The organism is Anaeromyxobacter sp. (assembly GCA_016718565.1).
GTDB lineage: Bacteria > Myxococcota > Myxococcia > Myxococcales > Anaeromyxobacteraceae > JADKCZ01.
This window is the reverse complement of sequence record JADKCZ010000008.1, coordinates 227,455-269,098: the sequence shown is the minus strand read 5'-3', so window position 1 is coordinate 269,098 and position 41,644 is coordinate 227,455. Positions and strand designations below refer to the sequence as shown.

At 76.0% G+C, this 41,644-nt stretch carries 29 protein-coding genes and 1 tRNA gene; 11 read left to right on the top strand and 19 right to left on the bottom strand.

What is annotated here, in order from left to right:
• Positions 1-915 precede the first annotated feature (915 nt).
• Positions 916-1,308, top strand: coding sequence for a hypothetical protein (locus IPO09_16605; protein ID MBK9518934.1), 393 nt, complete (start codon positions 916-918; stop codon positions 1,306-1,308).
• Positions 1,309-1,787: 479 nt separating this feature from the next.
• Here IPO09_16605 and IPO09_16600 read toward each other — a convergent pair.
• Positions 1,788-1,863: transfer RNA gene (locus IPO09_16600), tRNA-Asn, on the bottom strand.
• 189 nt (positions 1,864-2,052) lie between these two features.
• On the opposite strand from IPO09_16600, the gene IPO09_16595 reads away from it, so the two are divergent.
• A complete protein-coding gene (locus tag IPO09_16595) occupies positions 2,053-2,886 on the top strand; it encodes a transglutaminase family protein (GenBank protein MBK9518933.1) in 834 nt (277 codons plus the stop codon).
• Between the two features lie 61 nt (positions 2,887-2,947).
• Here IPO09_16595 and IPO09_16590 read toward each other — a convergent pair whose 3' ends face one another.
• From IPO09_16590 to IPO09_16565, 6 genes are all read right to left on the bottom strand, one after another.
• Positions 2,948-3,289 carry a (2Fe-2S) ferredoxin domain-containing protein gene (locus tag IPO09_16590; GenBank protein MBK9518932.1) on the bottom strand — a complete coding sequence of 114 codons (342 nt, stop codon included), beginning with the start codon at positions 3,287-3,289 and terminating at the stop codon, positions 2,948-2,950.
• A 197-nt stretch (positions 3,290-3,486) separates the two neighbouring features.
• Positions 3,487-4,272, bottom strand: a complete 786-nt coding sequence (locus tag IPO09_16585) for an SDR family oxidoreductase (protein MBK9518931.1) — start codon at positions 4,270-4,272, stop codon at positions 3,487-3,489.
• Positions 4,269-5,204 (bottom strand): HAD family hydrolase, encoded by a 936-nt coding sequence (locus tag IPO09_16580; protein ID MBK9518930.1) that lies wholly within the window; start codon positions 5,202-5,204, stop codon positions 4,269-4,271. The genes IPO09_16585 and IPO09_16580 overlap by 4 nt, the downstream gene beginning before the upstream one ends.
• A 10-nt stretch (positions 5,205-5,214) precedes the next feature.
• Positions 5,215-7,506 (bottom strand): hypothetical protein, encoded by a 2,292-nt coding sequence (locus IPO09_16575; GenBank protein MBK9518929.1) that lies wholly within the window; start codon positions 7,504-7,506, stop codon positions 5,215-5,217.
• Between the two features lie 18 nt (positions 7,507-7,524).
• Positions 7,525-8,286: a DUF4159 domain-containing protein gene (locus IPO09_16570; protein ID MBK9518928.1), complete on the bottom strand. Its 762-nt coding sequence runs from the start codon at positions 8,284-8,286 to the stop codon at positions 7,525-7,527.
• A gap of 95 nt (positions 8,287-8,381) precedes the next feature.
• A complete protein-coding gene (locus IPO09_16565; protein MBK9518927.1) occupies positions 8,382-9,158 on the bottom strand; it encodes a substrate-binding domain-containing protein in 777 nt (258 codons plus the stop codon).
• Positions 9,159-9,328: 170 nt separating this feature from the next.
• On the opposite strand from IPO09_16565, the gene IPO09_16560 reads away from it, so the two are divergent.
• Entirely contained in the window at positions 9,329-9,574 is a 246-nt protein-coding gene (locus IPO09_16560; protein ID MBK9518926.1) for a hypothetical protein, read from the top strand.
• Between the two features lie 3 nt (positions 9,575-9,577).
• On the top strand, positions 9,578-10,312 hold the full coding sequence (locus IPO09_16555) for a hypothetical protein (GenBank protein ID MBK9518925.1): 735 nt from the start codon (positions 9,578-9,580) through the stop codon (positions 10,310-10,312).
• Here IPO09_16555 and IPO09_16550 read toward each other — a convergent pair.
• A complete protein-coding gene (locus tag IPO09_16550; GenBank protein ID MBK9518924.1) occupies positions 10,254-11,225 on the bottom strand; it encodes an RNA polymerase factor sigma-32 in 972 nt (323 codons plus the stop codon). The two genes, IPO09_16555 and IPO09_16550, sit on opposite strands and share 59 nt — an antisense overlap.
• A 201-nt stretch (positions 11,226-11,426) precedes the next feature.
• Between IPO09_16550 and IPO09_16545 the strand changes: the two genes are divergently transcribed.
• Positions 11,427-13,547 (top strand): DEAD/DEAH box helicase, encoded by a 2,121-nt coding sequence (locus IPO09_16545; protein MBK9518923.1) that lies wholly within the window; start codon positions 11,427-11,429, stop codon positions 13,545-13,547.
• A 262-nt stretch (positions 13,548-13,809) separates the two neighbouring features.
• Here IPO09_16545 and IPO09_16540 read toward each other — a convergent pair whose 3' ends face one another.
• The 7 genes from IPO09_16540 to IPO09_16510 form a co-directional block, all read right to left on the bottom strand.
• Complete coding sequence (locus IPO09_16540) at positions 13,810-15,102, bottom strand: M23 family metallopeptidase (GenBank protein ID MBK9518922.1); 1,293 nt, start codon at positions 15,100-15,102, stop codon at positions 13,810-13,812.
• Positions 15,103-15,222: 120 nt separating this feature from the next.
• The gene (mltG, locus tag IPO09_16535) at positions 15,223-16,257 is read right to left on the bottom strand and encodes an endolytic transglycosylase MltG (protein MBK9518921.1); all 1,035 of its coding nucleotides are present in this window, start codon (positions 16,255-16,257) and stop codon (positions 15,223-15,225) included.
• An 8-nt stretch (positions 16,258-16,265) separates the two neighbouring features.
• Complete coding sequence (ruvX, locus tag IPO09_16530) at positions 16,266-16,679, bottom strand: Holliday junction resolvase RuvX (protein MBK9518920.1); 414 nt, start codon at positions 16,677-16,679, stop codon at positions 16,266-16,268.
• Positions 16,680-16,733: 54 nt separating this feature from the next.
• Positions 16,734-20,330 (bottom strand): hypothetical protein, encoded by a 3,597-nt coding sequence (locus IPO09_16525; GenBank protein MBK9518919.1) that lies wholly within the window; start codon positions 20,328-20,330, stop codon positions 16,734-16,736.
• A 138-nt stretch (positions 20,331-20,468) separates the two neighbouring features.
• Positions 20,469-26,573, bottom strand: a complete 6,105-nt coding sequence (locus IPO09_16520; GenBank protein MBK9518918.1) for a PASTA domain-containing protein — start codon at positions 26,571-26,573, stop codon at positions 20,469-20,471.
• A 135-nt stretch (positions 26,574-26,708) separates the two neighbouring features.
• The gene (locus IPO09_16515) at positions 26,709-29,774 is read right to left on the bottom strand and encodes a serine/threonine protein kinase (GenBank protein ID MBK9518917.1); all 3,066 of its coding nucleotides are present in this window, start codon (positions 29,772-29,774) and stop codon (positions 26,709-26,711) included.
• A gap of 28 nt (positions 29,775-29,802) precedes the next feature.
• Positions 29,803-31,260, bottom strand: coding sequence for a PLP-dependent aminotransferase family protein (locus IPO09_16510; GenBank protein MBK9518916.1), 1,458 nt, complete (start codon positions 31,258-31,260; stop codon positions 29,803-29,805).
• 266 nt (positions 31,261-31,526) lie between these two features.
• Here IPO09_16510 and IPO09_16505 point away from each other — a divergent pair, with 266 nt between their 5' ends.
• The 4 genes from IPO09_16505 to IPO09_16490 all read left to right on the top strand — a co-directional run bounded on the left by IPO09_16505 (position 31,527) and on the right by IPO09_16490 (position 34,772).
• Positions 31,527-32,438, top strand: coding sequence for a hypothetical protein (locus IPO09_16505; GenBank protein ID MBK9518915.1), 912 nt, complete (start codon positions 31,527-31,529; stop codon positions 32,436-32,438).
• Positions 32,439-32,443: 5 nt separating this feature from the next.
• The gene (locus tag IPO09_16500) at positions 32,444-32,890 is read left to right on the top strand and encodes a hypothetical protein (GenBank protein ID MBK9518914.1); all 447 of its coding nucleotides are present in this window, start codon (positions 32,444-32,446) and stop codon (positions 32,888-32,890) included.
• 293 nt (positions 32,891-33,183) lie between these two features.
• Positions 33,184-33,405, top strand: a complete 222-nt coding sequence (infA, locus tag IPO09_16495; GenBank protein ID MBK9518913.1) for a translation initiation factor IF-1 — start codon at positions 33,184-33,186, stop codon at positions 33,403-33,405.
• A 65-nt stretch (positions 33,406-33,470) separates the two neighbouring features.
• Entirely contained in the window at positions 33,471-34,772 is a 1,302-nt protein-coding gene (locus IPO09_16490) for a DUF1624 domain-containing protein (protein ID MBK9518912.1), read from the top strand.
• Here the strand turns inward: IPO09_16490 and IPO09_16485 are convergent.
• Positions 34,761-36,848, bottom strand: coding sequence for a transglycosylase domain-containing protein (locus IPO09_16485; protein MBK9518911.1), 2,088 nt, complete (start codon positions 36,846-36,848; stop codon positions 34,761-34,763). The two genes, IPO09_16490 and IPO09_16485, sit on opposite strands and share 12 nt — an antisense overlap.
• A 99-nt stretch (positions 36,849-36,947) precedes the next feature.
• Here IPO09_16485 and IPO09_16480 point away from each other — a divergent pair, with 99 nt between their 5' ends.
• Positions 36,948-38,090, top strand: coding sequence for an energy transducer TonB (locus IPO09_16480; GenBank protein ID MBK9518910.1), 1,143 nt, complete (start codon positions 36,948-36,950; stop codon positions 38,088-38,090).
• A 64-nt stretch (positions 38,091-38,154) separates the two neighbouring features.
• Positions 38,155-38,631 (top strand): methylglyoxal synthase, encoded by a 477-nt coding sequence (locus IPO09_16475; protein ID MBK9518909.1) that lies wholly within the window; start codon positions 38,155-38,157, stop codon positions 38,629-38,631.
• 79 nt (positions 38,632-38,710) lie between these two features.
• Here the strand turns inward: IPO09_16475 and IPO09_16470 are convergent, their stop codons facing one another.
• Genes IPO09_16470 through IPO09_16460 form a run of 3 tightly spaced genes read right to left on the bottom strand, consistent with a single transcriptional unit; the run spans position 38,711 to position 41,429 of the window.
• Positions 38,711-39,715 (bottom strand): hypothetical protein, encoded by a 1,005-nt coding sequence (locus IPO09_16470; GenBank protein MBK9518908.1) that lies wholly within the window; start codon positions 39,713-39,715, stop codon positions 38,711-38,713.
• Complete coding sequence (gene ccsA, locus IPO09_16465) at positions 39,702-40,487, bottom strand: cytochrome c biogenesis protein CcsA (protein ID MBK9518907.1); 786 nt, start codon at positions 40,485-40,487, stop codon at positions 39,702-39,704. The genes IPO09_16470 and ccsA overlap by 14 nt, the downstream gene beginning before the upstream one ends.
• A 57-nt stretch (positions 40,488-40,544) precedes the next feature.
• Positions 40,545-41,429, bottom strand: coding sequence for a pirin family protein (locus IPO09_16460; protein MBK9518906.1), 885 nt, complete (start codon positions 41,427-41,429; stop codon positions 40,545-40,547).
• Positions 41,430-41,644: the final 215 nt, after the last annotated feature.

Here is a 41,644-nt window from a genome sequence, read left to right as displayed (position 1 = left end):
TCGATCGGGCCAACCTTCAGGGCCGGGGACACGTTGAACTTCACCGGTCGCGCTCGACCCTGCGAACGTGGCGTTTCCTGGCGTGGGGCTACAACCTCAGCGGGTCCGCATCTATCGACGAGCCAGGACACGCCCACCGGGGCGGGCTGATCGCCAGCATGCCAGCGCAGGCCGGACGGCTGGAGTTCGCCCTGGCGTGGATGGCCACCGGTCCCGGCAGGTCGTGACGCCTATACCGCGCGCTCGAACTTCCACGCCTACTTCGTCGACGTGCCGTTCTCGACGCTGTCGGGGTCTTCCCCTTCGAGCTGGGGCCTGCGGTTCCCCACCGTTCGCAACCTCGACGGCGCTGGCCTCACGTGGGCGCCGGTGGGATCCCCACGACGGCCGGGGCAGCGGTGCTGTTCGAGGTCGCGTTTCTGCGAGACCGTGGCGGTCGCAACCGGTACTCCTACCATTCGCTCGACGGACGCCGGCCTGCTCGTGGTCCCCGGTCTTACTCGAGCGGGGTCACGTCACTCTCTGGGGTCGCCTTTGGTGACGCGCTCCATGGAGTGGCCAGCGGTGGTGGGTTTCCTCCTGACCACGGCGGACGCAGGCGCCACCTGGGTGGTCACCGGAGTCGACACCATCGGTTGCTATTCGATGCGGTACGTGGCACCGGATACCATCCTGGCTAACGACTTTATGGCGCGACGCTGCAGCGCCGACGGGGGCGGACGTGGCGGGAAGGCAACGCGGGTGGTGGCGCGGGGTTCATCATGAACAACTTCGATACCGACGGCCACGGCGTGGTCCGTTGGGTCGAACGCGTCCAACGCCCTGTGGCACTCGTTCGACAGTGGCGACTCGTGGCTGTCTGCCAGAGTCGCGCAGGACACGAAGTACGTCACGCTCCGAGAGGTCATCGGGGGGGTGGGCTTCGTCGGCGGGAAGACGTTCATGATCGGGTCTGCCGGCGGCTTCCTCCGCAGCACCGATCAAGGCATCACGTGGACGAAGATCGCCGCAAACGGCGGGCCGACGCCGCTTTCAGATTCGCTCGGGAGGCCGAGCTTCGCCGACGCCACGACGGGCGTCGCCGCGTTCTGGCCGGCCAAGTATGGAGGAACCGTCGTCGGGACGTGCGGGCTCGTTCGGACCACGGACGGCGGCCTCACCTGGAGCGAGTGCCAGGAACGGATGCGCTCCCGTAAAGACCATGTCGTCGAACATCGCGTTCTCCAGCGCCGGCGTTGGGCTGGCAGTGACCAGGAGTGGTTCCAGGGTCGGGGACGTGTTGGAATCTCGCGCAGCGTCCCGAGGTGACGGGCGGGGTGGGCTTCTCGAGCAGCCTGCTCGACTGGCTCCCGGCCTGGTCGGAGTCTCCCTGGCGGCCCCTCGAGCAGGCCTTCGGCCTCGCCGGGGGCACGGCCCGTGACTGCGTGCTCCGGTCACCTGGCTGGAGCCTCAGGAGCTCCCGGGTGCTCCCCGGTTCCGGGATCTCTCCCTGTCGCCCGTCCGGGAGCAGCTGCGGGGCAAGAACCTCGCAGGAGGTCAGGACTGGCTCCGTGACACCCGCGGTGTGCTGGAGCGTGCGGAGCGGAACGGGAGACAGGAGCAAGTCTGCGAGCTCCTTCAGGCCCTCATCGGCTTCGTCGAGGCGCGAGGACGCCCCAGGCGGGAAGCGCGGCACCGCCAGCCTGCGCCTCCGGCACGTCCCCTCGCTCTGGCGGGAGCACCAGGGTCTGGCAAGAGAACAGCCCGGCGACCCACCGCTTGACGGTGTTTCGCCGGGCTGTCCGGAATGGCTCCCCAGGCATGACTCGAACATGCGACCCGATGATTAACAGTCATCTGCTCTGCCAACTGAGCTACTGGGGAATGGCAGGGCGGGGAATCTAGAGACTCGGGGGCCCCGGCGTCAAGCGGGATCGGCGGCCATTGCACGGTGCGGCGGCGTGTCGCCGCGGCCTGGCGAGGCGGGGCGCCCCGCGCCGGGAAGTTGCGCAGCGCCAGGGCCGGGGGATTCTGGCGCCAGGCCTCGGTATACTCCCCGGTGAGACCAGCTCCATGCAGCTCGACAGCCCCGCCCGCACGCGCTTCCAGGCGCTCATCGCCCGCCCCGACCTCCCGCTCGACGAGGCCGCGCTGGCCATCGCCGCCGAGGAGTACGCCGGGCTGGACGAGCGGGCCTACCTGGCGCGGCTCGACGAGCTGGCGGCCGAGGTGCACCGCCAGGTGCCGGCGCCCTACCGGTCGGCCAACACCTTGAAGGCGCTGCGCGAGGTGCTCTTCGGCGAGGGCGGCCTGCGCGGCAACGAGAAGGCCTACTACGACCCGCGCAACTCCTACCTGAACGAGGTGCTGGACCGGCGCCTGGGCATCCCCATCAGCCTGTCGCTGATCTTCATGGAGGTGGCCCGCCGCGTCGGGCTCGACCTGCAGGGCGTGGGCTTCCCGGGCCACTTCCTGGTGAAGCTGCGCCCGGAGAACATGCCGGACGTCTTCATCGACCCGTACAACGGCGGCGAGCTGCTCACCGCCGAGGAGTGCGTGGCCCGCTTCAAGTCGCTGGCGCAGGGGCGCGACTTCGACCCGCGCTTCCTGGAGGGCGTCACGCCGCGCCAGGTGCTGGCCCGCCTGCTGCACAACCTGAAGCGCATCTACGTGGAGCAGGCCGACGACGTGCGGGCCTTCTGGGTCATCGACCGGCTGCTGCTCCTCACGCCCGGCGACCTCGACGAGATCCGCGACCGCGGCCTGGTGTCGGCCAGGCTGGGGCTGAAGCCGGCGGCGGCGCGCGACCTGGCGCTCTACCTGGAGCGGCAGCCCACCGCGGCCGACGCCGCGGAGCTGCGCGAGCTGCTGGCCACCCTGCGCTCGCGCCCGGCCATGCTCAACTGAGCCGCCTCGCGCCTGCCGGGGCCGCCGACTCGGTCCGCGCTGCCGATCCGGCCCGCGCCGCTCAGGTCGGCGGCGCGGAGCTCCGACCCTCCAGCTCCCTCAGCCGCAGCCGCTCCACCGGCTGGCCGCCCACCAGGTGGCGCTCCACGATCTCGGGCACGTCGGCGGCGGTGACGTGGCCGTACCAGACGCCCTCCGGGTAGACCACCACCGCTGGCCCGTAGGCGCAGGCGTCGAGGCAGCCGGCGCCGTTGGCGCGCACCTCGCCCTTCAACCCGCGCCGGGCCAGCTCCTCCTTGAACGCCTGGCGGACGGCGTCGCCGCCGCGGGCCAGGCAGGAGCCGCGCTGGTCGGCGTCGGGGCGGCGGTTCTCGCAGACGAAGACGTGGAGGCGAAAGCGCACGGGTGGTCCTGGGTGGAAGGTGGAGCGGCGCAGGCGGGAGGTTGCTCGAGGGCCGGGCGACCACCGGAGCCAGCGCTCGGGTGGGTGAAGCCTGCCTGGCGTGATCTAGGGCCCGGCGCCGCCCCGCGCCGCACCACGGCCCGGGGTCGGGCGCCCCGCCCCTGGTCACCGCGCCCCGCCCAGGGCCAGGCCCGGGCTCAGGGCCAGGCGGCGATCTGCCCGCGCGGCACCACCAGCAGCGCGCCGCCGGACACGCCCAGGTTCTCCCCCACCAGGTGGCCGGAGGCCTCGCTGGCCAGGAAGAGGACGGCCTGCACCACGTCGTCCACCTCGGCGACCCGCCGGTTGGGCAGGGCGCCGGAGATGCGCGGCCCCACCTCACGCAGCTCGGCCTCCGCCATGGGGGTGCGCACCCAGCCGGGCGAGACCACGTTGACGCGGGTGGCGGGCCCCAGCTCGACCGCCAGGCTCATGGCCAGCGACTGCAGGGCGCCCTTGCTGGCGGCGTAGTGGCCGTGGCCGGCCTCGCCGCGCTGCCCGGCGGTTGAGCCGATGAAGATCACGTTGCCGCGCCCGGTGCGGCCCAGGTGCGGCACGGCCTGCCGCACCAGGTAGAAGGCGCTGAAGGTGTTGACCCGGAACAGCTCCTCCAGGGTGGCGGCCGTGATGGTGGCGATGGCGCCGTCGTTCCACATGCCGGCGTTGTGCACCAGCTGGTCCAGGCCGCCCAGCGCCGCGGCCGCCTCGGCCACCAGCCGCACGCAGCCTTCCTCCTCCCCCAGCTCGGCCTGCAGCGGGAAGGCCCGGCCCGGGAAGCGGGCGCACAGCGCCTCGGCGGCGCCGCGGCTCGACCGGTAGTGGACCGCCACCGTGGCGCCCTGCTCCAGCAGCGCCTCGGCGATGCCCAGGCCGATGCCCGAGGAGGCGCCGGTGACCAGGGCGCGCCGGCCCGCCAGGTCCTGGTACCGCGCCACCACGCTCATGGCTTGCTCCTGGCGCCGCGGGGCGTGCGCGCGGTCTTGCGGGTGGGGGTACGGGTGCGGGTGCGGGGCGCCGGCGTCCAGCGCGCCCCGTCGAGCAGCTCCAGCACCTGCGTGAAGGAGGAGATGGCCAGCGGCCAGCGGGCCGGGGTCTCCTCGGCCACGTGGCGGCGGGTCACGGTCTTGGCCGAGATGATGGCGAGCCGCTCGCGGTACTCCGCCGAGACGTAGGTGCCGTACTCGGCCCACACCCCGACGGCGCCGCAGGCCGCCGCCACCGGCATGTCCTTCTTCACGTTGTCGCCCACGTAGAGCACCTCGTCGCCGTCCAGGCCGAGGTCCTCGAGGATGCGGCGCAGGCCGCCGGGGTTGGGCTTCTCGAGCTCGAGCGGCAGCTCCACCACCCGGGTGCGCGAGGTGTAGTGGCCGGCGGCCTGGCGGCGCCGGATCTCCGGGTCCACGTTGGCGGGCAGGGCGTAGGCGGGCAGGGTGTAGAGGGCGTCGAAGTGGCCGTCGAGCCGCAGCCACTTGAGCCGCAGCTCGGCCGCGTTGCGCGGGGCGTCGGTGAGGGCCACCAGCTTGAGGCCGCGCGCCCGGATGGCGTCCAGCGTCTCGCGCACCCCGCCGTACGGGCGCAGGTAGCGCTCGCGGGCGGCCTTGAAGGCCCGGCGGGCCGGATCGAGCACCAGCGCGCTGAAGGAGTCGAAGTCGGCCTCGTAGGGGGCGAACAGCTCGGACTCCTGGATGGCGAACGGGTACTCGTTCGACTGGTACTTGGAGTAGACCGCCTTGAGCGACTGGACGATGCGGACCCGCGGCAGGGCGGTGGTGGAGACCAGCGAGTCCACCATCGCCTCCAGCGACGGGACGATGTAGTCCACCCAGGGGTAGAGCGTGTTGTCGAGGTCGGTGACGACGGCGCGGAGTCGCGGCACGGGCGGCATGCTACCAGTAGCCCCAGCGCCGCCGCAGCACCCACTCGGCGCCCAGCGTGACGGTCAGCGCCGCCAGGTACCACCAGCGGTCCCAGATCGGCTGGTCCTTGCGGCGCCCGATCTCCACCACCTCGGGGTCGGTCAGCGCCAGGGCCGGCAGGTCGCCGCCGGGCAGCACCGAGGCCGCGCCGCCGGTGGCCTCGGCCAGGGCGCCCAGGAGGTCGGGGCGGGGCACGGCGTCGGCGTCCTCCGGCCCGGCCCCGCGCACCGCCACGGCCGTGGTGGCCACCTCGGCGGCGCCGGCCGTCCCCTCGCTCCTGGCCACCACCTTGTAGGCGCCGGGCCCGGGCGGCACCAGCTCGACGCGGGCGGCGCCGTCGGCGCCGGAGGTGGCGCCGGCCCGGCCCACCACCCGGCCGTCCTCGGCCACCAGCTCCACCGCCACCGGGCGGCCCGGAGCCGGAGCGTAGTCGGCGCCGCGCACCGCCAGCGAGAGGCCCACCGGCGCGCCGGGCTCCACGCTGGGCTGGTCGGGCTCCACCTTGAGCGGGGTGAGCTCGGGGTCGCGCACCAGCCAGCGCAGCGCGCCGCTCCAGAAGCGGCGGTAGGCCCGATCGCCCTCGCCCCGCTCGGCCGCCACGAAGCCCCACCGCCAGGCGCCGTCGCTGGCCACCGCCAGGGTCCGCCCGGCGCCCACCTCGCGGACCGCCACCACCGGGGCGGGGCGGCCGTCCTCCAGGACGCCGGGCGCCTCCAGCAGCACCGTGGCCCCCGAGCCCGGCGGCAGCGCCCGGGTCCGGTTGAGCGACTCGAGCGGCGGGAGCCGCTCCCAGGCGGCGGCGCTGGCGGCCTCGCCGGCCCCCAGCGCGGTGATGGGGTGGCGGCGCCCCTCGGCGGTGAGCCGCGGCGCCACCTGCTCCTCCACCAGCCCGGCCCCGTCGAGCGCCACCACCGGCAGCACGTCGGCCAGCGGCGTGGCCCCGTAGCGCCCCTCGCCGAAGCTCTGCTCGCCGCCCAGCATGGCCAGGCCGCCGCCGGCCCGCACGTAGTCGCGCAGGTTGGGCAGGAAGCGCTCGATCTCCAGCGACCGGTAGGGCAGGTAGGCGAAGTTGCAGAGGATGACGGCGTCGAAGGTCTTGAGCTGGGGCCCGAAGATCTCCTGCACCGGGAAGGGGATGAGCGAGAGCTGCTCCTGCGGCCCGGGCGTGTCGGTGTTGGTGCGCAGGATGTAGAAGCTGATGAGATCGACGTTGGGGTCCTGCTTGAGCAGCCCGCGCAGGAAGCGCTCGTCCCAGCTCGGCCGGCCGGCCACCAGCAGCACCCGCACCCGATCGCGGATGACCCGCAGCACGAAGGAGCGCTGGTTGTTCTCCGCCACCGCCTCGCCGGGCAGCACCGGCGCCGCCACGGTGAAGACGAAGGTGCCCGTCGCGTCGGGCGCGAAGGCCAGCGGCACCACCAGCTTCTCCTGGCCCGCCTCCAGCCGGACCTGCGCCTGCGCCACCACCGCCCCCTCGCGCCGCAGGGCCAGGGTGAAGGCCTCGGCGCCCAGGCCGTGGGCCCGCAGCGTCACCTCGACGGTCACGGTGTTGCGCACGAAGGCGAAGTCGTCCACCGCCACCCGCTCGACGGCCAGGTCCCGGGGCGCCGCGCGGCCGAAGGCCACGGTGTTGACCGGCGCCCCCAGGGAGCGCAGCTCGGCCCGGGCGGCCGGGGTGAGGCCGGCGGCCAGCGCCGCGTTGTCGGCGCCGTCGGAGAGCACCAGCGCCCCGGCCAGCTTCCGCGACGCGCCGCTCCCGGCGGCGGCCGCCTGCAGCGCGCCCAGGAGGTCGGTCCGGCCACCTGGCGAGGCGAGGCCGCCGGCCACCGCCGCGGCGTCCACCGGCGCGCTCTCGCCAGAGAAGGCCGACCACTCCACGTCCACCCGCTCGGCCAGCCCGGCCAGCTCGGCGCGGTGCTCGGCCACGAAGGCGGCCAGCGCCTCGGCGCGGCTGGGCCCGCCGGCCTCCAGCGGGAAGCGCATGGAGCGCGAGGTGTCCACCAGCACGGCGAAGCGGTGGCGCACCCGGGCCGTCTGCAGCAGCTGCACCGCCGGCTCCGCCAGCAGGAAGAGGGCCAGCAGCGCCGTGGCGCCGCGCAGGCCCACCAGGGTGGCCCGCCGCGCCGGCCGCGCCTCGCCGCGCAGGCTGCGCCAGGCCAGCCAGACCGCGGCCAGCGCCGCCAGGGCGGCCAGCCCGAGGGCCCAGCCGGGCAGCGGCGTGAGGGCGCCGAGGCGCCAGTCGTTGTACGCCGCGGTGTCCAGGCCGTGCCCCGCGCCGCCCTAGGTCCGCCGCTTCATGATGAAGGGGAGGTGCACGGCGTCGTCCTTGTAGTCGGTGCAGAGCGCGTACATGGCCAGGTTGACCCCCAGCCGGAAGGCCTGCTCGCGCTGCGGCTCGCCGCCGGGGGTGCAGGCGTGCTCCCAGTCGCCCAGCTCGGAGCGGGCCCAGGCGCCGCCCAGGTCGTTCTGCGAGTAGACCACCGCCAGCCGGCCGTCGAGCGCCTGCGCCTCCAGCCAGGGCTTCACCAGCAGCCGGCCACCCTGGTGGTCAACCAGGTAGAAGGCCTTGTAGAGCACGTGCTGCTGCGGCACCGGCCGGAGGGGCGCGGAGGGGAGGACCCGGGCCAGCTCGGCCCGCACCGAGGCGTCGAAGCCGCCGCCGTCGGAGCCGTCGGCCGAGTCCACCAGCAGGAACCCGCCGTACTGCAGGTGGCGGCGCAGCGCCGCCCGCTCGGCCTCGCTGAACGGCGGCAGGGCGCCGTCGCCGGAGAGCGAGAGCCAGGGGTGGCGGTGCAGCCCGGGGGCGTCGAGGCGGACCGGCACCGGATCCGGCGTGGTCTCGATGGAGGTGCGGCGGGCCAGCTCCCAGCCGAGGCGGCGCAGCGAGCCGGGGCGCGGGTCCCAGCGGCCCCCGTGGCGGATCTGCCCGATGGCCACCGGGCTGGCCGCGGTGGCGGCCCGGCCGCGCAGGGGCAGGGCGGCCGCGGCGGCGCCGGCGGCGAGGGCGCCGAGGAAGCGCCGTCGGGTGAGGTGCGTGGACATCGCGGTGGGAACGGGGTCGGCCCCCGGATCATTCCGGGCGCCCTCCCTCATACGGCGGACCGGGGTCGGCCGCCACCCTGGACTTGGCCCCCGGGCTACCGGGCGGCCACGAAGCCGGCCCGCTCCACCAGCGCCTGCCCCTCGGCCGAGAGCGCCAGGTCGAAGAGCTCCTTGACGGCGCCGGTCGGCGGCTGCCGGGCCACCAGCAGCAGCGGGCGGGTGAGCGGGTAGGTGCTGGCGCGGACGCTGGCGCCGTCCGGGTAGAGGCCGTCGATGGCCAGGGGCCGGACGCCGGGGATGGCGTAGGCCGTCGAGGCCGCCGCCACCCCGCCCGGCTCGGCGGCCACCAGGGCCAGGCAGTCGGCCGCGTCCTCCAGCTGGCGCGACGGGGCGTAGGCCGCCCCCTCCAGGGCCAGCGCCTGGAAGGACTCCAGGGTGCTGCGCTTGGAGTCGTGCCGCTCGGTGCAGGTCACCACCGCGCGGTCGGCGCCGCCCACCTGCTTCCAGTTGGTGGCGGCTCCGGTGAAGAGCGCCTTCACCTGGGCGCGGGTCAACCCCTTCACGCCGTTGGCCTCGCTCACCCAGACCCCGAGGGCGTCGTGGCCGAAGATGGCGGTGTACGGGCGGCGCTCGCGCTCGGTGGCGGTGAGGGCCCGCCCCAGGCCGGCCACCTCGACCTGGCCGGCGAACATGGCCTCAAGCCCGCGCCCGCCGCCGCTGGTCCGGATCTGCAGCACGATCCCGCGGCGCTCCAGGATCGGCGCCAGGAGCGGCAGGTAGCGGCGCGCGATGGTGGTGGCGCCGTCGTAGCTGACCTGCCGCGGCGGGGCCGGGGCCGGCGTCGGCGTCTCCTGGCAGGCCGACAGGGCCACGAGGAAGGCTGCTGCGACGACGGGTACCAGCGGACGCATCGGCACCTCCCGCCCCCGGTTGGTGGCTCCTTCCTAGCGCGCGGCCACCGCCGTCGGCAAGGCGACCTGACGGTTGAAATGGTCGCACCCTGGACAGGAGGGGGCGCCTGGGTGCGTGCTACCCTGGAGCGATGAGCAAGGCGCACAAGGAGCGGAGCGCGGCGGGCCGCCTGGAGGCGCTGCTGGACGCCGGGGACCACCGCGCCGCCCGGGCCGAGGCGCGCCGGCTGCTCGGCGCCGAGGGGCTCGGTGACGCGGTGGGACGTGAGGCGGCCGAGGCGCTGGCCAGGCTGGAGCCGGAGCCCGGCGCGGTGGCGGTGGGGCTGGCCGGGGTGGCAGGGATGGCCGCCATCCTGGGCTGGCTGCTGGCCGGGTAGGGCGTGGCCGTCGATCCCGCCGAGACGGCCTTCCTGGTGGCCGCCGCCGCGCGCGGCGAGGAGGGCCTGGCCGGGCTGGTCGGGCTGGCTGGCCTGTCGGCGCGGCTCCCGGTGGCGGTCGGCGCCGTCCTGGCGGCGGCCGGGATCGTGCTGCTGGTGGCGGGGGCGCGCTGGCGGCGGCCGATGGGCCTCCTGGGCGGCGCCGCGGTGGGCGCGCTGGCGGCCCTGGCGGCCGCGCCGTACCTCGAGGCGCGCTGGCCTGGGCTGCCGCGCCCGGCGCTGGCGGCGGCAGGGGCCGCGGCGCTGGCGGTGCTGGGCGTGGCCTTCCCGCCGCTGGTGACCTTCGCCGCCGGGGCGCTGCCCGGCGCGGTGCTCGGCGCCGCGGTCCCCATCGCCGGGTCCACGGCCTTCGGCCTGCTGGCCGGCGGGCTGGCCACCGGGGCGGTGGCGCTGCTGGTCGCCGACCTCACCGCTCGGGCCCTGGCGTCGCTCCTGGGCGCGGCCCTGGCCGGCGCCGGCCTGCTGGCGCTGGTGGCGGCCTCGGCCGCGCCCGAGGCCCGCGAGCTGGCGGCGCGGCCGTTCCTCCTGCTGGCCTGGCTGCTGGTGGTGGGCGCGGCCGGCGTGGCGGCCCAGCGCGGGCGCACCGGCGGGGCGGGGCGCGGCCGGGGCGGGGCGGCGGTCAGTCCTCCGGATCGCCCGGCGGCCCGAGCAGCTCGAAGTCCGGGATCGCCGCCTTGAGGTGCTGGCGCAGCCGCCCCGTCAGCTTGGCCTCGATCTGCCGGGCTCGCTCCCTGGTCAGCCGGTAGCGGTCGCCGATCACCTGGAGGGTGAGCGGCTCGACTCCCTCTGGCGGCAGGAGGCGGTGCTCGAAGATGTAGCGCTCCTTCTCGTCGGTGAGGGTGGCGGCGAAGGCGGCCAGCTGCTCCCGGAAGAGGAGCTTGAGCTCCTGGTCGCCCAGCGCCACGTCGGCCGGGGTGGCCCGGCTGGCGGCCACCCGCTCCAGCCGGGAGGGGCCGCCCTCCTCGTCGCCCACCCGGGCCGGGGCGTCGAGCGAGAGGTCGTCGGCCGCCATGCGGGCGGTCATCTCGTCGATCTCCTTCACCTCGACGTCCAGGTTGCGCGCCAGCAGCTGCGGGGTGGGGTCGATGCCGCGCGCCAGCAGCTTCTCCCGCTCCTTGGAGAGGTTGAAGAAGAGCTTGCGCTGCGCCTGGGTGGTGCCGAGCTTCACCAGCCGCCAGTTCTCCATGACGAAGCGGATGATGTAGGCGCGGATCCACCAGGCGGCGTAGGAGGAGAGCTTGACCCCCTTCATCGGGTCGTACTTCTTCACCGCCTGCATCAGCCCGAGGTTGCCCTCCTGGATGAGGTCGAGGAGCTGGAAGGCGGTGCGCCGGTACTCGTGGGCGATCTTCACCACCAGGCGCAGGTTGGAGGCCACCAGGCGGTAGGCGGCCTGCACGTCGCCGGTGTCGCGGTAGTGCAGGGCCAGCTCGTGCTCCTCCTCGCGGGAGAGCACCGGGTGGCGCGCCACCTCGGCCATGTAGGCCCGCAGCGGGTCGTAGCGCGCCAGCCCGGCGTCGCGCGCCGGGGCGGGCACGGGAGCGGCCGGTGCCTCGGCGGCCAGGGCCTCGTCGTCTGGGTCGTGCGGCATCGGTGGTGGGGGTGAGGCCGGGCCGGGGAATTCTGGCCACCTGGGGATGTGATATAAGGCTGCCGCCTCCCGTGCAAGCCGCGGGAGGACCACCGGCGCATGGTGTGCCTCGCGGCACGGCGTGGCCCCCGGTCCCAGGCGGACCGGGGCTCACGCGGAACGGCGAAGCCGCCATGCGCCACTCACGGAACGAGTGGTGACATGGAGAACGAGCAGCTGCCCGGGCCCACGGCCCTGGCTTCGTCGGACTACGTCGCAGAGATGACCTTCGACGAGATGAACCTGTCGGAGGCGCTCCGCAGGGCCATCGCGGAGAAGGGGTACCTCACGCCCACCCCGGTGCAGGCCCGCACCTTCCGCCCGGTGCGCGACGGCAAGGACGTCATCGTCCGGTCGAAGACCGGCACCGGCAAGACGGCCGCCTTCGCCATCCCCACGCTGGAGCGCATCCCCGACGGGCGCCGCAAGCCCTCGGCGCTGGTGATGTGCCCCACCCGCGAGCTGGCCATCCAGGTGGCGGAGGAGTTCGCCGAGCTGGCCAAGCACCGCGACCTCACGGTGGTGACCATCTACGGCGGCGCCTCGATGGGCGACCAGCTCGACAAGCTCAAGGCGGGCGCCGAGATCGTGGTGGGCACCCCCGGGCGCATCTACGACCACCTGCGGCGCAAGACCCTGGTGCTCGACGAGTGCCTGGTGTCCTGCCTCGACGAGGCGGACGAGATGCTCAACATGGGCTTCTTCGAGGAGGTGACGCGCATCCTCGACCACTTGCCCCAGGACTGCCAGCAGCTGCTCTTCTCGGCCACCGTCCCGGCCGACATCGAGCAGATCATCAAGCAGTACCTGACCACGCCCGAGACCATCCTGCTCTCCGGCGACGAGTACAAGGTCGACAACATCCACAACGTGCTCTACCACACGGTGGACGCCTACCCGAAGCCGCGCAACCTGCTCTACATGATCGAGCAGGAGGAGCCGGAGTCGGCCATCGTCTTCTGCAACACGCGGAGCGACACCGGCCTGGTGACGGCGGTGCTCAACCGCAACGGCTACGACGCCGAGCTGCTCAACGGCGAGCTGCCGCAGAAGGAGCGCGAGCGGGTCATGGCCAAGGTGAAGCGCGGCGAGGTCCGCTTCATGGTGGCCACCGACATCGCGGCGCGGGGCATCGACATCTCCGACCTGTCCCACGTGGTGAACTACTCGCTGCCGGAGGACCCCTCGGTCTTCATGCACCGGGTGGGGCGCACCGGCCGCATCGGCAAGAAGGGCACCAGCCTCTCCCTGGTGTCCGGCGCCGAGATCATGACCCTCTCGGCCCTGCAGAAGAAGTTCAACGTGGTCTTCGAGGAGCGCAAGCTCCCCACGCCGGACGAGGCCAAGCACCGCTGGACCGAGCGCCACGTGGCCGAGCTGAAGGAGGCCATGAGCGCCTCCATCTTCGAGGCCTACATCCCGCTGGCGCAGCAGCTCAAGGTCCGCCCCGACGGTGACTACCTGACCGCCTTCGCCCTCAAGTACTTCTTCACGCACCACCGCATCGAGAAGATGACGGACGTGCAGAAGGCGGAGCACAAGCGGCAGGAGCACGAGCGCAAGGAGCGGCAGGAGGCCGGCTTCGTCAAGGACCGCGAGCGCGCCAGCGAGCGCGCCGAGCGCGGCGACCGGCCGCGCGAGGGGCGTGGCCCGCGGCGCGACCGCGGCGAGCGGGGCGAGCGCCCCGACCGCGGCCCCCGGCCCGAGCGCGCCGAGCGCCCCGAGCGCCCGCCGCGCGAGGCCCCGGCGGCCGACGCCCCGGCCCCGGCCGGCGAGGTGACCGCCTCCGGCCCGGCGCCCGCGCCGAGCGAGGCGCCGCCGCGGCCGCCCAGGCCGCCGCGCGAGCGGCGCCCGGTGCGCGAGGTCCAGCTGGGCCGCGACGCCGGCGAGGAGACCCCGGCCTCCATCCCGACCATCGAGGTGGACGCCACGCTGGACGAGGGCACCCGCGACGAGACCACCCCCAGCCTGGAGGTCGCCGCCGAGCGCGAGTTCTCCGGGCGCGACGGCGGCGGGCGCGAGCCCCGCGGGGAGGCCCGCCCGTCCCGCGGTCGGGTCTTCGTCTCCTACGGCGAGGTGGATGGGGCCGACGAGGCCAAGGTCCGCGCCCTGGTGGAGGCCAACGCCCCCGGCACCGAGCTGCTGGTGATCGAGCTGCGCCGCAGCCACGTGTTCCTGGAGGTCAAGCCCGAGGTGCTCGAGGGCGTGGTGAACGCGCTCAACGGCAAGGTGGTGGGCGAGAAGCCGCTGCTGGCGGAGAAGGCCAGGCGGCGGAGGCGTTGATCCGAGCCGGCGCAGCCGGCGAGTAAACCCGAGCCGGCTCTGCCGGCGAGTGCTTCACGGAGCCGGCGCAGCCGGCGACCCGAGAAGAACGAGACGGGCGCTCCCTTCACAGGGGGCGCCCGGTTTGCTTTGGGGGACGCTAGGGACAGTCAAGCCTCGCCGGCAAGCCGGCTCGGGGTGAAGCCTCGCCGGCAAGCCGGCTCGGGAAAGGCACTCGCCGGCAGAGCCGGCTCGGTTGGCTCGCCGGCAGAGCCGGCTCGGGTCAACGACTCGCCACCGGCTCCCCGTCCAGCCTCGTCCTCAGCGGCGCGATCTCGGCGCGGAAGCCCTCCATCCAGGCGGCCTTCACCGGGGCGTCGCGCGGCACCTTGAGCTGCAGCGGGTTGACGTACGACCCGCCGCGCAGCACCGCGTAGTGCAGGTGCGGCCCGGTGGAGAGGCCGGTGTTGCCCACCGCGCCGAGCACCTGCTTCTGCGACACCGCGCTGCCGGCCGCCACCGCCACGCTGGAGAGGTGGCAGTAGAGGGTCTCGTAGCCGTTGCGGTGGCGCACCGTCACCGACTTGCCGCAGCCGCCGTTCCACCCGGCCTGGCGCACCACCCCGTCGCCCACCGCCCAGACCGGGGTGCCGACCGGCGCGCCGTAGTCCACGCCGGTGTGGGCGCGCTGGTAGCCGAGCAGCGGGTGGCGGCGGTTGCCGAAGCCGGAGGTGAGGCGGGCGAACTTGAGCGGGGTCTTGAGGAAGCCGCGCTTGGCGCTCTGCCCCTCGTCGTCGAAGTAGCTGGCCTGGCCGTCGGGCGCGGTCCAGCGGAAGAGCCGCTTCCGCCCGGCCGCCGGCCCCTGGTACTCGATGGCCAGGATCTCGCCGTAGCGCAGCAGCTGGCCGTCGGCGGAGACCTTCTCCACCAGCACGGTCATGCGGTCGCCGCCGCGCACGTCGCGGTAGAAGTCGACGTCCCAGGCCAGCACGTCGGAGGCCAGCACCGCCAGCACCGGATCCTCGTCGGACCGGTCGATCGACTCGTAGAGCGAGCCCTGCACCGTGACGGCCACCCGGGCCACGCTGGTCTCCAGGACCACCGGCCGCTTGGCGGCGGTGAGCGTGCCGTCGGCCCCGCGGGTGACGAGCCACTCGTCGGCGCGCCCCTGGCGCAAGCTGAAGCGGTGCAGCGCCTGCTCGCCGGCCCGCCGCTCCACCACCAGCTGGTCGCCGACGCGGGCCTTGCGGCAGGGGAAGACCGGCTGGAGCGCGGCCACCACGGCGAGCGCCTCGGCCGAGGAGAGGCCCATCGTGGGGAGCACCTGGCCGAGCGTCTGGTCGCGGCCGAGCCGGGCCGTCATCGACTCGAACCGCTCGGGCGGCGGCGGGGGAGGGGGGGCGGGCGGCGCGGCGGCGGGCGCCTCGGCCTGGGCCAGGGCCGCGGGCAGGGCGGTGGGCGCGGCGGAGCGGACAGCCAGCCAGGTCGCGAGGCCGGCGCCGACCACCAGGGCCGAGGCGCCGAGGAGGAGGAGCGGGCCGCGGCGGCGGCGCGGGGCGTCGTCGGGGCGGTCCATCGCCGCGGAAGGTACCATGCGCGCGGGGCGAACCGAAATTCACGATGTGCGCGCGCGTCCTACAGTCACTAAGGCGCGCGCTCGGTGGGGTGGCCGCCGCAGTGGCCACCGCGGCCCCGCTCAGGGGCGCTTGCGCCGGAAGAACTCCACCTGCCACTGCCGCACCGCCGCCTCGTGGCAGGCCAGGTCCGGGCAGAAGACGTGGGTGCCGTCGTTGCGCGAGACGAAGAAGAGGTCGGCGCAGGTGGCCGGGGCCAGGGCGGCCGCCAGGGCGGCGGCGCCCGGGCTGGCGATGGGGCCGGGCGGCAGGCCGGCGGCGGTGTACGTGTTGTACGGGTGCGCCGCCAGCAGGTCGGCGCGGCTGATGTTCTTCGACCAGCGGCCGGTGCGCAGGAAGGTGGCGTACATCACGGTGGGGTCGGTCTGCAGGCGCATGCCGCGCGCCAGCCGGTTGTGGAAGACGCAGGCGATGCGGGGCCGCTCCGCCACCTGGCCGGTCTCCTTCTCGACGATGGAGGCCAGCGTGACCGCCTGGGCCTCGTCGAGCGTGACGCCGGGGCCGCGGCCCGCCTCGGCCGCCGTCCAGGCCTCGCGGAAGCGCCGCAGCATGGCGTCCACGATCTGGCGGGCGGTCACCCCCTTGGCGAAGGCGTAGGTGTCGGGGAAGAGGTAGCCCTCCAGCGAGTCGAACGGCACCCCGGCGGCGCGCGCCACGGCCGGGTCGCGCGCCAGCAGCAGGAAGTCCTCGGCGGTGGCCAGGCCGCTCCGCGCCACCACCTCGGCGATCTCCTCGGCGCGCAGCCCCTCCGGCACGGTGAAGCGGTAGAGCCGGATCTCCCCGCGGTAAACCCGCTCCAGCGCCTGGTCGGGCGTGAGCAGGCCGGCGAAGGCGTACTCGCCGGCCTTGAAGGGGCGCGGCTCCTTCTTCACCCAGCGCACGTAGCGCCAGGCCAGCTCGTCGTCGGCCAGCACCCCGGCCCGCGCCAGGGCCCGCACCACCGCCCGCGGCGAGCTGCCCGGGGCGATCTCCACCACCACCTCCTCGGTGGCGCCGTGCGGGGTGGTGCGGAAGGCCTCCAGCTCGCGCCAGGCCACCCAGGCGAAGGCGGCGGCGGCGGCCAGCGCGGCGAGCAGGAGCACGGCGCCCACCCGCAGGAGCCGCTTCACTGGGTCCTCCCGTCCAGCCAGGACTGCAGGATGACCGCTGCCGCCTCGGCGTCGATGAGGGCGCGCTGGTCCTTGGCCTTGACGCCGCGCTCCCTCAGGCGCCCCTCGGCCTCGAAGGTGGAGAGCCGCTCGTCCTGGAGCTCCACCGGGACGCCGAGGGCTGCGCCGAGCTTGGCCCCGAAGCCGCGGGCGAAGCGGGCCGAGTCTCCCTCGCTCCCGTCCATGTTGAGCGGCAGCCCGAGCACCGCGGTGGTGACCTCGTACTCGCGGGCCACCTCGGCGATGGCCGCGAGGTCCACCGCGTCGCTGCGGCGGTGGACGGTCGAGTGCGGGCGCGCGGTGCGGAGCACCGCGTCGGCGAGGGCCAGCCCGATGCGGGCGCGGCCGAGGTCGATGCCGAGGTAGCCCATGGCGGGCGAATGTAGGGGGCGGGCCCCCGGAGCGTCAATCGGGCGGGTGCTGGTTCACGGGCCCATCCAGATGGCGCCATCCGCCAGGTCGGTCGGCGTGGTCCTCGGGGCGGTGTCCCCGGTGCCGAGCTGCCCCACGGTGTTGGCGCCCCAGCAGGTCAGGGTGCCGGCGGCGCGCAGGGCGCAGGTGTGCTGCCAGCCGGCCGCCGCGGCGCCGACGCCGCTCAGCCCGACCACCCGCTGCGGCGTGGGCTGCGTCTCAGAGACGTTTCCGTTCCCCATGAGCCCGGTCCCCCAGCACCAGACCGAGCCGTCCTCCCGGGCGGCGCAGCTGTGCTGCTGGCCGCTCGCGAGGGCGGTGACGCCGGTGAGCCCGGCCACCACGGCCGGGGTCCCGGTGCCGCTCCAGCAGCGCACCAGCTGGTCGCTGGAGAGCGCGCAGGGGCGGAGCTCTCCCTGCGCGAGCGCCGTGACGCCCGTCAGCCCCCCGATCGGCGAGGCGGACGAGCCGATGGCGCCGCCCCAGCAGAGGACCGTGCCGTCGGCCTTGAGGGCGCAGGTGCTGTGGAAGCCGGCCGAGAGGGCCACCACGCCGCTCACCGGGGCATTCCCCGCGCCCAGGGCTCGCACCGGCACGGTGCTCCCGGTGGTGGTGCCGTCGCCGAGCTCGCCGAGGCTGTTGCTGCCCCAGCAGTAGACGGCGCCGCCGGCGGTGGCGAAGCAGCGGTGGGAGGTCCCCACGCTCACCGCCAGCACGCCGGTGTGGCCGGCCACCAGGACCGGCGCCAGGGAGGAGCCCCCACCCCAGCAGCTCAGGTCGCCGGGGCCATGGATGGCGCAGCCGCCCGCGCCGCCGGCCGCCACCGCGCTGACCGCCCCGGCCAGCGGGACGGTGAAGGGCGTGGACCAGCGGGTGGAGTCCCCGGTGCCGAGCTGCCCGCCTTCGCCCCAGCAGGCCAGGCTGGCGTCGGCCCGGATGGCGCAGGTGTGCTGTGGCCCGGCGGCGAGGGTGGCCCGCGGCGGACCTGCGACCACCGGCGGCGCGGTGACGGTCAGCACCGCCGGCTGGCTCTGGACCAGCCCGGCGCCGCTGTAGACCAGCACGGCGTAGAGCGCGCCGCTCTCGGCCAGGGTGGTGGCCGGGGTTGTGTGGGTGGGGCCGGTGGCGCCGGGGACCACGAGGCCGTTGCGCAGCCACTGGTAGCCGAGGCCGGCGCCGGTGGCCGCGACCGTGAAGGTGGCGCTGCTCCCCTCCACGACGCTGGCATCGGCCGGCTGCGTGATGATGCCCGGCGCGCCGACCAGGATGATCTGGGCCGTGTCCGAGAAGGCGGTGCCGAAGACGTTGGTGACGACGACCGCGTAGTCGCCAGCATCGGCCGGGCCGACGCTGGGCAGGTGGAGCACCGGGCCGGTGCCCCCGACCACGAAGGAGTCGCCGTGGGTCCACTGGTAGGAGAGCGGGCCGGCGCCGGTCACCGCCACCGCCAGGGTGGCCCCGCCGCCCGGCAGGACCACCAGCGTGGCCGGCTGGGTGGTGATGGTGGGCGGGGTCACGTCGGGCGGGGCCGGCGCGGGGCTGACCTCGAGGGAGGCGCTCCCGCTGGTGGCGCTGCCGGCCGCGTTGGTGACCAGCACCCCGTAGTTGCCCTGGTGGGCGGGCGTCACGCCGGGGAGGGTGAGGGCCGCGGCGGTGGCGCCGGCGATGGGCACCCCGTCCTTGGACCACTGGAAGGCGAGGAGCCCGCCGCCGCTCACGCCGACGGCGAAGGTGGCGTCGCTCCCCTCGCCGACGGCGATCGAAGTGGGCTGGGTGACGATGACCGGCGCCGCCAGGGCCGGGGTGCCCGGGCTGACCGTGAGCGCGGCTGTGTCGCTGGCCGCCGCGCCGGCGAGGTTCGACACCAGCACGGAGTAGGCGCCCGCGCTGTCGGCGCCGACCGCGGAGAGCCGCAGCACCGGGCCGGTGGCGCCGGCGATGGGGGTGCCGTCCTTGCGCCACTGGTAGGCGAGCGCCTCGGTGCCGCGGGCCACCACGGCGAAGGCGGCGTCGCTGCCGGTGGTCACCGAGAGGCCGGCGGGCTGGGTGGTGATGGTGGGGGCCACGTCGGCGTCGCTCACCGAGGCGGTGACGGCCGGGCTCTCCACGCTGCCGGCCGCGTTGGTGGCCACGGCGCGGTACTGGCGGCCGTTGTCGGCGAGCGAGAGGGCGGCCGTGGTGTACGCGCCGGTGGTGGCGCCGGTGCCGCCGGTCGCGTCGGACCAGGCGCCGGCGTCGTTGGCGGCCCGGGTCTGCCACCGGAGCGCAGGGGCCGGGGCGCCGCCGGCGGTGGCGGTGAAGGTGGCGGGCTGGCCGGCGGTCACCAGGACCGAGCGGGGGACCGAGGTGAAGGCGGGGAGGGCGCTCTGCTGGAGCACGTTGACCTGGGTGATCGGGCCGGTGACACAAGGCGGCGCCGGGACGTCCGGTGGGGTGTAGCAGGCGCGGACCCGGAGGAGCGCACCCCGATCGGAGGCCGAGGCGATGAAGCCGTGGCTCACGCCCCAGAGCGCCCAGGGCGTGGACTGGGTGGGGTCGGGGGTCGGGTTCGCCTCGTCCTGGTAGGAGCGCGCGATGGTCCGCCAGGAGGTTCCGGCGTCGTCGCTGCGCTCCCAGTCGATGATCGCTCGGTTGGCCGGGGTCGGAAGGAGGGGGCGCCCGCCGCGAGCGTCGAGCTGCACGGCGCCGCCCAGCAGCACGGCACGGACCTGTGCCTCCAGCCCCTCCACGACATCCAGGCCTGCCGGCGAGCCCGCCACGGCGAGCGCTGGATAGGCCGGGAACGGGCGCCACCGGATGACCTGCTCTGGACCCAGGCGCCTGCCCGGGCCAGAGAGGCACGCCAGCTCCACCGAGATGCGGATCTCCTGCGAGATCCCCGCGGGGCCCGGGTCACCGAAGATCGTGGCCAGGCCGCCATCGATGCTGACCGTCTCCCGGGGCAGGCTGTAGGGAGCGCCACCGCGGAGCCCACGGCTGACGACCACCAGCACCGGCTTCTGGCAGTCCCGTGGCACTTGACCGCCGTTGGTGGCGACCGAGAGGTTGGCGATGACGCTGCCGACCACGGCCTCGCAGGGCTGGTGGACGCAGGTGAGGCTGGTGGTGACCGAGAAGGTGGGGGCCTGGAGCACGGGCAGCGGGTAGCTCCCCCGCAACGCCACGAAGAACGAGAAGCTGCTCACCTGGGCGCTCAGCACACCTTCGGCGAGCACGCTGTCCCCGAGGATGACCCACTCCCCGCCAGGCTGGGCCTTGGCGAGCTTGAGCTCCTCGTTCGGCTGCAGCGACAGCGCCGGCGCCGGGATCCGCACCTCCACCGGCTGCGCGAACGACCCGCCGTGGGGAGTGATGACGTAGGTGTCGCCAGCGGCGGTCAGCCCCGCCGGGAGGGCCGGCGCGCCGGTCGCGTCCTTGGCGATCCGCAGCGTGGTCTCGGCCTCGAAGGCGCCGGCCGGCACCACCACCGACGCGCCGCCGGCCTCGGTCACCGTGCCGCCCGCAGCGCCGATGGCCGCGGTGCCATCCGCGGTGCCAGCCGTTCCCGCGCACCCTGCCAGCGCCGCCGCCAGCACCACCGCCAAGCCCAGCCGCCTCGTCTGCACGCCCATGCTTCCCCCTCGCGGCCCGGCCGCGGTGATGGGGAGACCCTAGGGCGCCACGTCAGGAAGCGAAGGGTCCACTTCGCCGATAGCGGGTGGACCACCTCCGGGAGTGGCCCCCGGAGGTTGGGCGCAGCCGCGGCTCGGTCACCCCTTGGTCCCGGCGCCGTAGGATGGGTAGGCATGGGCGTCCAGGGGCCGTCCAACGACCGGGATGCCGGGCAGGACCTCGGTTCCGAAGTGCTGGTTCGAGAGGTCCTGCCTGAGCATGTAGCCCGCCTGGCCACCCTGCTCCACCTGGATGAACCGGCTGTCGGCCGGGTCGATGCCGCGGAAGGTGACCGTCGTTCCCGGCTGGAAGCGCTTCAGTGGTCTCGAGCCGGCGCTGGCCCACTCCAGCAACGTGGTGTCCGCGGCGTTGATGAAGAGCGTGTCTCCGGGCCTGACGTGGCGGCGGGCGGCGCAGACCTCGGCGAGGCCCGAGGGATCGATCCGGTTCACCGGATCGTTCCCGGCGTAGGCGTAGAGGTTGCCGTCGCCGGCCGCGAAGCCGAGCGGGTCCTTGGAGGTCCAGCGGCCGGTGGCGGGGTCGTAGTCCCGGGCCCCGAAGTGGGTGAGGCCGGTGTCCAGGTCGCGCAGGCCGCCGGCGAAGCCGAACGGCTGGAAGCCGGGGTTGCTGTCGAGGAGGACCTCGCCGAAGGCGTCGTAGTCGAGCCGCTGCACCACCGCGCCGGTGGCGGCGTCCACCACCAGGCGCGGGCTGCCGAGGTGGTCGGCGACGATGCGATAGGTGGCCGCCCCGGAGACCAGGTACTCCGGCGCGTGGCCTCGCGGGCCGTAGACGAAGACCGCGATGACCCCTCCGGCGCCGTCGAGCCAGGCCACCGGCCGCTCGCCGTCAAAGAGGAACCCCTCGGCGAGCAGGCCGTCCACCCGCTTCCCGACCCGCCGTCCCAGGCCGTCGAGCAGGTAGTCGAGCCGCCGGCCGTCCGGCAGCACCGCGCCCCTGAGCCGGCCCTGGGCGTCGTGCTGGAAGGTGGTGGCGCCGGCCGCGCCGCTGCGGGAGGCCAGGGTGCCGGTGGGCGTCCAGCCGTAGGTGTTCGAGCCCGCGGTGAGGAGCCGGTCCTGGGCGTCGAAGGTCGCGCCCACGGTGATCCCGCCGGTGGCGAGCGAGGTCCGGTTCCCCTGCGGGTCGTACCCGTAGGCCGCGGCCAGGGATCCGTCCACGGTGACCGCGGCCAGCCGGCCGGCCGTGTCATAGCCGTAGCCGACGGTCCGGGAGACGCCCTGCACCGTCTCCGCCACTCCCGTGATCCGCCCGAGCGCGTCCCGGGTGAGGGACACGCCGTAGAGGGCGGTGGCGCCGGCCGAGGCCGCCGAGGTGGCCGGCTCGCCGAGGGGGCTCCAGCCCTCGACCGTGGCCACGGCGCCGAGCCCGGTGGCGACCGGCAGGCCGCTGGCGGCGTCGCGGGTGACGGAGAGCGCCCCGGCGCCGGTGAGCAGCCCGTCGGCGTCGTAGGCCAGCGCGGTGGGGACGCCGGCCACGGTCAGGGAGACCGGCCGGTGCTGCGCGTCGAAGGCGGCCGTGACCACGCCGGCCACGGCGCCGGTCCAGGACTGGCTGGTGACCAGCGCGCCATCGTAAGCCACGGAGAAGGTGACCCCGTCGGCCGTCGCCGAGGCGAGCCTCCCGGCAGCGTCCCAGCCGAAGCGGGCGGTGCCGGCGGCGCTGGCCGTCGAGGCCAGCTGGCCGTCCGTGCCGATCAGGCCGCCGGCGGGATCCGCCCAGGCCTGGACGACGACATCGCCGTCCGGCAGGCCGGCGCCGGTGCGGTTCCGGTCGGCGTCATGGGCATAGGTGGTGGTGCGGGTGCCCGCCCCGTCCACCGGCGGCGGCGTGACGCCGGCCAGCAGGTCCACCGGCGACCACTCCAGGGTATGGGCGCCCCGGCTGGGCGGCGTCACGGCGGCGAGGTTGCCGACCGCGTCGTAGGCCAGCCCGAGGGTGCGTCCCCCCGGCAGGAGCTCGCTGGTGGCCCGACCGAGCGCGTCCCGCGCGAAGGTCGTGGTCCTGCCGACGGCGTCGGTCAGGCTGGCCAGGCGGCCGTCGGCGCCCCATGCGAAGGACCGCGTGCGGGCGCCCTCGGCGCTCCCCACCACCCGCCCCGACGAGTCGAAGCTGAAGGTGAGCGGCGTGTGGCCCGCCGCGGCGATCGAGGCCGTCTGGCCAGCGGGATCGAGCCGCTGGTTGCTGACGCGCCCGCCCGGCGAGGTGAGCGTCCAGGTGCGTGTCGCCCACGCGTAGGCGGCGCGCCAGGTCCGACCGGCCTCCGTCACCGTCTCCACCAGGTCGGCGGGCCCGAGCGGATCCCCAGGCGTCGACAGCGCCGCGGTCCGGGTGGAGGTGATGGTCCGCGTGGTGCCCCCCGGCGTCCTGATCTCGGTGGTCTTCGGGAAGGGCGCTGCCATGCCCCAGCGCGGATCGGGCTCCCAGGTCACGGTGGTGACCGTCCCGTCGGCGGCGGTCGCTCGCTCGACCCCGTCGGCGACCAGTGACCAGGCGCGGGTGGCGCCCGAGGCCTCCACCACGGTGCGGTGGACGCCCCCGGCCGCCAGGTACGCCACGTCGTAGCGGCGCCTGCGGCCGAGGGCGGTGGTGGTGGTGACGCTGAGCCCGGTGGCCGTCTCGACGCGCGCCAGGGTGGTCACCGCGCCTGCGGGGCCGCGGTCCTCGAGGAGCCGCCCGCGGGCGTCGTAGGCGTAGGTGTGCGTCCGGCCCAGGGGATCGGTGAGGCCCTGCAGCAACCCGCTGGCCGAGGCGGTCGGCGCCCAGGTGGCGCCGGCGGGATCCTCGATCCGGGAGAGCCAGCCGGCCGCGTCGACGGAGAGGAGCGTGCGGTGGCCGAAGGGGCCCGTCACGGCGGCCGGCGCGCTGCCGGTTCGCTCCACGGTGGTGGTGCCGGCGCCGTCGGTCACGCTGGCGAGCCGTCCGGCGTCGTCATAGGCGAAGGCGCGGACGAGGCCGCCGGTGGTCCCGTCCACCGTCCGCAGGTGCCGCCCCTCGGCGGTGAAGAGGTGGACCTCCCGCCCGTCCTCGTCGGGTACGGCGAACTGGCCCCGGCCCGCCCGCGGCAGGGACGGCAGGATGCGACGGATGACCCGCTCGGAGCCGTAGAAGCCGCCCACGTTGAGCCAGCCGTCGGGGCCGAAGGCCAGGTAGCTCCCGAAGGCGCCGCCGGTGGCGAGGTTGGTGGCCAGGGCCGGCCCGTCGTAGCGGTCACCGCCTCCGGCGATGGTGGTGATCGTGCCGTCGGTCCCGACCAGCCGGACCGTGGCGTACTGTCCGAGCAGGGGGCTGAAGCCCTTGTTGAGGATGGCCACCTCGCCATCGATCGACACGGCCATCCCCTGTGGGTCGATGGCCGCCGAGGTGGCCGGGCCGCCGTCGCCCGTGTTCCCCGGGGTGCCGGTGCCGGCCACCGTGGAGATGAGGCCGGCGGGCGAGACCCGACGCACCCGGGCCTGGCCCCGGTCCTCGATGTAGAGGCTGCCGTCGGCGGTCACGGCCAGGTGCTTGGGCAGGCCCAGGGAGGTCCCGGTGGCCGGCCCCCCGTCTCCGCCCGACGGCCCGCCGAGGCCATCCCCGGCGACGGTGGAGACCACCCCGTCCGGCCCGACCCGCTTGACCAGCGCGTCCACGGCGAAGTAGACGGCGCCGTCCGGCCCGACGGCCAGGGGCGTGGACTCGAAGCTGAGGGCGCTGAAGGGACCGGCCACGAAGGTGCCGGAGGGAGGGCCGGCGCTGCCATCGCCCAGATCGACGTAGCGCCGGATGGACCAGGGGCCGCTGGCGCTGGTCTTGACCTTGAGGAACAGCGCGCCGTCGGGCCCGACCACCGGACCGCCGGCGAGTTCGACGGGCCCCAGCCACAGCGGCGATCCGTCGTCGCGGACCCGCAGCACGGAGGGGACGCCCTGCTGGCTCCTGAGGTCGAGGTAGCGCGAGCCGTCGGGGCCGAGCGCCACCGTCCCTTGCTGCAGGAGGACGGCGCCGGGTGGATCGCGGTGTACGTTCTCGACGGCGGCGGTCGGCACCTGGCGCGTCCGCCCGTCCCCGTAGAGGAGCCGCTGGCTCCCCGGATCGTACACGTGCTGGACCGAGAGCGACCAGCCGCCCAGCCCGTTCCCGAGCGCGTTCCACCGGGACAGGCTGGCCCGGTAGCGCTGCCAGAGCGTCACCTCGCGGCGGCTCCGGCTGCCGTCGATGACGATGCCGTTGCCGTTGTAGCCGAAGCGGCTGGTCTGGGCGTAGACGCCGGCGTAGGTGTAGCCGATGCGGACCAGGACCGGCACCGTGCCCCAGACGTCTCGCCCGTAGGCGTCCTTCCCGTCGAAGTGGAAGGCATGGGAGCGCGACGGGGTCGGCGCGAAGGCGTAGGCCCACTGGCGGCCCGCGGCCTCCACCACCAGCTCGACGCGGAGCAGGCTGGCGGGAAGGTCCTGCGGGGTGAGCATGATGTCCAGGTCCTGGCCCGCCACCGCGCCCGGCGTCCGGTCGCTCTGGTGGTGGAGGCGCCACGGGGTGCCGGCCAGGGGCACCGACTCGCCGAGGCTCTGGTTCTCGCACCCGATCACCGAGCCGCACTCCTCCATGGCATCGGCCACCCGGAGGGGCTGCTCCTCGGGGAGGGTCGGGGCCACCGCGTCGGGAGGCGGACCGAAGGACCAGTTGGCGTCCCACGGCGAGAAGTGGGACATGCGGACGCGCCAGAGCGACTGGCCGGCGACGTAGAGCGAGGCCAGGGCCTGTCGTTCCTCGAGGTCGATGCCCAGCGCGCCCAGGGCCGCCGGGCTGGCCGGGCCACCGCCAGCGTCCACCGCCAGGTCGGCGGCGCCGCCGGTGACGCCCAGGACCCGCAGGACCACGCCGCTCTCGTCGGCACGCCAGAGCCCCGCGGCCCGGTCGTACCAGCCGAGCGGGACGCCGGTGCCGACAGGGAAGCCGAGGAAGTTCTCGACGTAGTGGACCACCGGCCTGGAGAAGGTCACGTGGCTCGCGCCCGCCGCCAGGGCCTCGTCGGCGGAGAGCTCCATGGCGTAGGTGTAGCCGCTGGTGGGCGGGAGGGTCCCGGGCATGGCCTCCGGTCCGCTCGTCCCCACGGTGTACTCGGTGGACCGCACGTGGAGCACCGGCGCCGGCACGGTGGTGCCGTCGGCCATCAGCAGCGAGGCCGTGGTGCCGGCGGGGAAGAGGACGGTGGAGCGGCGGGTCCCCTCCGCGTCGGTGGAGGCGGTGCCCCGCGCCACCTGGAGGACGCCCGACCCGGAGGCGACCGCGGTCACGGCGCCGTCGAGGGCGACCAGGACCACCCCGGGCACCATCACCCACCGGTCCCACGGCGTCTCCACCTGGCGCTGGGCCGGCAGGAAGCCCGCCGCCTCCACGCTCACCACCAGCGTGGCGCCACCGTTCACGGCCAGGTCGTAGCGACCGTCGGCGCGGGAGAGCGTCTCGCCGTACTCGGGGTGCCCGAGGATGGTCACCAAGGCCCCCGGGAGCGGCGCCCCGTCGCGCGTCCTCACCTCGCCTCGCAGGACCGCCACGCGGAGCGGATCCATGATCACGCCCACCCCGGTCTGGATGGGGCGCTCGCCCTGCCGGAGGAAGGCGGTGGAGGCCGCCAGGCTGGTGGCCTGGGCGGGTGAGATGGGGGTCGCCACGGCGGACGGGTCTGGTGGCAACGCCTGGCTCGCGGGGCCCGAGGAGAGCACCAGGTCGACGGAGGAGAGGGCCAGCACGGCCTCGCCGGCCGAGGGGACCTGGGAGATGACGCTGCCCGCCGGTACGGTGGCGGAGCTGGCGGTGGTCATGGCGCCGAGCAGCAGGCCGGCGGCGTCGAGCGCGGCCTCGGCCTGGGCCTGGGTGAGGCCGGAGAGCGAGGGCGTGGTCACCGTGGCGGGGCCGCTCGAGACGCCGAGGGCCACCGCGCTGCCGGTGGCGACCAAGGCACCCGCGGCCGGATCCTGGCTGGCGACGCTGCCGGCCGGAACGGTGGCGCTGCTGGTCATGGTCACCGCTCCCACCGCGAGGCCGGCGGCGGCGATGGCGGCGCTGGCCGCCGCCTGGGTGAGACCGACCACGCCCGGGACGGCCGCCGTGACCGGCGGGTTGACGGGAGCCCCCCCGCCGCACCCCGCCAGCGCCGCCACCAGCCCCCAGGCCAACCCCAGCCTCATCGTGCGCTCGCCCATGGTTCCCCCTCGCGGCCCGGCCGCGCTGATGGGCGACCCTAGGACCTCGCGTCCAGGATCGAAGGGTCCACTTCGCCGATAGCGGGTGGACCACTTCGGCGGCCCGCGCCGGAGGTCCGGCCGGGCCCAGCGAGCTCAGGGGACGCCCAGCTCCGCCGCGGCGAGCCGGGCCTCGGCCCCGCCGCCCACCAGGGCGTTCCCCGCCAGGGTCCGCGCCAGGGCCGCCCGCCCGCCGTCCACGTCGCCGGTGAACCCCAGGAGCCTGGCCTGCACCACCCGCGGCGTCGGATCGAGCCCGCCCCGCCGGATGGCCTCCTCCACCGGCGCCAGGCCCCGCCGGGCGGCCGCGGCGGCGTCGCCACCCTGCCGCCTGAGCCAGCGGGCCCGCTCCAGCGCGCAGGCGGCGCGGCCGATCGGGCCGGCCATCGTCCCTTTCACCTCCACCTCGAGCCGGGCGAACCCGCGCTCCGCCTCGGCGAGCGCCGCGCCGGGATCCAGGCCGCGGGTGACCCGCCAGCGCCCCTCCAGGAGGGAGAGCATGGTCCGTGTCTCGGCGGCCACCGCCGGGTTGCCCATCCGCAGGACGGCCTCCGTGAGCAGGCGGCGCGCCTCGCCGACGGCCGGCATCGGGTCCTGGCCGTCCAGCAGGGCGCGCCGCGCCTCGATGGTGAGCACCTGGCCGTGGAGGAAGCCGAGGAGCGGCTGCTCCGGATGGGTGGCGCGCGCCCGCGTCGCCGCCTCGAGGGCCCGGGCCAGGTCCGGCCGCGCGTCGGCTCCCATGTCGAGCAGCGTCATCGAGGCGGTGGCCAGGATGTAGACGGTCCGGAAGGTGCTGAGGAAGTTCTCTCCCTCGGCCCGGGTGACCGCCTCGGTCACCGCGATGGCCCGCTCGAAGGCCGGCCGGGGGTCCACGCCGGAGAGCCAGCTGGCCTGGCCCAGGAACACGAGCGCCTCGGCGAGCGTCTGCTGGACCCGGGCGGGGGCGGGTGGGTCGAGCCGCAGCGCCGCCTCCGCCTCCTGGACGGCGGCCTGGAGCGTGGCGCGCGCGTCGAGCCCGGCCTCCACCTGCCAGCGCCCCTTCTTGGCCAGCAGCGTGGCGCCGGTGTCGCGGACCTCCGGGTCGGAGGGGGCCAGCGCCACCGTCGCGCCGAGCATGGCGATCCCCTCGTCGAGCGGCTCGAGGCAGGGGAGCCCTCGCTCCAGCAGGAAGTGGCCGACCCGCTGGAGCGCCACCATGAGCAGCGATCGGGCCTCCACGTCCTCGGGCCGGAGCGCCACGGCCTGGCGCAGGAGCGCCGCCGCCCGCTCCAGGCGGGGGAGCCCGGTGAAGCGGCCGAAGTTGGCGGCCAGCCGCTCCGAGTCCATCAGCAGCGCGGCCTGGGCGATCAGCAGCGCCGGCGCGTCCGGATCGAGCCGGGCGGCCCGGTCGAGCCAGCCCTGGGCGGCCTCCACGAGCGCGCCGGTCTCCTTGCCCTGGCGGCCGGTGAACTCGGCGCGCCGGACGTGGAGCCGCGCCAGCAGGCGCAGCAGCCTGGGATCGCTCCGGCCCCACTCGGCCGCGGCGGTGAGCGCCGCCTCGCCCTGCTCCAGCGCGGCGAGCCCCTCGGCGAGCTGCTCGGCGTCGCTGCGCCGCTCCGCCTCGGCCATCCAGGCCTCGCCCTGGAGCACGCGCGCCTCGTAGCGCTCGGGGGCGGCCGCCAGGGCCTCGGCCGCCCTGGCGCGCGCCGCGTCGAGGTCGCCCTCCAGCAGCGCCATGCGGGCCCGCAGCCAGGGGAGGCGCCACCCGCCGCCGGCGCCCTGGGCCAGGGAGCGCAGCGCCGGGTCGCGGAGCTCGCGCTGCAGGCTCGCCAGCCGCTCGCCGCGCGCGGCCGGGCCGAGCGTCCGCAGGGCCCGGTCGCGCTCCCGCTCGTAGAGCCGGCCCATCACCTCGCCGAGCCCCTCGGCCACCTCCGGCCCCTCGAAGCCGAGCGCCAGGGCCCGCTGGTAGGCCGCCCGCGCGCCGTCGAGGTCGTCGAGCAGCTCCAGCCCCTTGCCGAGCGCGTAGCTGGCCGGCCCGGCCGATCGCCCGCCCGCGGCGAGCGGACGCAGCCGCTCCACCTCGGGGCGCAGGGCGGCGAGCGCCGGCCGGAGGTCATGAGGCGGGGCCAGCCACTCCAGGCGCAGGCGCGTCTCCAGGGAGGTGGCCAGGGCGCCCAGGCGGGCCGCCTCGAGCGAGTCGATCCCCGACCGCCTGGAGAGCCAGAGCGCGGAGCCCAGGGCCGCCAGCAGCGTGGCCAGGGCCACGGCCAGGGCGCGCGAGGCGGCCCGGTTGCGCCGGGCCCAGCGGTAGAGCCGCTCGACCGCCGGCGCCGGCCGGGCCCGCACCGGCTCGCCGCGCTGGAACCGGCCCAGGTCCTCGGCGAAGGCCAGGGCGCTGGCGTAGCGGGCCTCGGGCGCCTTCTCCATGGCCTTGGCCACCACCCGTCGCAGCTCGACCGGCACCGCCGGCGGCAGCGGGTCCGGCGCGTCCTCCAGGATGCGCCGGAGCAGGCTGGTCTCGTCCGAGGCGCCCCCGGGCTCGCTGGCCCGGCGGAAGGGTGGTCGACCGGCCAGCAGGGCGTAGAGCGCGGCGCCCAGGGCGTAGATGTCGGCGCGGTAGTCGGCCGGGGAGGCGCCGAGGACGTGCTCGGGGCTCATGTACTCCACCGTCCCGGCGGGCAGGCCGGAGCGGGTCAGGCCGCCCTCGTCGCCCCGCGCCAGGCCGAAGTCGGAGACCAGGGCGCGCGGCGCCGGCCCGCCGAGGTCGACGAGCACGTTGTCCGGCTTCACGTCGCGGTGGACCAGCCCCTCGCGGTGGGCGGCGTGGAGCCCCTCGGCCGCCTGGCGGACCAGCTCCACCCGCTCCACCAGCGTGCAGCCCGGGCCGAAGTCGGCGAGCGAGGGCCCCTCCACCAGCTGCAGCACCAGGCAGGGGCGCCCCCCCAGCGTGCCGACCTCGAGCACCCGCACCACGTGGGGGTGCTCGACGCGCGCCTGGAGGCGGGCCTCCAGCAGCACCCGCTCCGCCTCCCTGGCGTCGAAGCCGCGCAGGAACTTCACCGCCACCGCCCGCTCCAGCGCGGCGTCCCAGGCGCGGTGGACCTCGCCCATGGCCCCTCGCCCGATGAGCCCCTTGAGCACCAGGTGGTCGTCGAGGGCGGCCACCGCGCTCGCCGCGCTCACCGGGCCACCCGCGGGGCGAGCGCGAGGCTCACGGCGCCTCCCGGAGGGCGGCGCCGATGCGTGCCGCCACCTCCTCCAGCATCGGCTCGGCGAAGCTGGAGAAGCCGATGCGGAAGCCCTGCACGGCCGCGCCGTCGAAGGCGAACTGCCGGCCCGGGCGGAAGGCCACGCCGCGCGCCAGCGCCCGGGCGGCCCAGGCGTCCACGTCCACCCCGTCGCGCACCTTCACCCAGAGCGCCAGCCCGCCGCTGGGCGGCTCGATCGACACCGCCTCCCCGGCCTCGCGGCGCAGCGCGGCGACCAGCGTGTCGCGCCGGCCCCGGTAGGTCTGGTGGAGCCGGTTGAGGTGGCGCTGCACCTCGCCGTCCTCCACCAGCTCCGCCATGGCCCGCTCCAGCGCCGGATCGCCCTGGCGGTCGAAGACCAGCCGCTGCTCCCGCAGGCGGGCCACGAAGCCCCCGGCGGCGTGGATCAGGCCGAGCCGCTGCCCCGGGTCGAAGATGCGGGAGAGCAGCCCGAAGTGGATGACCACCCCGGCCGGGTCCGCCGCCGCCAGGGCCGGGGCCGGCCGCCCGTCGAACTGGAACTCCCAGTCGAGGTCGGCGTCCAGCACCGCCATGCGGCGCGCCGCCGCCAGCTCGAGCAGGCGCCGCCGCCGCGCCGGGCCGAGCTGCACCAGGGTGGGGTACTGCCGCTGCGGCGACACCAGCACGGCGCGCAGGCGGGTGTGGCTCGCGAGCGCCTCGAGCGCCTCGACGTCGATGCCCTCGGCGTCCACCGGCACCGGCAGGCAGCGCGCGCCGGCGCGGGTGAAGGCCTCCCAGACGGCGCGGTCGCCCAGCGCCTCCACCGCCACGGCGTCCCCGGGGGAGAAGAGGGCCTGGGCCGCCAGGAAGAAGGCCATCTGGCTGCCGCGGGTGACCAGGAGCCGGTCGGCCGCCGCCGGGAAGCCCCGGCTGGCGGACAGGAGCCGTGCCAGCGCCCGGCGCAGCTGCGGGTGGCCCTGCGGGTCCTCGACGCCCAGCGAGGCCTGCGGGTTCACCAGGAGCGCGCGGCGGTAGGCCCGCGCCAGCACGGCGCTCGGCAGGTGGCGCGGGTCGGGCAGGCCGCTCCCGACCTTGAGGAGGCCGCCGGGCGAGGGGCCGCCGGGCGTGGGGTCCTGGCCCGCCAGGTCGAAGCCCGGTCGGCCCTCCGGCGGGGTGGCCACGGCGCCGCCGGGGAGGTCGCGGGGCGGGCTGGCCGCCACCACGCTGCCCCCGCCCACCGTGGAGGTCACCCACCCCTCGGCCTGCAGCTCGCGGTAGGCCGACAGGACGGTGTTCTTGCTGACGCCCAGGCTCTCGGCCAGCGTCCGGTAGCCGGGGAGGTGGTCGCCGGGCCTGAGGCGCCCACGGTGGATCTCCCCCTGCAGCGCGGACACGACCTGCAGGTAGAGCGGCGCCCGGCTCTCCGGGTCCAGGTGGATGGTGGGGGTGAAGCCTCGCAACGCGCCTCCGGGGCTGGCGGAACCCGGGGCACTCTACTGTGCGCGGCCCGGGGGCACCTAGCCAGGAGGGCGCCTGGCGTGGCGCCGCGCCGGGGCTCGGCGCCGCCGGCCCGGGAGCCGGCCGGCCGGGGCGCGGCCGGGCGGCGCGACGGCGGACCTCTGCCCACGCGCAACCTCGCGGTGCGCCTGGGGTCGAGGCTGGTACGGGGCGCGCAGTGGCGTGGGCCAGCGGCGGCTCGACCGCCACACCACGGAGGAAGGACCACATGCCCAGCACCAGCGCAGTCACCGGCCGCGGCGTCCCGCTGCCGCTCGAGCTCCTCACCGGCGCGGCCGGCCCCGCCGCCGGAAAGACAGCCCCGCGGGCCGCCGCCGGCAAGGCGAGCCCGGCCACCACCGGCAGGGCCACGGCGGCCAAGGCCAGCACGGCCAAGGCCGGCACGGCCAAGAAGGCCCCCGCCAGGTCCTCCACGACGTCCAAGGCCACCACCGGCTACGCCACCAAGCTGCCGGCCGACTACGCCTTCCTGCGCGACGCCACGCTGACGCTGGAGGAGAAGCTCTCCAGGTTCATCGGGCTCATCATGACCAGGTCGGAGCAGGACCTGCTCCGGCAGATGGAGAAGATGGCGCCCGGCGCCACCGCCTCCTCCGCCGGGTCGACCAGCGGCGGCGGCGCCGCCAAGCCGGCCGCCAAGAAGACCAGCCTGTGGGGCCTCGTGAAGACCCTGCTGCCGCCGCTGGGCCTGGCCTCGCAGCTGGTGGGCGACGCCACCTTGAAGAAGCTGGTGCAGCAGCTCTCCGGGCCGGTGCTGGGGGCGGCGGCCACCGCGCTCGGCGGCCCGGCGCTCGGAGCCCTGGCCGCCAAGCTGGGCCCCACGCTCGGCGGGCTGCTCACCCGGGACGTGAAGGTGGACCTCTCCAGCGCGGGCACGCTCCTCGACCTCTCGGGGGTGGCGGAGCTGGTGGGCCTGGGGGGCGGCGCAGCGGCGAGCGGCGCGGCGGCCGCGGCCAGCGCCTCCAAGGCCGGCGCCGCCGACGGATCCACCAGCGAGAAGGCCCAGCTGATGGAGCTGCAGCGGCTGCAGGACCGCGACCGGGAGCTCTTCTCCCTCTTCTCCAACATGCTCCGGGCCATGCACGAGACGCGCATGACCGCCATCCACAACCTCCGGTGAGCGCCATGCCGACCACGACCCTGGAGCCCGCGGTCCCGCCGGCCGCCCCTCCGGCGGAGGCGCCGACCCTGGCCGAGGCGCTCGGCCTCACCTCCGAGCTGGCGGAGGCCATCGCGCAGGTGGCCGAGGACGAGCTGGAGGCGGGGCGGGGCGAGCCGGCCCGCGTCATCCTGGAGGGGCTGGTGGTGTCGAACCCCAGGGACGCCCGGGCCTGGACGCTGCTGGCGAGGGTCCACCGGGCGCTCCGGCAGCCGCTGGCCGCCCGCTTCTGCGCCGAGGTGGCCGGCTCGCTCGACGGCGCCGCGCCCGCGACCCGGCTGGCGAGGGCGGAGGGGTTGCTTCCCTACCCGGAGGACCACGCCCAGGCCAGGGCGCTCCTGGCCTCGCTGGCGTCGGAGCCCGGGCGGGAGGGCGAGCGGGCCCGGGCGCTCCTCGAGGCCCTCGGTGGGTGAGGGCCGGCGCCAGCTCGGGGGGAGTGGCGCACCGCCCCCCGAAGTGATTCAATGACGCGAAAGGCCAGGGGATGAGCGCCCGGCCGGGACCCGCCCCCGAAGGAGGGGGAGGGCCTGGCGGACCTCCGAGGGCGATCCTCCGCGGCTTCACGCGGCAAAGGTCCGCCGCACGTAGTACAAGGGGCCCCGCAAGGCCTCGAGCGGCCTCGGAAACCACCGGGGCCGCTCTTGGTGTATCGGGAACCCGGACAGGACCGGGCCCGAGGCGCACGGCGCACGAAGGGAATGACTGAGTGAGTGAGAAAGAAGCAGGCATCGAGGTCCAGGGTACCGTCGACGAGGCGCTCGCCGGCGGCATGTACCGGGTCAAGGTCGATCAGGGTCCGGTGGTCCTGGCCTATGCCTCGGGCAAGATGAAGAAGTTCCACATCCGCATCATCCCCGGCGACCGGGTCAAGCTGGAGCTGTCGCCGTACGACCTGACGCGCGGCCGCATCACCTACCGCGACAAGTAGCCCGCGGCCGGCCCGAAGCCCGAGGCCGGCCTGGCCGGCCTCCACGCCGGCCGAAAGGTGCCGCGGTGACGCCCCCCTCGCGAAAGCACTGGCTCGACTGGCAGCGCGGCCTGGCCGTGCTGTTCATGGTCGAGGTCCACATCCTGTCCGCGTGGATCGTCCCGGGCGGGCGGGTGGGGCACGAGCGGCTCCACGACGCGCTCATGTTCCTGGGCGGCCTGGCCGCGCCCGGCTTCCTCTTCATGGCGGGCCTGTCCCAGGCGCTGGCCGACGCGGCCCACGCGCGCAAGGGGCTCGACCCGGCGGCGCGCCGTCGCGCCGCGCTGAAGCGGGGGCTCTGGCTGCTGGGCATCAGCTACCTGGTCCGGCTCTTCTCCTACGTGGCGGGCAACGCCTGGGGCCCGGGCTGGGGGCTGCCCTACGTCCTGGGCGTCGACGTGCTCTCGGTGGCCGGCTTCGGGATGACGCTGGCCGTGAAGCTCGGGGCCTGGCACCCCAGGCGCCCCGGGCTGGCGGTCTGGGGCGGCCTGGCGCTGGTGCTGGTCTCCTTCCTGTGGCGCGGCGCCTGGCAGGGGCCGTACTGGCACGACGTGGTGAAGGTGGACGTGCTCAACATCCTGGCGCTCGGGATGATGCTCTCGGCCTTCCTGGCGGTGGGCCGGCCGCGCGCGGTGGGGGTGGCGCTCACCGCGGGGGTGGCGCTGCTGGTGGTCTTCGCCACCCCGTGGCTGGCGGTGGCGCTGGGCCACCGGGACCAGGCCGCCTTCGTGGCGTCGCTGGCCACCGATCCCGTCGCCAAGCTGCTCGACGTGCCCTTCGCCTACCTCTACGGCGTCCCGCCGCGCGCCCAGTTCATGCTGTTCAGCTGGGTGGCGTTCCTGCTGGCGGGCGCGGCGGTGGCGCCGCTGGCCACCGGGCCCAACCGGCCCTTCACCTTCCTGGCGCTGGCGCTGGCGGTCTACGGGGCGGGGCGGCTCTCCAACGCCTGGCTGGTGCTCCCCTCGCAGGACAACACCTTCTGGTGGATGAACGCGCCCGGCTGGTTCCTGACGCGGCTGGCGCTGCACCTGGGCCTGACCGGCGCCCTGATGCTGCTGCCCGACCTCCTCGAGCCGGCCCTGCGCTGGCTCACGCTGCTGGGCCGCCAGTCCCTGACCGGCTACATCGTCTCGGTGGAGCTGACCTACGGCTTCGCCGCGGGGGCGCTGGGGCTGGCCTCCGGGCTGGCCTTCCCGGCGCTGGCCTGGAGCATGGTGGCCATGGTGGCGGTGACCTGGCTGGCCTGCCGGCTCTGGGAGGCCTGGCTGGCCTGGGAGAAGGCGCGCCTGGCGGGGGCCGCGGCGGCCCGTCCCGCCTCAGCCGCCTGAGGGCTGCTCGGCCGGCTCGGCCGGCTCCGCCAGCGCGCCGCCCGTGCCGTCGGCGCCCGGGCCGTCGCCGTCCGGCTCCTCGCCCTCCGGCGGCGGCGCGGCGCCGGGGGCCAGGGCGCGCCGCGGCACCCACGGGGCGAAGACCAGCGGCTCGGCCAGCGCCGCCAGCAGCGCCTCGTCGGAGAGCACGCCGGTGGCGTGGAGCTTCTGGAGCAGGTCGTCGATGCGGGCCGCCCAGCGCTCCGGCGGCACCCCGGCCGCCACCGCCGCGTGGCCGCGCAAGGGGCTGGGGATGAGCGCCGCCAGGAAGCAGGCCTCGCGCGGGGTGAGGTCGCGGGCCTCCTTGGCCAGGTAGTGCCGCGCCGCCGCGCCGAGCCCGTGCCGCCCGGGCCCCCACTCGACCAGGTTCAGGTAGATCTCGAGCAGCCGGGCCTTGGGCACGGTGCCCTCCAGGGCCACCGTCACCAGCGCCTCGCGGACCTTGCGCGCCAGCGTCCGGTCCCGCGAGAGGTAGAGGTTCTTGGCGAGCTGCTGCGAGATGGTGGAGCCGCCGCGCAGCAGCTTCCCGGCCCGCGCGCCGGCCGCCAGGGCGTTCCTGAGCTCGTCGAAGTCGAAGCCGCGGTGGCCGAAGAACCCGGCGTCCTCGCTGGTGGTGACGGCGCGCACCACGTGCTCCGGCAGCGAGGCCAGCGGCACGAAGTCGGGGTTGGCCGGGCCGATCAGCACCGCCGGCCCGTCCTCGCCCTCGGGGTGGGCGGTGAAGGGCGCCCGCAGCGGCGAGGGCGGGGCGGCGCGGGCGGCCTCGCGGAGGCCGGCCAGGTCCACCTCGCCCTTCACCTCCCAGCCCTCGGGCCGGCGCAGCGCGCCGGAGAGCGCCAGCGTGCCCCCGAAGGCGCCGGGCGGGCGAGGGGCGTCCGCGCCGGGGGCCAGGGCCGGCGGCAGGGCGAGCAGCAGGGCGCGGTAGCTCACCGGGGGCATGGTCAGGAGGAGGTCGAAGGGGAGGTCACCGGTGGCGGTGAGGGCGCCGGCCACCTGCACCTCCAGCGGGCCGGCTGGCCGGAGCGCGGCGCGCCGGATCCGCAGCCTCCGGTCCCGCCAGGAGAGCTCCAGGTCCGCCTCGCCCGCGACGTCGAGCGGGCCCACCGGCTCCGGCCCGAGCGCCTCGCCCGCCAGGGTGAGGCCGCCCAGGAGGCCGCGCAGGGTGGCGGTGGCCCCGGCCGGCGCCCCGGCAGCCTCCAGCGAGATGGCCAGGTCGCCCGCGGTGGCCACCACGGCCCGGCGGCGCAGCACGTCCGGCAGGTCGGCGGCGGTGGCGTGCAGCGAGGCGGAGAGCGCCCAGGAGGCGGCGCCGGCCCCGCTCGGCGCACCTGGGCCGGAGGCCTCGGCGGCGGCGCCGGTCCTGGCCCGGGAGGAGCGGCGCAGCGTGGCCTCGCCACGCCCGCCGCGGGGGAGCCCGAGCTCGGCGGCGATCAGCTCCTCGCCGTCGCCGCGGCGCCGCTCCAGCCGCAGGTCGCAGGGGCCGAGCTCCACCTGGCGGGCCCCGAGCGAGAGCGCCACGGTCAGCCCACGGACGTGCAGCACCGGGTCCTGGCCGCGAGGGGAGGCGGCGCCGGCGGCAGCGCTGGCCGGGTGGGGCGCCCGCAGCGAGGTGACCAGCCGCTCGAGCTCCGCGCCGCCCGGGCCTGGGACCACCCGGACGCCGTAGAGCCGGATGGAGGCCGGCTCGATCCGGCCGGAGAGGAGCGGCCACCAGGCGGCCCGCACCTTCACCCGGTCCACCCGCAGGACCGGCGGCGCCCCCGGCGCGCCGGCCGGCACGGTGAGCGGCCCCACGGTGGCGCGGAAGAGCCAGTCCACGGCCACCTCGTCGCCCAGCCTGGCCGCGGGCAGGCGGCGCTGCAGCAGGGCGGTGGCGCGCTCGCGGAGGCGCTCGCGCACCGAGTCGCGGTCCGCCAGGGCGTGGGCCAGCGCCCAGGCCAGGGCCAGCGCACCCAGCGCCACCAGGGCGTGGCGGAGCCGCCGGGCGGCGAGCCCCGGCGGGGGCGCCGGAGGAGGTGGGTCGAGGGAGGCGGCCATGGCCGGGGCCGAGGTCTAGTCCCCCGGGCGCCCAGGATCAACGCCGCGCGGTCGCAGGGAAGGCGAAAGGCGCGGAACTTGTTAAGATCTCACGGCGGCATGAACCACCTCGGACCCACCCTCCGGCGCGCACGGCGCAAGGACCGCTCAGGCTGGCGGGCGCTCCTGGCGCTCGCCCTGTCGGTGGCCTTCAACCTGGCCCTGCTGTCGCAGCTCGACGCCGGCTGGCTGGGGCTCGGCCAGGCTCCCGAGAGCCGGCCGGTGGACCTGGCGCCGCTGGCCGCGGCCGACTGGGAGGCCAACCGGGCCATCGGCGGCGAGCCCCGCCCGGCGGCGCGAGCCATCCCTGCGCCCCCGCCCGCCCCGCGCCCGCCCCCGCCGGCCTCGGCGGGCCAGGTGGTCGAGGTGGCGCCGTCGCTCGACAGCACCCCGCCCAAGGAGACCCAGTTCCTCAGCGACCGGAACAACACCGTGGCGAAGGAGACCCGCTCCCGCTTCGCCCGGCCCGGCTTCGGCCAGGTGGCGCCGGTGCCCACCGCCGCGGTGGCCGCCGCCGGTGGCGCGCCCAAGGGGGCGGGCGGGAAGGCAGCGCAGGAGCGGGCCGGCGCGGAGGGGGCCGCGGCGGCTGCCAGGGTGGCGGCGGCTGCGACGCCCGAAGGGCTGCCCCTCCCGGCGGGGGTGGGCGGCGAGGAGGTGGCCCGCGCCGCCGCCGAGGCCGCCAGGACCAGCGCCGAGGCCGGGCAGGGCGGCGCGCGCGCGGCGGGGCGCTTCGACCCGCGCCTCTCGGTCCCCTCCGAGACCTTCGCCAGGCTGCTGGGCGGCCCGGCCCCGGATCACCTCGACGGCGTGGAGGAGGGCGACGGCACCTACCTCAACACCCGCGAGTTCAAGTACGCCACCTACTTCAACCGCATCAAGCAGGCGGTCTCCGGCACCTGGACCCCGCAGCACGCGCTCGACCTGCGCGATCCCGACCGGACCATGTACGCCTTCAAGGACCGGGTCACCCTGCTGGCGGTGACGCTCGACGACGCCGGGGGCGTGAAGGACCTGGCGGTGCAGCGCTCCAGCGGCGTGGACTTCCTGGACCGGACCGCGCTCGACGCCTTCCGCAAGGCCCAGCCCTTCAACAACCCGCCGCCGGGGCTGGTGGACGGCCGCGGCGAGATCCGCTTCACCTTCGGGTTCTACCTGGAGGTGGGGCGATCCGGCTTCCGCATCACCCGCGGCGCCTCGCCCTGAGGCCCGGCCGCCGCCCCACCCACGCCAGCCGGGCCCGCGGGCCCGGCCCGCACCCGAGGTGAACATGGACGAGGTGACCCGCATCCCCATGCGCGAGCGCAAGCACGTGGTGCTGATCGCGCACGACTCGCGCAAGCCCGACCTGCTGGCCTGGGTCGAGTACAACAAGGAGGTGCTGCGCGAGCACCACCTGTTCGGCACCGGCACCACCGGCGGCCTGGTGGCCGCCGCCACCGGCCTGCCGGTGACCCGCTTCCGCTCCGGCCCGCTGGGCGGCGACCAGCAGGTGGGGGCCAAGATCGCCGAGGGCGACCTCGACGTGCTGATCTTCTTCTGGGACCCGCTGGAGCCCCAGCCGCACGATCCGGACGTGAAGGCGCTGCTCCGCCTGGCGGTGCTCTACAACATCCCCACGGCCTGCAACCGCTCCACCGCCGACTTCCTGGTGGCGGCGCCCCTCTTCCACGAGCCCTACGACCGCCAGGTGGAGGACCACGCGGCGGTGCGCCAGGCCTTCCTGGAGGCGAGGCTGGCCAAGTAGGGCGGCGCGGCGTCCCGGGCGGCGCGCTGCCTGGGCGAGGGGCTCGGTGCGCGGGGCGGGGCCGTGGGCGGGCGTGGCCTCACCTGGCGAGGAGCCGCCGCCACATCAGCAGCGTCCCGGCCAGCAGCACCAGCGCCGAGGCCAGCGCCCAGGGGGTGCCGGGCGTCTCGCGGACGCGCAGCAGCACCGCCGGCTCCGGCGCCACCGCGTCCAGCGAGAGGGGGCGTCCGCCGCGCAGCGCCAGCAGCCCCTGCGCCGCCACCCAGCGCTCGGCGGGCGCGCCGTCCGGCCCGGGGGCGCGCAGCAGCGCCGCGGGCGTGCCCAGGCCGGGGACCTCGCCGAACCCGAGCAGGGCCACCTCGTCGCCGCCCAGGCGACAGGCCTGGCCCTCGGCCAGCGCGCAGCGCTCGGCCCCGGAGGAGAGGTGGGCCACCCGCGCCTGCCCGAACTCCTGCAGCAGCGCCAGCCGGGCCCCGAAGCCCTCCGAGAGCGGCTGGTTGTAGCCCACCAGGGCGGGCTCGACGGCCCCGCCCGGGCGGCGCACCTCCAGCGCCACCCGTGCCTCGCGCGGCATGCCGTTGGGCAGCGCGTCCACCTCCAGCGAGGTGAGCCGCACCTCGCCGAAGGCCGGCAGCGGCTGCCACCCCGAGGTGACCACCACCGCGCCCCGCTCCTCGGAGAGGAAGCCGCCCACCCCGTGCGCCGCCAGGCCCAGCAGGAAGGCCGCGTGGATCACCGCGACGGCGTAGGCGGAGGGCGCGCGCTGCCCGGCCCGCCAGCGGCGCACCAGGTTGTCCCAGGTGGCCAGCGTGGTGTTGAGGGCGTACAGCCCGGCCAGCGGGAAGAGCAGGTAGAGCCAGAGGTGGGCCGGGCTGGGCCGGAGGAAGAAGCCCGTCAGGTCGTCGAGGCCGATGCCGGCCGAGGCGCCGTCGCGGGTGGCCACCATGACCACCGAGCCGATGGCCAGCAGGAGCACGGTGCCCAGGCCGCAGCACAGGCCGAGCCCCTGGGAGCGCAGCCAGGCGAGCCGGGGCGCGGGCGGCCGGGGCGCCCCGAGGCCGAGCGGCGGGCTAGCCGAAGGCATGGCTGCCCGTGCCGAAGAAGAAGGAGGTGCCCACGTAGGCCACGAAGAGCAGGCCGAAGCCGACCAGCGCCAGCGCCGGGCGCACCCAGGGCCGGGCCACCAGGGACGGGGTGAGCCGCACGTGCACGAAGGTGGCCGAGTGGAACCAGAGGATGACCGACCAGACCACCTTGGGGTCCCAGAGGAACCAGGCCCCCCAGGCGACCACGCCCCAGACGCCGCCGCAGATCATGGAGAGCGACCAGAGGGCGAAGCCCCACAGCGCCAGCCGGTCGATCAGCGCCAGCCAGCCGGGATCGCGATCGGTGAACCAGGCCAGGCCCGCCGCCGCCGCGGCCACCCAGGTGCCGTAGGCCAGGAAGGAGAGCGGCACGTGGGTGGGGTACCAGATGGTCCGCATCAGCGGGGGCGGCCAGTGCAGCCCCTGCGGGAAGGCCAGCGAGGCGGCCAGGGCCGCGCCCAGCACCAGCAGCAGCGGGACCAGGTAGGCGCGCGCCGGCCGGAAGGCCAGCGCGCCGGTGAGGCCCACCGCCAGCGCCGCGCCGGCGAAGGACTCGGCCTTGTTGGTGAGCGGCAGGAAGCCGATGAGCAGGCCGCGCCAGAGCGACCAGGCGAGCTGGAGCGCCACGCCGGCCAGCAGGGGCCAGCGGGCCAGCCGCGGCCGCAGCAGCGCCGCCACCAGGGCCAGCGCGTGGCAGGCGGCGGCCGCCTGGAGGAGGAGCAGCAGCGCCTCGGGCGCCGCTGGTCCGCTGGTCGTGCCGGGTGGGCCCATGCGGCCGCGCAGGATAGCCGAGGGGCGGGCGGGAGGGGAGCGCCGGGCGGCCCCGGCCTACCTCGCGCCCCCGGCGCCGGCCGCGCCCACCTTGACGAAGGTCCCCTGGCGCAGCTCGGCCAGGGCCTGCTGGATCTCCTCGGCGGTGTTCATGACGAAGGGGCCGTAGCGGACGGCCGGCTCCCCCAGCGGCTGCGCGGAGAGCAGCAGGAAGCGCGCCGGGCCGCCGACGGCGTGGGCGCGGACCACGTCGCCGTCGCCGAGGATGATCAGCCGGGGGCCGCGGACGCCGCCGCCCCGCGCCGCCACCGCCCCGCCCACCGCCACCTCGCCCTCGAAGACGTAGAGCACCGCGGTGTGGCCGAGCGCCACCGGCTGCTCGAAGGCGCCGCCGGCCGGCAGGCGCACGTCGAGGTAGGTGGGGCCGGCGAAGATCTCGCGGACCGCCCCGGTCACGCCCTCCACCGCGCCCGCCACCACCCGCACCCGGGCGCCGTCGGGGCGCGCCACCTCGGGGATGGAGGCGGCCGGCACGTCCTGGTAGCGCGGCGCGGTCATCTTGAGCGCCCGCGGCAGGTTCACCCAGACCTGGAACCCGTCCAGCCGGCGCGGCCCGGCCCTGGGCATCTCCTCGTGCAGGATGCCGCTGCCGGCGGTCATCCACTGCACGTCGCCGGCGCCGATGACCCCGGAGTTCCCCAGGCTGTCGCGGTGCGAGACGCTGCCGTCCAGCATGTAGGTGATGGTCTCGATGCCCCGGTGGGGGTGCATCGGGAAGCCCGCCAGGTAGTCGGCGGCGTCCTCCGAGCCGAAGTGGTCGAAGAGGAAGAACGGGTCGAGGTGGTCGAGCCGCTCGGTGGCGATGGAGCGCTTGAGCCGCACCCCGGCGCCGTCGCTGGTCAGCACCGGGGTGATGACGTCCTGCTGGATCCGTTCCGGCATGTGGCCTCCGGCGCGGGTCTTAACCGGCGCCGGGGCGGCGGGCCACGGGTCGCCCCCGCGACCACACTCCAGGCCGCCGTGCCCCCTCACCCCGGCCCTCTCCCCCAGCCAGCTGGGGGAGAGGGTGAGCGGAGAGCCCGACCGCGACCGCGACCGCGACCGCGACCGCGACCGCGACGACCGCGACCGCGACCGCGACCGCGACCGCGACCGCG

Excerpts from the sequence above, each read along its gene's own strand:
- IPO09_16540 (MBK9518922.1), bottom strand. The coding sequence starts at position 15,102 with ATGGACCGCCCCGACGACGCCCCGCGCCGCCGCCGCGGCCCGCTCCTC.
- IPO09_16545 (MBK9518923.1), top strand. The coding sequence starts at position 11,427 with ATGGAGAACGAGCAGCTGCCCGGGCCCACGGCCCTGGCTTCGTCGGAC.
- IPO09_16525 (MBK9518919.1), bottom strand. The coding sequence starts at position 20,330 with ATGGGCGTGCAGACGAGGCGGCTGGGCTTGGCGGTGGTGCTGGCGGCG.
- IPO09_16500 (MBK9518914.1), top strand. The coding sequence starts at position 32,444 with ATGCCGACCACGACCCTGGAGCCCGCGGTCCCGCCGGCCGCCCCTCCG.
- IPO09_16560 (MBK9518926.1), top strand. The coding sequence starts at position 9,329 with ATGAGCAAGGCGCACAAGGAGCGGAGCGCGGCGGGCCGCCTGGAGGCG.
- IPO09_16470 (MBK9518908.1), bottom strand. The coding sequence starts at position 39,715 with ATGCCTTCGGCTAGCCCGCCGCTCGGCCTCGGGGCGCCCCGGCCGCCC.
- IPO09_16570 (MBK9518928.1), bottom strand. The coding sequence starts at position 8,286 with ATGTCCACGCACCTCACCCGACGGCGCTTCCTCGGCGCCCTCGCCGCC.
- IPO09_16595 (MBK9518933.1), top strand. The coding sequence starts at position 2,053 with ATGCAGCTCGACAGCCCCGCCCGCACGCGCTTCCAGGCGCTCATCGCC.
- IPO09_16485 (MBK9518911.1), bottom strand. The coding sequence starts at position 36,848 with ATGGCCGCCTCCCTCGACCCACCTCCTCCGGCGCCCCCGCCGGGGCTC.
- IPO09_16550 (MBK9518924.1), bottom strand. The coding sequence starts at position 11,225 with ATGCCGCACGACCCAGACGACGAGGCCCTGGCCGCCGAGGCACCGGCC.
- ccsA (MBK9518907.1), bottom strand. The coding sequence starts at position 40,487 with ATGGGCCCACCCGGCACGACCAGCGGACCAGCGGCGCCCGAGGCGCTG.
- IPO09_16585 (MBK9518931.1), bottom strand. The coding sequence starts at position 4,272 with ATGAGCGTGGTGGCGCGGTACCAGGACCTGGCGGGCCGGCGCGCCCTG.
- IPO09_16475 (MBK9518909.1), top strand. The coding sequence starts at position 38,155 with ATGGACGAGGTGACCCGCATCCCCATGCGCGAGCGCAAGCACGTGGTG.
- IPO09_16505 (MBK9518915.1), top strand. The coding sequence starts at position 31,527 with ATGCCCAGCACCAGCGCAGTCACCGGCCGCGGCGTCCCGCTGCCGCTC.
- IPO09_16460 (MBK9518906.1), bottom strand. The coding sequence starts at position 41,429 with ATGCCGGAACGGATCCAGCAGGACGTCATCACCCCGGTGCTGACCAGC.
- IPO09_16520 (MBK9518918.1), bottom strand. The coding sequence starts at position 26,573 with ATGGGCGAGCGCACGATGAGGCTGGGGTTGGCCTGGGGGCTGGTGGCG.
- ruvX (MBK9518920.1), bottom strand. The coding sequence starts at position 16,679 with ATGGGCTACCTCGGCATCGACCTCGGCCGCGCCCGCATCGGGCTGGCC.
- IPO09_16480 (MBK9518910.1), top strand. The coding sequence starts at position 36,948 with ATGAACCACCTCGGACCCACCCTCCGGCGCGCACGGCGCAAGGACCGC.